We start from the raw sequence: 50,556 nt of genomic DNA on the forward strand, positions 1-50,556 counted from the left end.
TGTCCATATAGTGAATAAACCAATCATAGAGTTTTCAAAAGAGTCTCAAAGGAACAGATTACTTTCGAATATGGGCTCAAAATTTATTAAAGATAAAGGGCGGCAAAATTATTATACATCACCGGAGGAAGAAGCAAAGAATTTTAACTAGAAGGATGTAGGAGGTCATCATGGACGAAAGAGTAGATTTAAAAAAATTTCTACATATTATTAGAAAGCGAATAGTGACCATTATTCTTACGGTTCTATGTGTATCTCTTTTAACTGTTGGTTTATCGATGTTTGTATTAAAACCAACGTATGAAGCAACTGAAAATATTTTAATTGGCAAGCTTACAAAGATTGATGGTGAATACAGTGATTCACAGGAACTTAGTATGCTGCTTGCTTCAACCATTGATTTTATAAAAAGTCCAATCGTGCTAAATTCCGTCCAAAAAGAGCTCAATATAAATGATGAAGAGTTAGAAAAGAAGATTGTCGTACAAAATAATCGGAATTCACAAATTGTCAATGTGGTCGTAAGGGATCACGATATGGAAGGTGCTAAAACACTTGCCCATACGATTGCCAACACAACGGTTAGTAAAATGAATGATCTGTTTGAGGTTAAAAATATCAAGCTATTAAGTGATGCAAATGGAGATCCCTCCGTTAAAATGGTTGGGAGTTTGACATTAAATGTTGCGATTGGTGCGGTGATTGGGGTTTTTCTTGGCATCGGCCTGGCAATGCTTCGCGAATATTGGGACGATTCTATTAAAGACATTTATGAGATTGAAGGCATGATTGGTTTACCTATTTTAGGAGAAATAAATTTAAAAAGTACAAAAAGAAAAAATAAATATAAAAATTATAGGCAACCTAAGCAGGCAACAGCCTTGAAAGAAAAAAGCGGGGGGGGAAATAAGTGCTAAGAAACGGGATGAGACGAAAAAAATAATCCAAAGGCTTCAACTTAATGAAACGTCAATAAGTTCAGAACAAATTCGAATGATTCGAACGAATTTAGAACCGCTTGTTCATCAACAAACGGCATTATTATTGGTAACCTCCCCCAGCGATGACGGCGAAAAATCAATTATTACATCAAAATTAGCCCTTTCTATTGTTGAACAAGGGAAAAAGGTACTTTTAGTGGATGGCAATATTCGAAAGCCTTCACTAAACCATTGGTTTAAGCTGCCAAATGAGGCCGGATTAACGAATGTAATTGATAATGTAAATGAGGCCTTCCTCAATATTCAAGAGACATTTGTTCCCGGCCTATTTGTCTTGCCGACTGGTCCAATGCCAGTAAATCCGGCAGATGTCTGGATGACAGGTAAAATAAATGAGCTGGTCAGATATTGTGAAGCAAATTTTGATGTGATCATTTTTGAGGGGCCTCCATTTTTGACAGTTTCTGATTCTCATATTCTAGCGAATCAATGTGATGGGGTTATTTTAGTAATCAAAGAGAATAAAACGAAGAAAAAGGACGTAATTAAGACAAAAGAATATTTGGAAAGAAAGAATAATCAAATTTTAGGTGTCATTTATCAAACAGGCTAAAAAAGCAGGGGATTGGCTAAAGGTAACCAGGTGTCATCAAAAGGTGGGGAATTCATGGAGAAAGTAACGAAAAATTCAATAGCTAAGAATATCATCCATCTTTTTTACAGTACAGCACTTTCAAGTATTTTAAATGCTGCAGCCTTAATCGTTTTAGCCAGTTACCTGCAATCCTATTATTATGGGATGTTTAGTGTCGTCTTAGCCATCGCGATGATCATGGGGTATTTTACAGATGCAGGACTAAGTGACATTGTGTTAAGAGAGGGTTCAAAGAAGGATGTGAATCCATCCATCCTTATTTCTTCCTATGTAAAAATGAGACTGGGCTTACTGGTTGTTACCTTTATATGTGGATTTTGCTTTATTCATATTTCACATTCGGGAAATCGAGAACTTATTCAAACGGCGTACTTTCTTGTTATCCCGATGGTAACAGGAGTGGCTCTGCAAAGTATTGGAACGACCTATTTTCAGTTAATAGAAAAAATGCAGTACTTTGGACTAATCCGAATTATTTCCTCTGGCTGCTTAGTTCTCACTCTTACAATTGGAATGCTTTTTCGTTTTAATCCAGTTATTATTTGCGCTCTTTATGGCCTCTCCTATTTGGCTGCCGGTGTTATTGGAGTGTACCTTGTCAGTAAAAATATTCGTATCAGCTTGAATAGTCCGTTCCATAGAGGCTTGTTACAAAATCTGGGTTCATTTACTTTAGGGGGATTGCTTTTTGTACTGCTGCCACAATTAGGGCCGCTAGTACTGGAAAAGACAATCACCCTTAAAGAAGTTGGGTTATTTGCAGTAGCCTATCGAATCCCGCAAGCGCTGCAGCAAATTCCCTTTATCGTTGCAGGTGCCTATTACCCAGTGTTGTTTCGATCCTTTAATAATAATCTTTTAGACGATCATTTAAAATATAATATCTCGTTAATCAAAATCATTGCCTTAGTCGGGATGGCGATGACCATTCCTTTATACCATCTGTCCCATTTCGTAATCGATCTGTTATTTGGTGTGAAGTGGCTCGAAGCTGTATTTCCATTGAAAATTTTATCCTTCATGCTTACGTTACAGGCGATTAATATTGCCTTAGCGGATGGTTTAACGACAAGGGCTTTACAAACGTATCGGACTGCTGTTCAATCGTTTGCCGTCATCTGTGGGGTCTTTCTTTATCTGTTTTTTAGTCGATCATATGGTGTAACGGGAGCGGCTATGGCAGGAGTAGTAATTGAAGGAATTTCCCTTTTGGGATTTTGGTTGTGCATACCCAATCGCTGGATCATTGCAAAAAAGGCAATCATTCCTTATCTTTCCTTTTTTATTATGTGTATCAGCACCACCGGATTTTTTCTAGATTCATTGCCGGTAGTAGCCGTTATCCTCAATTTTGCTTTATTATCCTTCATGCTACTTATAGATAAAGAAACCATGGAAAAAGTAAATGGGTACATGAAAATGATCGGAATGAAACAAAGATGGAAGTCGAAGAAATCACAGGGGGTTTAAAATGGACCACAAAATAACTCCAAATTTGCATAGAAGTCAATTCACCATCTTCTTTCTTTTTTTATTAGTGACTCTGGCAAATTACTACATTTATGTGGGATTTGCCATAAAACCATATATGATTTTTTTGATTTTGTTTTTGACGATTCATATCGGTTCCTTTTACTTTCACAAGCTTCAGCTGTTTGAAGTAGCGATGCTGTTATTTTATTTGATGTACAGCTTCACAGGAGTGTTTGCTTTATATCCGGCCTCCAGCATTAGAATCATCTGCGGAATAATCTTATATATTTTTTGTTATTTTGTGATGAAATCAGTTATAGGCACCTCTAGTAATTCGATGATTGAAAGAGCGATTTCAGATGTTGGGATTATTTTTAATATTGCTAGTTTAGCAATGTATTTTATCGGCTTAAAAACCCTTGGTTTTGTATTCGAGGGTGATCGGGTTTATCAATTTGGTGTGATGCTGGATCGAGATTACCCTCGATTAATCGGGCTTTTACAGGATCCCAACTTCTTTGTTTATTATAATACACTCTTTTTCTCTTATTATCTTTGCCATGCAAAATCGCTGAAAAATAAGCTCGGTTTAATCCTATGTATTATTGCCAATATATTATCATTTTCAAGAGGCGGACTTTTAGTCATGGCGTTTATCCTGCTGATTTATATTTTGCTTAATAACCCTCTTAAACAGTTAAAATTACTGGCCGGTCTTGCCGGTTCACTTTTTGTGGCAGTGTATATTGCGATTGTCTATATGAAGTTCGATATTTTCGACATCTTAGGATCTAGAATTGAGGATTTTTCTCAGGATGGCGGCAGTGGAAGGTTAGAATTATGGGGAAGAGCCTGGGACTATTTTACGACGCATATGTTTTTTGGCATTGGGGCTTTTAATTTTGCTGACTATAACTTCTTTCAATATGGCGATAACCTGGAGGTACATAATACCTTTTTAGATATTTTATCGGAGTCTGGTTTGGTGGGAATATCCTGCTTTTGTTTATTTATCCTATTAGTATTTATCCAATTAATAAAAAGCAGTGTACGTAAAAATAACCCATACCTGCTATTAACCTTTCTTGGAATGATTCTGCAAATGGGGTTCCTTTCGATCATCATTAATGACATGTTTTTTATGTATCTAGCCATCTTAACAACGTATTTGAATAACGAAAAATATGCACGCCAGACTGAAACGCAAAAAGCAGGTTCGTTCCATTCCATATTCTCCTATAAACAAAAATTGAAACTAAATGTCAATCGTAAAGGAAGTGATGCTGCTCATGAATATTCTAGTCATAACAGATAAGCTGATATTCGGTGGAGCTGAAATGTATTTTTGCAAATTAGAGAATCAATTGCAACATCCAGACATTTCCTTTCACTATGCCGCCGGACCCGGAGAGTTATACGGGAAAATCAAGCATAAAAACAACTTTAGTGAGATGAGTAGAACAAAGCACCTGCAGAATATTAAAAAGCTTAGAAAGTTAATTATTGATAAGCAAATAGATGTAATCCATGCGAATAGTTTGCGAATGGTCCTATACTGTATTTTTGTACAAAAAATAACGAAAATGAAGTTCAGGATAGTCTACACAAAGCATAATGTGACCGTTCTTGAAGAGAAAAATCCAGCTGTATTTGCCTATTTGCTAAATAAGCATGTGGAAAAAATCATCACGGTCAGTGACTTTGAGAAGGAAAATCTTATCAAAGCAGGAATAACGGCTGGCAAAATAACGACAGTTTATAACGGTGTTGATATGAAGCAGTTTGCCTTTCATCAAAAGGTAAAAGGGGAATGTTTCAAGATCGGGATCTTGGCAAGGTTATCAGAAGAAAAAAATCATGAGCTGTTCATAAAGATTGCTGGAAAGCTGCGTGACATCCCAAACCTATTGTTTTATATTGCAGGGGATGGACCGGAGCAGGAAAAAATCAAGAGGATGATTGATTCACAAAATTTACATCACAAGATTAAGATGGTTGGCGTTGTTCATCATCCGGAGGAATTTATTAAAGAAATGGACGTCATATTACTTACATCCTATCGAGAGGTTTTCCCAATGGTCATCTTAGAGGCTATGGCAGTGGGAACGCCAATTATCTCCATTAATAGAGGGGGGATTGGGGAAGCAATTATTGGGAATAAGACTGGTTTCCTCATCAATGAGCATTCAGTAGAAGACTTTTGTGATAAAATTCTTGATTTAAAAGTAAACGATGAGATTAGGAAACAATTTATTGAGAACGCCAGAAGAAAAGTGGAAGCAGATTTTTCTTTGGAGCAAATGGTAAATAATACGTTAAATGAGTATCTGACTTGCAGTTAATGGTGTCCCATTACATATGAATAAACTGAATGACATCCTATTTGCTAAGTTGAATACCTTGGGAGTGGTAAGGTGATGGAGAAAAAAGGACTACGTTTCGGGATTATTTGTGACAATATAGCCGTTGAAGGATGGCAAGCAAATAGCATAAAAAAAATGCTGGAGTTGGAGAATGTGGAGGCTGGCTTATTGATCCTGCTTGAGCACAAGCACAGTAAGCAGCATACTGTGAAAGTCTTACTAAAATCTTTGATGACTAAAAAATCTGCTAGTTTACCAACGATGATGAATGGCATCCCTATCCTGGAATGTGAAGTCAGTAAAACAGAAACTGGAGAATATCAATTTTCGAAGAATAATATGGAGAAAATTGCTGGTTTCAAATTAGATTTCCTATTTAATATTAGTTCAAGCCATATCGGCGGAGGAATGGCTCATTTGTCCCGATATGGTTTATGGGCGTTTCAACACAGCTCAGAGCTAAATCGATATTTTTGGGAGATCTATAATGAAGAGCCTGTTACGTTTGCCGGATTAGTTCAGCTCACAGGGGTCAATAAGCCTATTTTGTTAAAGGAAGGATACTTTTCTACCATTAAGGATTCTTATAAAAAAAATCGGGAGCATATTACCTCGACCATCTCAAGTTGGCCAGCCTTGGTGTGCCGGGATATTTTGAATAATAATGCCGAGTATTTGAACCATGCTGCCATTGCTTCTGCATATCCAATTCCTGAAAAACCTACCATGAAGCAAATGGGGAAATTTATTGTCCAGCTGTCTAAGAATAAATATAAAAAGCTGGCTGCAAAATTATTTTCCTATGAATATTGGAACATTGGCATTGTCCCGAAACCGATTCATGAATTTTTAACCGATTCAGATACGAATATACAATGGTTAGTACAAGAGAAAGATTTATATTATGCTGATCCATTCGCTTATCGGGATGAGGGCGGATTACAGATCTTAATGGAAGAATTAGATCATCGAGTGGTCAAGGGGTATATAAGTGCTGCAAGCGTCAGGGATGATACCATCACATTTGATCAGGCACTAATGAAATTCCCATGTCATATGTCTTATCCGTTTATTATAGAACATAACAATCAAGTATACTGCCTTCCTGAAACCTCAGAAGCGAAGGAGGCTACCATTTATCGATTAAATAAAGCCAGTAAAGAATGGGAGAAGGTAAAAACATTAATAGAAGATTTTCATGCTGTTGATTCAACCATCATCAAATATGGTGATTATTGGTGGCTGTTCTGCACGAAATCATTTTCAACTATCCAAAGTCATAATAATGAACTGCATATTTACTATGCAGCTGATTTGCTGGGAGATTGGCAACCGCATGTTCTAAATCCAGTGAAAATGGACATACGGTCTTCTCGGCCGGCAGGGACACCATTTATTCAGGAAGGGGTGCTTTACCGCCCGGCACAAGATTGTTCAAAAACGTATGGAGGAAGAATTGTTTTAAATAAAATTAAAACTTTATCTACTTCGCAATTTGAAGAGGAGCCCGTTTCCTTCATTGAACCTAAAAATGACAGTTTGTATCCAGACGGGGTTCATACGATTTCAAATGCAGGGGGGATTACAATCCTGGACGGTAAGCGTTTTGATTATAGTTTGCTCCATTTCTTCAGGAAGCTTTACAAGTTTAGACCAGTTCAATATGAACAGGTCAAATTGGGAAAGATGGGGAAAAACAAGTCAAAAAAGAGGGTTCAACAGGATTTTTTTTAATCAGATTGTACTTTAAAAAGAATGAATTATTCGTTAAAAGGGAATTATTCTGTCTTTAAACTCTCTCCCTGCTCAAACCTTCTACGTGTTTTAGAAAGGAGAATTGAAAATGAATGATAGATATCGAGGGAGTTGTGTGAAGCTTATTCAAGCAGTTGCCGATATCACTTTAGTCTTTGCAGGTTTTATTATTGCCTATTTGGTTTCCTATCAACTTTCCATCCCAATTGCCGGAACCCTGATCTCTTCCAATTGGTTAATTTTACTTTCGGCATCCAGTTATTTTGTTTTCTATCTATATGACCTCTACGGAGATTGGCAGCGAAAAAATATTCAGCATGTAGTTTATTCCGTTGTATTATCGATGGTGTTTTTTTCAATCTTTATTTCGGCCATTTCCCTATTGACACCCTATCTATCCTTCCAGCAAAGTTTTATCTTTATTGCATTTCTCATTCAGACGATACTATTACTCGCAGCACGTGCAAGTGTTTGGTACCTTTACAAGAAATTTTTCGGTAAAAGGAAGGTCATTATTATCGGGGAAGATTCGAATGCAGGAATCCATTTGGCAGACAAAATTATCAATCATCATAAAGGATGGTTTGAAATATCAGGATTTATTACTGCGGCTAATATGGCGATTATTTATGAAAATATCAAAAAGTGTGATCTTCTTCTCCTTAGCCCGAACCTGAGTGGGGAGGATAAAGAAGAAATTCTGAGCTTATGTATGAAACATGGCAAAGAGGCAATGGTGGTACCGCAGCAATTCGAGCTTTCTGTCATAGCAGCCGATATCCAGCAAATTGATGATATGTTAGTCGTTTCGATCAAACCGCCGAATATAAGCATAAGCCAACGGTTTCTTAAGCGCGGGTTTGATGTGTTGATTTCATTCCTCCTATTAGTAATCGCCAGTCCGCTATTATTGGCGTTATTTCTGTTCATTCCGCTGACGTCAAAAGGACCGGCTCTTTATAAACAAGAGCGGATCGGGCAAAAGGGGAATCCATATATGATTTATAAGTTTAGAAGTATGATTCAAGATGCAGAAGAGAGAACAGGTCCCGTACTTGCAACAGATAGAGATCCCCGAATTACGGCAATTGGAAGATTCATTCGAGCTGTTCGTTTAGATGAGCTTCCACAATTATTAAATGTTCTTAAAGGGGATATGAGCATTGTTGGTCCAAGGCCGGAACGAGAATATTTCATTAATCAATTTAAACAAAAGTTGCCTGAATACCATTACCGGTTAACAGTTAAGCCGGGAATAACAGGCTTAGCACAAGTGTTGGCCAACTATACCACACCTGTTGAAGATAAGTTAAGGTTTGACCTCTTATATGTTCATAATTATTCCTTTTGGCTGGATGTAAAAATCTTATTTCAAACTATTCGTGTGGTCCTTCAGCCTGAACAGGCACAGGGGCTGAAGGAAGAAAACAATCTTCCAAACCAGCGATTACTAAAGAGTCTAAAGAAGAAAAAGGTTATGAACCATTAAGAAATGGGGGAGCAAAATGAACTATTCGGCAGAATCGAAGGTTTCAATTATCACTCCAACCTATAACGCTGCACGATTTATTACTGAAACCATCCATTCCGTTAAAGCCCAAACGTATACAAACTGGGAAATGATTATTGTCGATGATTGTTCGACAGATAACACAGTTGATCTGGTAAAGAAAGAAAGGGAGCTTGATTCTCGAATTAAATTAATTGAGCTCGCAGCAAATGGCGGCCCGGCAAAGGCAAGGAATAAAGCCATCACTGCTTCGTCAGGAAACTATCTTGCTTTTTTAGATAGCGATGACCTTTGGAGTCCCCATAAATTAGAAAGACAACTGAATTTCATGAAAAAAAATAATCTTGCCTTTTCGTTTACGAATTACAGGATTATGGATGAAAGTGGAGAAAGGACGAATACGCTCATTCAGGTGCCCGCAAAAATTAAATATAAATGCCTATTAAAAAACACCCTGATTGGCACACTAACCGTCATTTTAGATAAAAGGAAAGTCGGAAACATACAAATGCCTTTATATCGGGACTGTTCGGAGGATTATGGCCTCTGGCTTTCAATCCTTTCAAATGGAATTGATGCATATGGTCTGAATGAGGAGTTAGCCCTCTACAGAAAACGAGAACATTCACTATCAAGTAATAAACTGAAATCTGCTCAGAAAACCTGGAATACGTATAGGAAGGTTGAAAAAATTAATATACCTTCCGCCCTATGGTATTTTGCAAATTATTCACTTCGTGCATTAAAGAAACATGCCAAAACGTAAAATGTTTAACGATGGATTTCTTGAAATGAGGGGATAACATTGGAGACTAAAAGAAGAAAGCTGTCATTTGTACAGATTTCAAGAGCGATAGCGATTATATTTGTTCTCTTAGGCCATGTCAATATTTTGTTTCATACCAAGTTTAACTATGATTGGTTTGATATGGGGCAATGGGAAAGAACAGGAGGGGTCGATTTCTTTTTTATTGTAACAGGTTTTATGATTTTTTATCTCTATCATAAACAAGCCGGAAGACCGGGAAAGGCAAAGGAATTTCTTCTAAAGCGTGTGATTAGAATTTATCCGCTATATTGGATGTTTACATTATTATCGATTGCTGTTTCGTTATTATTACCATCTGCGGGGGGCAGCTACCCGGCCGAACTAATCTTTAAGTCAATCCTGATCCTGCCTCCCGAACCGATTCTGGATTCTGCCTGGTCGCTTAGTCATGTCGTCTTTTTCTATCTTTTGTTTGCAGCTTATATTTTCCGGCCGAAAATCCTTAAACCTCTCATTGCTATATGGATTCTGGCTACGATGTTAATAGGCTTAAAGTTTGTTCCTTTTCCGGAGCATTCCTTTATTTTTAGCTTTAGCAATTTGGAAATCATTTGCGGATGTGTAGTGGCTTATCTGACGCTTAACTTTAATTTTAAATATTCAACCTTGTTCGTAACAGCAGGGCTGCTTGGATATTTAGCGGTTTGGTTAAATAATATATATCAAATTTTTCATATACATGTGCCGTTATTCTTTTGTATATTTTCCATGCTTCTTATGCTGGGGATTGCCGAAAAAGACAAGAAGGAAAGGCAAACACCAAAGGCACTGTCATTCTTGGGGGATGCTTCTTACTCCATTTACATTGCTCATGGGCCATTTTTACATCTTTATATTTTACTAATGGTTAAATTTCATGTAATAGGTGCTTTAGGGTACTTTTTAACAATGTCAGCTGTCATTATATTAACCGTCCTTTCCTGCTGTCTCGTATATCAGCTTATTGAAAAGCCAATGTTGAAATATTTACGAAAAGTAGTCTTCACAAAGGTAAATCGTTCGATAGACATGCCATTAATAATGGGTAAATAGAATGATCAAGGGAGCACCCTTATCCTTGATATATATTTTTTTATTGATTTTGTTCGTTATTAAGGACGAATAGTGTTTCTAAATTGACCGAAATGAGGAGGTAACAATGAAAAGATTTTGTGATATTTTTGTGAGTTTACTCCTCCTATGTCTCTTTAGCCCGATCATACTTGGGGCTGCCGTCGTTGTAAGGGTGAAATTAGGCTCTCCCATTCTCTTTAAACAAAAACGAGTGGGGTATCATGAAAAGATTTTTACTGTCTATAAGTTCAGAACAATGACAAATGAAAAGGATTTAGCAGGTAATGACTTGCCGGATTCTGTGCGGTTAACAAAGACGGGGCTTATCATTAGACGCTTAAGTTTGGATGAATTACCGCAGTTGCTTAACGTCGTAAAAGGTGATATGAGTTTGGTCGGTCCTCGGCCGCTATTAGTCCGATATTTGCCTTACTATTCTGATCAAGAAAGGAAAAGGCATACAGTTCGTCCGGGAATTACCGGATACGCACAAGTAGAGGGCAGGAATCAACTGGATTGGAACACAAGATTGGCATTAGATGTTTTTTATGTCGATCATCAATCATTATTCTTCGACTTGAAAATTATTATTAAAACTATCAGTAAAACGCTAAAACGCGAAGGGATTGCTGATGTTCCTGCTGATCAGATGTTAGATTTTGATGTTGAACGAAGGATGAAGGCTTAGTCCTTAAGGGGTGAAATGGGATAAATGAAAATACAGATTGAACCTTTGCGAAATAGAGATGCACCTCTCATCCCCGAGCTAATCAAATCGGGAATGAATCGTAAGATATTTCCGCTTACGATATTTAGTTCAAAAGGCTATGAAGCATATCTAAACAAGTGGCTTACCATTGCGGAGAAACACCGAAAGGTCAAGTTTTATGGGGCATTTACCGGTGAGAGGCTGGCGGGCTACACAGAATGGCGCGTGTTGGAGGAAGCTCTTTTTTTAAATAATATTTATGTCTTTCCGGAATATCAGGGTCTAAGGATCGGCAGGACCCTGCTGGTTGAGCATGGGAAACAATTACTAGATCAATTTGGAAGGACCAAGATTTCCCTTGATGTATTTGCTGATAACATGGCGGCAATAAATTGGTATAAAAAAATTGGCTTTGTGAAAATAGGGTCTTCCAATTGGTATGTCCGGGAGCAAACAGCTGTAACAGATTGGAAAGGTCCCTCAGGAGGATGTTGGATTGAGAACTATCCTAATGCGGAATCGGAGCAAACGGCATATGGGTTTTCACAGCTTATGTGTTCAACCCGTAATGGTACTTACCAGATTGGGAGAATCACCGATCAATACTACCGGATAACCAATCCTTCTGCCCTCTATGATACTGATTTGCTTCAATATCTTAATGGGCTTGACCCTGGACGCCGGCTGCTTATCGTCACAAATAAGGAAGTGCCACAGCCGCACGTATTATTGTGTGAAAGTAACAGAATGACAGCAAGGTTTAATTGAGATTCACTTTATTAGAGAAATTCTTTGGGGGGACGTTAGTGGTTTATACATTATTTGATTTAAGTGAAAGAGAAATCTGGCATCATTTTCTCGAAAAGACAGCCAGTAAGGATATTTATTTTACACCTGAATACTTAGAAATTTACGAGAGGAATGGGGAAGGGAAAGCGCAGCTGTTTTTGTACCAAGATGGAGAGGATTTTATTTATTATCCATTTCTAGTAAGAAATCTGCAGGACATTCCGATAACGGATGAAGTCCGAAAAAAATATGGAGAATTGTATGATATTACAACTCCTTACGGTTACGGGGGACCAATAACCAATACAACAGATGGTGTGAAGAAAAAACAATTATTTCGCCAATTTGAGGATTCATTTCGTTCTTATTGCGATCAACACAAAATCATCTCGGAGTTTGTCCGATTCCATCCATTCATTCGGAATGATTTAGATTATCAAGATATCGACTCACTACTGAACCGCCATACGATTTACATTGATTTAGCTTTGGATTTAGAAGAAATATGGGCGAATTACGATAATAAAAATCGAAATCGACTACGGAAGGCAGAGGCCAACGAATACTTTACAATGGTTCATCGCCCTGCGAATGAATTTGAAACCTTTATGAATTTATATTACAAGACAATGGATAAGAAACATGCGTATGAATATTACTATTTTCAAAGGGAATTTTTTGAAAATCAAGTGGAACTGTTGAGTGGTCAGTTGGAATTAATTGAAGTCATAATGGACAATAAAGTGATTATGTCCTGCTTCTTTATGCATCATGGGGAGTTTATTCATTATCATTTATTGGGTTCTGATGAAGATTATCTTAAGTATTCCCCAAACAATTCGCTGATCCATTATGCTGTTGGCTGGGCAAAAGCCAAGGGGTTAAAAGTTTTACATCTTGGCGGGGGCTATTCAGGGGATCATGATACCTTGTATCGATTTAAAAAGCGGTTTAATAAATATGGGGATTTACCCTTCTATATTGGAAAAAGAATTCGTAATGGGCTTATTTATCAAGAGCTAATTAAAAGCCTTCCAGTTGCCAATAATTATTTTCCTTTGTACCGGCATCCGGACCTGATCGCAGAAAATCATTTAAGCAAACAGTAGCCACATGTTCATTGTCAAACAGAAAAAATCAGTAAAGAATGGATGTGAGTGAGCTCATGGAAAATAATAAAAAGAGAATTTATCTCTCCCCGCCCCATATGACTGGCAATGAGCAAAAATATATTGAAAGGTCATTTCAATCCAATTGGATTGCTCCACTGGGTCCTAATGTGGATCGGTTCGAAGTGGAGATTGCTCAATATGTGGGAGTTAAGGGAGCGCTTGCTGTAAGTTCAGGTACGGCAGCTATCCATCTGGCCTTACGTCTGCTGGATGTAAAGGCAGGTGACAAGGTTTTTTGTTCCACACTTACATTTGTCGCAAGTGCAAATCCAATTCTTTACCAGCAGGCAGTACCGGTGTTCATAGATTCAGAGTTTGATACATGGAATATGTCGCCAAAGGCCTTGAAAAAAGCTTTTATGGATGCTGAAAAAGAAAGAAAACTGCCCAAAGCTGTTATTGTTGTTCATCTCTATGGTCAGAATGCAAAAATGGATGAAATCATAGAAATCTGTAATTTTTATCAGGTCCCGATTATTGAAGATGCTGCAGAATCATTGGGCTCTACTTACAAGGAGAGAAAAAGTGGTTCGATTGGTAAATTTGGTGTCTATTCCTTTAATGGAAACAAAATTATTACCACTTCGGGCGGGGGAATGCTGGTTTCGAATGATCAGGAGGCATTGGCTAAGGGAAAGTTTTTCGCAACACAAGCACGCGATAATTATCCCTATTATCAGCATAGTGAACTAGGCTACAATTATCGAATGAGCAACATCTTGGCCGGAATTGGAATTGCGCAGCTAGCTGTAATTGAAGAGAGAGTAAAACAAAAGCAGGCAATTTATCAGCAATATGTACGTGAATTAAGTCAAATTAAAGAGTTTGTTTTTATGCCTGAATACCAAGGGACCCGTCATAATCGCTGGTTAACGGCTTTATATATTGACTCAGAACCACCAGTGTATACCCCGCTTGAGTTAATACAGGAACTTGAAAAAGAAAATATTGAAGCGCGACCGGTTTGGAAGCCCATGCATTTACAGCCATTACTTAATAAATACCGGTTCTATCCACATTCCAGTCAGTTATCCGTTGCGGAATGTTTATTTAAACGAGGGATTTGTCTGCCTTCAGGAACCAGCATGACTGAAGCGGAACAATTACGTGTCATCGATACAATCCAATCTTTTATAAATAGTCGGAGTAAACAGCATTTTATTGCTACATAGGTCAGAGCTGAAAAAATTTTTTAAGCGAACGTTCTTTATAATGAAATAATGGTTCTTTACCAGAAAGGGGTGGCCGATCATGAGCTTTCAAAAACGGTTGTTTTCTTTATTAGCAATTGATTCTTTAATTGTGTTCACATCCGCATATATCTGTTCTTTTCTTTTATTCTCTGGCTGTGCTGTCCCCACTGTCCCCCTGACACTTGTATCAACCACCTTGTTAGTAAGCCATCATTTGTTTGCTTATAAATATAAGCTTTATAAAAGGGCTTGGGAGTATGCAAGTGTCGATGAGATGGTAACCGTTCTAAAGGCCGTAACCTTCTCCGTCATCACTGCAGCGATTATTCAATTTGTGATAGGACAGCAAATATATTTTCGAATTTTAACAACCACATGGATGATGCATTTATTTTTAATAGGGGGCACCCGTTTTTCTTGGCGTCTCTATAATGATCAACATTTTTCCAGCGGCAAAAAAGTGAAGAAGAGGACGCTCATCATTGGAGCCGGTTCCGCCGGTATACTAGTGGCCAGGCAATTAAAATATAGTAACGATTGCGATCTTATTCCAGTGGCCTTTATTGATGATGATAAACAAAAGCAGCACCTTGAAATTTTGGGGCTCCCAGTACTTGGCGGCTTAAATAATCTCAAAGATGTGGTCAAAAATCAAATGATTGAAAATATTATCATTGCAATCCCATCGCTTAGTAAAAAAGAATTGCATGCTATTTATCTGGAGTGCACCAAAACAAAGATTAATACACAAATGATGCCTATGTTTGAAGATTTAGTTACCGGCAAGGTCTCCGTTAATGAAATACGAAATGTAGAGCCAGGTGATTTGTTGGGCAGGGAGCCGGTTGAATTAGATACCCACTCAATTTCAAAATACATGACAAACAGCGTGGTATTAGTAACCGGTGCGGGTGGATCAATCGGCTCGGAAATTTGCCGGCAAATTTCCCAATTTTCGCCATCAAAACTTATTTTGCTTGGCCACGGTGAGAATAGTATTTATACGATTGAAATGGAATTGAAATCCACATTACGCACAAATATCGAAATTGTAACTGAAATTGCGGATATTACCGATAGGGATAAAATGTTCTCTGTTATGAATGAATATAAGCCAAGGGTAGTTTTTCATGCGGCAGCCCATAAGCATGTTCCATTAATGGAACGGAACCCTGAAGAAGCCATAAAGAATAATGTGATTGGCACGAGAAATGTAGCGGAGGCGGCGGGAGAAAACAGTGTTGAAACCTTTGTGATGATATCGACAGATAAGGCGGTAAACCCAACAAGTGTGATGGGAGCTACAAAGAGAATTGCAGAGATGATCGTACAGGATCTCAATCAAAAAAGTAATACAAGGTTCGTTGCCGTCCGTTTTGGAAATGTGCTAGGGAGCAGGGGGAGTGTAATCCCATTGTTCAAGGATCAAATCTCTAAGGGTGGTCCTGTTACGGTCACACATCCAAAAATGACAAGATACTTTATGACCATCCCTGAAGCCTCTAGACTCGTCTTACAAGCGGGAGCACGTGCAAAAGGCGGCGAAATTTTTGTACTTGATATGGGTGAGCCAGTAAAGATAGTTGACCTAGCAAAAAATCTAATTCGTTTATCCGGCTATTCAGAGGATGAGATTGAAATTATTTATTCCGGAATAAGGCCAGGGGAGAAACTATTTGAGGAAATTCTTAATAAAAATGAGGTGCAGGATGAACAGGTTCATCCGAAAATCTTCGTAGGGAAATCAGTGAATTTAGATGCTAAAAAGATTGGAGAATTACTTGAGAATTATAGCTTTTTAGACAGGGGGGCACTCAAGGAAATGCTATTATTTTTGGCCAATCAATCTAATGAATCAATAAGAGTAGTGGTTTAACAGTTACGTTATCTTGATGGATGATGGAGTGTGGAGAGGATGTCTTCAAACAAAAGAGAGATACTTTTAGTTGCGCCATTTACGATACTTCCCGGGGAAAAAGGATTTAATAGATTTACTTATATTGCAGAAAAACTAAGCAGTAAAGGACATCGGGTAACGTTACTGACAAGTAATTTTAAGCACAGTGATAAGGATTTCCGTGATGAAACGAAAATTGAAATGATTGGTAAGACCCTAAATTATCAAATCATCATGATCAATGAATTGGGCTACAAACGGAATATAGGGTTTGACCGAATTCAAAGCCATCGGCACTTTTCGAAACAGCTGGCACTATATTTGAAAAATAGTAAACAAAAGCCTGATGTGATTTATTGCGCTTATCCGATGATGGATGCTGCCTTTATTGTTGGCAGGTATGCCAAGAAGTTGCAAATTCCTTTTATTATGGATATTCAGGATGTATGGCCGGAAGCAATCAAAAATGCCATTCCGCTTCCGGAAGCAGTGGCGGATGTTTTCTTATATCCGCTTACGGTCTATGCCAATAAAATATATCGTTTAGCCGACTATGTTGTTGGTGTTTCCAAAAGTTATGTACACCGTGTAAATAAGGTTAATAGTAATGCTAAAAGCTACCTACCTATTTTTATCGGAACAGACCTAGGCGTTTTTGATACCTGTAAGGGAATGACGGTAAGAAAAGACCCTAATGAATTTTGGATAACCTATATTGGTACAATTAGCTATAGTTATGACTTGGAAACGGTCATTCGTGCAGTTTCAATTCTAAAAAATAAAGGCATGAGCAATATTGTGTTTAAAGTATTCGGATCTGGTCCATTACAACCAAAATTTGAACAGTTGGCTAATCAGTTGGATGCCCCTGTTGATTTTATGGGGCATTATAAATATGAGGAAATGATTCCCTATTTAGTGAGTTCGGATATTGCGGCGAATGCCATCAGTAAAGGTGCACAGCAGAGCATTACGAATAAAATTGGCGATTTTTTGGCAGCAGGTTTACCAGTCTTAAATAGCAGTCTTAATAAGGAATTTATCGAAATGGTGACAGCTGAAAATATTGGATATAACTATAACCCGGGAGATTCGCTCAAATTAGCCGCCTTAATTGAACATCTTTATCATAATGAAGGGCTGCGGGCGGCCCATGGGGCTAATGCCAGGAGATTGGCGGAACAAAAATTTGATCGCAGACATTCATACAAGGAAATTTATCGCCTTATTGAACAGGCCTCCCTATAAGGAAAATAAACATGGAGTGTTCAAGAATGATGCCTGCACAAAATAAACGACGAGGGACAAGGGCTGTTATCAAAAATAAACCAACTTTTCGAAAGAAACTCCTTTTTACCGGGGTACTGTTGTTTGTTCTTTTCCTTTTTTTTGGAGGCCGATTTCTTGTGATTAATGAGGAACCGAAGGAAGCCGATGCGATCGTTGTATTAAGCGGGGGCGAAGGACGACTTGAAAAAGGAATGGAACTGTATAAGCTTGGGATTGCACGAAACATCATACTATCAAATGGATTAGCAGATGGTTTATGGGAAAGGGCTGGATCACTTGTGCCGGAAGAATCTCTCGTATTGGAGAGCAAGGCAGATAGCACATATGAAAGTGCAGTCTATGTCAAGGACATCATGAAGAAGAAAAACTATCATTCTGCCATCATAATCTCATCTGATTTCCATATGAGGAGGGTGAAATATAACTTCGATCGGGTCTTTAAAGATGATGATCCTGCACTAACCTATGTTGCTAGTGAAACTTCCTATAATCAAATGGCCTGGTGGATGAGTAAACGCAATATTGGAATCACTGTTAGCGAATATGTAAAAATCATTGGCAACACCTTTGGGGTTCATGGAACCGACGCGAAGAGAACCTTATACCGGTATGTTGAAGTGTTTTTTTATGAATAATGAAACAGAAATTCTATTGAAAGGGTGAGAGATTCTTGCAACAGAAAAAATTAATTAACGAGATTTTCTTAATGAGAAGCATCTCTTGTTTAAGTATTTTACTACTTCATGCAATGGCAAGAGCGTATGCGGATGAAAATCAAACAGTCAATTTACTGAGAGTGCTATTAACTTTCGGTACACCTACCTTTATTTTTATTTCAGAATTTATTTTGGCACGTTCCTATCCGGAAGAACTGCCGGCTAATTTTTGGTCCAAACGGTTAAAGTATATTATGGTTCCTTATGTTTTGTTTGGCGCATTTTTTGCACTTTTAAAAGCCGTCGAACAATCTGTGGGCACTGGAGGTAATCCCGCAGGTGCATTCGGGTCATTTTTATGGCGGCATCTCTTATTGGGGGATTATCATGGATACTTCATACTTGTAATCTTTCAATTTTATTTATTGCATTATTTCTTTCATAAATATTTAAAGGGATGGAAGCCTACTATGGTAATGGGCACTGCACTTGCCATTAATCTGGTTTATTTAGGTTTCTTCAATTTTGTCAAACCATACCCAACAGAAATAGGGGTCTATATTTGGGAGAAATTCTATTGGATTCCGTTTTTTGGCTGGTTATTCTATTTTACACTTGCATACTACTGCGGCAGAAATTTTCCACTGTTTATCCATTTTTTAAATAAATACTTTAAATGGGTCATTGTCAGCCCAATCGTATTTGGTGCCGTTTGTTTATATATATATGATTCCCAACTAATCCCTGTTATTTCATCAAAGAGAGTCGATATGGTGTTTTTTACAACGAGTATGATTTTGTTGATTTATTATATTGCGGCAAAAATCCCCAAAGTACCTAGAGTCTTCGGTTGGATTAGCCAGTATTCGTTCGGAATATATTTAATCCATCCCGTCTATTTAGCGGTGATGTATGCTGCTTACAATCTGTTCTCCTTAGAAATTCATCCATTCGTGCTTTCCGTCTTCTATTTCATGGGCAGTTTGTTATTGTCCATTGCCACTACATTTGTTTTGAACAAAATTCCATATGGCTATTATCTGTCTGGAAAAATAGCAATCGGCATGAATGACAGCAAAGTTAGGAAGGGGCCGCTTCTTAAGCGAAAAACTATTCATGGGTAATTTTAATAGACATATGATTGTTTTTTGGAAATATGTATGATTTCATTATGTCGAATTTTGTTATATTCATATAATAATCTTGTATTTCAATTATTAAAGAAAGGAGTAGTTTAAAATAGCAACTAATCCGATTGTCTATGTTGAGGATTTCACAGGCAGTACACCACAGGCAAAGATTCAGGCAGCGATTGATTTCGCTTCCCAGAATGCACGGAAAACAGTCGTTGCTGGAGATCAGGATTATTATATGACGGGTACGGTCATTATTAAACAGGGTGTTAAGCTGCAAGGGAGCTATGGGACAAGATTTGTCATTGGCGCAAACGTCAGGGGTTTTGAACTGCAAAAGGATGCTTCATTATGGGATGCCAGTATTATGACTGATTTTACGGGGTACAGCAAGGAAGTTATTTATTTGGACGGGAAATATAACTATTACAATACGTGGAATAATACGTCACTCAAAAACCTTGTCCTGGTAAATTGGACTGGGAAAGTATCAGGCACAGGAATTCGGTTGTACTCAGGCGGCAAAGGTCATGAAATTTCATTTGTCAACTTTACAGATATAAAAATTGTGTCCTTTGGGAAAGGCATTCATTTAACGGCCGTTAAACCTGCTAGTGGATTTGCCTATGTAAATGCTAATCGATTTGATAAAATTTCATTAGAAGATTGTATTGAAAATATTGTACTAGAAGGCAGTGAAACGATTCCGAATGAATGCAGCGGTAATTCCTTCACCAATTTGCAAATTCAACCTTCAAACAATACCAATCTTATTATGACCATCCAAGGGCAATATAACAAAATAGATGGTGTTTGTTGGGATTTGCAAGAGATACAGCATACGAATCCTGTATTTATCTTTAAACGAGAGAGTAACTATAATGAATTGGCTATGAAATCAATTCCGGCCAATCGAATATTGAATAGTGGAAAATCAAAAAATAGATTCGATAGTTTTTAATTGTTAAAAGAATGACGTGAAAGAAAAGCAGGAGGAGCATAAAATTGCTCCCCTTGTTTTTTATTTTACATGTAAAAACTTCACGCAAACTGGATATGGAACAGGAATGTCTGACTGAATGAGTGTCAACTTGCCAGATGCATCATCTCGTGAAAATAATACAAGATTACCTGATTCTTGGTTCGAAGCAAGAATAAATTTCTCACTTGGGTCCAAGGCAAAATCCCTCGGCCAATCCCCTTCAGTAGAAACGTGTTCAACAAAGCTAAGTTCCCCCGAAAACGCGTCCACACGAAAAACAGCGATACTATTATGTCCACGGTTCCCTGCATAAACAAAACGTCCATCTGAAGAAATATGAATAGCACTGCCTTGATTATTACCTGTAAAATCATCCGGTAAGGTAGAGATATATTGCTTTTCAGTAAAATGGCCATCTTCCTCATAGTAGGTTAATACGATCACCTCTGAACTAAATTCAGTCATGATATAAGCATACTTGCCATTCGGATGAAAAACCAAATGCCTAGGGCCGCTGCCGCCTTTTAGTGGCAAGAGATTTGCCTTTGTAAGGGTGCCATCACTACCGACGGAATAAGTAATCAGTGCATCAATCCCTAATTCAACAACTGCTAGATACTTTTCATCTGGCGTAAGCCCCGCATAATGGGAATGGGGTTTTTCTTGGCGCGGATCTGGCCCTGAGCCTTCATGCTTCATTTCTGATACCACCTGCTGGACAGAACCATCTGATTGATTAATTAAGCGTGAATCTACCAAGCCCTTATGGTAGTTTGCGCTGAACACATAGCGATTTTCGCTGTCCACACTAACATAACAAGGGGAGGAGCCTGGAAGTACATCCCGATTAATAGCGGTTAGGGCGCCATCTTCACTAATAGAATAAGCAGCCACACCGCCGTTTTCCCCATCCTTTGCCACAGCATAAAGGAAACAGTTGTTCTTACTAATCGCTACATATGTAGGATTACCTAATTCAGCTGCCACTTGAATATTTTCAATCTTTGCTGCCTGGGGATCAAAGGAAAAAGAGTAAATCCCTTTACTGTCTCCCTTTGTATACGTTCCGATATATCCGATATAATGATTTTTATTTACCATTTATTCTGCTCCTTTACATTAGTATCCACTATTATCATATCCTAAAATAGTTGAAAAGCTAAACATATAGAACATAACCCATTTTGAAAGGAGCCTTTTATTTGCATTCTTGAAAGGAATAAGTAATATTTAAATTATCATGGACAAATCTGCGTTCATTTTTTTAATCGTTCTTAAAAGGAGTTTGAATATGGCAAATAACAAGAAGAACAAGAAAACAGAAACGAATTCATCATCCAAGTTTATTTTCTGGGTCATTGGTTTGATTGCTGTTGGCGTTTTGGCACTAATATTCTTTGGCAATCATTCTAAGGATCAGAATGAAGTAAAAGGAACTAAGATTGATTATAGTAATCAACCGTTCTTAGGTGAGAAATCTGCTCCTGTCTCTATTATTGAATTTGGTGATTATAAATGCCCAAACTGCAAAAATTTTACTGAACAGGTTGTACCAGTGATTGAAAAAGAGCTAGTGGATACAGGAAAGGCAAAATTCTATTTTATGAATTATGCTTTTATTAATGTGGACTCCACACGAACAGCTAAATTTGCGGAATCGGTTTATCAAGTACTTGGAAATGATACGTTTTGGAAATTTCATGATTTAATCTATAAAAAACAGCCTGAAGATATGAAATATGAAAAAATCGATATTTTTACCGAAAAGTTCTTAACCGATACATTGAAAGAAGTGGCAAGTGATGAAGAAGCAAACAAGGTGGTTGAACACTTTAATGCTGATAAATCAAAGGAATCCTTTCAGAAGGATATGGACCTTGCTGGTAAACTGGGCGCTACCGGTACACCGGCCATCTATGTAAATGGTCAATATTTTGATGGACAAACGATCGATGACTTAAAAGACATGGTGGATAAAGCGGCAAAGGGTGAATAACATGAATAAATCCATACTCCTTGCCTGGATTGCTGCCATCATCGCCACACTTGGCAGCCTGTATTTTAGTGAAGTAAAGCATTTTATACCATGTACGTTATGTTGGTACCAGCGGATTTTTATGTATCCATTAGCGATTATTTTAGGTATAGCCGCCTACCGGAATGATAGAAAGATATTTCAATATGTGCTGCCTCTGTCGATCATTGGGGTGCTGATTTCCGGATACCATACATTATTACAAAAAATCCCATACCTGCAGCAATTTGAAATGTGCACTTCCGGAGTGCCGTGTTCCGCGGATTATATTAACTGGCTTGGGTTTATCACAATACCAATGCTAGCATTGATTGCATTTATCATTATTACCATTAGTATGGTTATGTTAATGAAAAGCCAAAAAGAAAAAGAGACTATCCGCGGATAGTCTCTTTTTAATCAGGAAGTACTTCGACTTATCTTACAGTCTTTGTTGTTCTTGCTGCTTTACTTTTAATCTCTCTTCTAATACATGTACCATATGCAAGAAATGATTAGCTTCCCGTACGACATGGTCTGCTAACAGCGGGTCGATCACGTTTCTGATTTGACAATTTTTGATAAAATCCAGTCCTGCCTTTTTAAAAGCAAGAATCTCCTGAGCCGCATTTTCGCTGTCTTTATTAAGCTTTCCAATGATTGGGTAGGCAGGACTTTTCCTATATAACATAGATTCCACATCTCTTGCCTGGTTAAGAAGAACTTCAAAATCGTCGCCAAATTTCAAGGCAGTCCTAACTAAATTTCGTTCCGATTGGTCTAGCAGGGAAGCGATGAAACGGGAATGCTCCATCATAATCCTCAGCCAAAAAACATTCTCCTTGATAATCGCATCTTGAATCGGGTCTAAAATCCCCTCATTAAATTTTTTCAGTGTTCTCATGAAATACTCAGCTTCACGGGCAATATGGTCGACAAGTAGTGGGAAGTTAAATCCCATGACCTTACAGTTGATGATGAGGATAAGGAGGTTCCGTTTAAAATTCCGCAATCCTAGGACAAGCTGAATCGAATCTTCATTTAACTTGCGGACGGCTGTTACATTATTAGGGGTTTGATAGGCCCTTTTTTCCTGCTCCTCAAAATAATGATAAAAACGGTCGGTTTGCTGAATAAGATGTTTATCTTTTCGATTAAAGCCTTCCCCCAGAAAATAAGAATGTTCCTTCATAATTCGCAGCCAAAATTTATTCTCTGTTAATGAACGTTCAATAAATATTTGCTCTGTTAATGATTCGGGTGGTGGTGCAAATGATTCTGGAGCAACTAACATTTGATTATTGGCATCCATTCCGTTAAAACCCTGCGGTTGTACCATGTTTCGCCCTCCTTCATACCGTCTATCTCATTATATTTACGATATTTTTGTTTATGTTACGACGGCCTTTCATGATTCAGAAATATTGGTACAGAATAGAGGTAGTAGAATCTAATTATATGGAGGAAGAAATGAAAGCATCCGATATTGTCGTGAGTTGTTTAGAGAACGAAGGGGTGGAATTTGTCTTTGGAATTATCGGCAAAGAAGTCCTTGATTTAGGTGATTCTTTGTCCGCTTCCGAAAAAATCACCTACATACCGGTTCGCCATGAGCAAGGAGCGGCATTCATGGCAGATATCTATGGACGAATCTCGGGAAAACCAGGAGTTTGCTTGGCGACGCTAGGTCCGGGGGCGGCGAATCTATTAACAGGAATGGCAAGTGCAAACCTGGATCATTCACCTGTTATTGCCCTGTGCGGTCAAAAAGGATTGGAAGATCAGCATAAGAATGCCCATCAGTTTATAGATATCCAAAAGGTGTTTCGAACCTGTTTCAAAATGGGCCATCCAAATAAAAGCAGCGAATTCCATTCCGGAAATCATCAGAAAGTCCTTTCGACTGGCAGGTGAAGAGAAGCCTGGAGCCGTAATCATTGAACTGCCTGAAAATCTAGCTATGGAAAATGTGACATCGAAACCATTAGCCATTACTGAATTACCGAAAGGTGTTCCTGGGTCTGAGGCACTTCAGCTGGCCACTGTAGACCTGAATAATAGCCAGCGTCCCTTTATAATTGTTGGTAATGGGGTAATCCGCCAAGATGCAGTTATGGAAGTTCAAGCATTGATTGAACAACTCGGCGCTCCTGTTGCAACAAGCTTTATGGCCAAAGGGGTGCTGCCAAAAGATCACCCGCAAAATTTTTATACATTTGGGTTTATGGAAAAGGATTATGTCCTTCGAGGGTTTGAAGAAGCTGATTTACTGCTTGTGATTGGCTTCGATCAGGTTGAAAAGCTTCCATCGGAGTGGAACAAGAAAAAAGTCCCGGTCATCCATCTTGCTGCAACTGCAGCTGAAGTGGATGAATTTTATCCCGTTAAGAAGGAATTAGTCGGGAACTTGAAAGAAACATTGCCGCTATTCCTAGCAAACAATGTAAAGCCGAAACCTTGGCTGCCTTCCGAACGGTTAAAGAGTCGGATTGAGGAATCTTATTCTATTGTTGAAAAAGCAACAACAGGTTCTGCCTTAACCATCGAGAAAATCCTTCATGTCCTTGAGAAAGTTCAGACTGAGGAAACCATTGTCATTTCAGATGTGGGCTCACACAAAGTAGCGATGGCAAGAACATATCAACCAAGGCATGCCAAGCAACTAATTATGTCAAACGGGTTTGCCTCCATGGGAATCTCGATTCCCGGTGCCATCGGGGGAAAATTAGCTGCCCCGGATAAAACAGTCATCTGTATTACCGGTGACGGGGGAGCATTAATGAATTTTGCCGAACTGGAAACCGCAAAAAGGCTTGGTGTATCCTTTGTGATTATTGTATTAAATGATTCGATGCTGAAGCTTGAAGTAGACACAATGAAGAAAAAGTTTGGCGATAGTTTTGGAGTCACTTTTTCAAACCCTGATTTTGTGAAATTGGCAGAAAGCTTTGGAGTAAAAGGAATGGAAGCAGCCAGCGTGGATGAATTTGAAGCAATGTTAACAGAAGCAATGAATTCGAAAGGTGAGATTGTGCTCATTGATACTATGGTGCAAAATGATTAGTTGAAAGGGTAAAGCATGAAACCCGCGCCCCTCAAATAGGAAGAGAAAAAAGCGGTCAAACCAATGGTTTGCCGCTCCTCTCAACAGGGAGTTACCGTGAGATTATCCTCTAATCATTAGTACATCATAAAAGATGCACCAACAATGATTAAAAGAATAAATAAAACAACAATTAAAGCAAAGTTGTTGCCGTGTCCGCCTCCAGACATAGAAATCACCTCCTCTGTTAAATAATTACAATGTATGCATGAAACCTTAGATTTGAAATGGACAAGTGCATATAATTAAAAAATTAATGTGGAGAAGCAGTTAAACATTAAAAAAGGCTGACCCTGCACAATTTGCAGGTCAGCCTTTTTCTTATTCCATCGCATCATAAACAGCTTTCGTTTGTTTGTTCACACCATACCAGCCCCATGTTGCTGTGTGACCTTCACCTGTACTTGGATTATCCACCACAAATTCGTAAACATGAATAATATAGTCCCCATTTTCGGCATCGTGGTCATACACCACTTTCACATTTTTTTCAGCTGTAATATTTAGATGCTTCTTTACTAAATCAACCGCTTGTTCATGTGTAAATGACTTGTTTGCTTCTTCTTGTTTCTGTTTTTCCTGTTCTGTCTTATTTGTTTCTGCTTGCTTTTTCGCTTCTTCTTCTTGCCGCTGTTTTTCCTGCTCCGCGGCAGTTTTCTTTTTCGTCGTTTCTTCAAGCAGTGTTGCCGCGTCTTTAGCCATTGTTTCAATGGAACTAACGTCAGGTAAATCTGTTGTTTCCGCTACTTCCTTAAAAACTTCAGCTGCTTGATCAAATTGATGATCCTCCAAAAGTGTTTTTCCTTTAATCATTTTTTCCTTCATTGTTTCGGAAACTACTTTTGCCTGCTGAATTTCTCTTAAAAGGGCATTCGCTTGTTTTTTGATTTTCTTGTCAGATTTTACGGATGAATTTTCTTTCAGCAGCTTCTTGATTGAAAAGACAGCTGCATCAAAATCTCCTCCGTGAAAAAGTGTAAGGCTTTCTTGTAAGGTTTCAGCAAAGTGGAGATAATCTTTCGCCTCAGTCGTTTCCTTTTCTTCAAGGGCATTTTCAAATTTAGCGATGGCTTGATTATAGTCTCCTTTTTGTAGTGCAGCCTTTCCTGAATTGAAGCTTTCGGTATAAGCTTTTGGCGTACACGCCGAAAGGATCAGTGCTGTTAGAATTAAAAGAGTCATTCTTTTCAATTTATTTCCTCCTTGTGGTTCCATTTAATAGGACGGATGTTAGTTAGTTAAAATTGTACAGTTTCCGACAGATTCTGACAATAAAAAGGACACCTGGCCCCATGAAAACGGGGCCAGGTGTCCTTGGACTGATGGTGGACTAAATTGTTTTACCCAGGAATGCTGTCAGCATCCACACATGTTTTTCTAGACCGGAATGAATCGCAAGCAGCATATCGCCGGTTGTTTCGTCATCTAGTTCCCCGGCAAGACTCATGCCTTCCTTCAATTCACCAATAATAATGGAGAAGTCATTGATAACGGACTGAACCATTTCATCTGCGGCTTCATTACCGGATGCTTCTTGAATTGATGAAATTTCCAGGCATTCTCTCATAGTTGCAACAGGATTTCCGCCGATTGCGAGTAAGCGTTCTGCTAATTCATCAACATGAAGCCCTGCTTCATTGTAAAATTCCTCAAATTTAACATGGAGGGTGAAAAATTGCCCGCCTTTCACATACCAATGGTAGTTATGTAATTTCATATACATGATAGACCAATTGGCAATTTGCTTGTTCAGTACGCTGACTAACTGATTTTCCATTTATAAACCTCCCTAAAATATCCTTCTATTATATTATTACCAAAAATCTTCAAGGAATCTTGTATCAATTCAATGAATTTGGTGTCGAATTGGTGAAGATTTTTCTGTAAACAAGCTTTTTCTATATTACATGCATACAACAATATGTAATAAAGGAGGTTTAACTATCCATGTAAGGAATATTTAGGTAAAAATGAGTGATTGGTTGATTATTCCAATCGATAGACAAAAGTTATGATGGCAGGGTTCAAATTAGCAGCCGATACATTACCAATTATTGGACGATGAATAAGAATGTTACAACTGGTAGGGTTAGTACTAGAGACACGGACAAACGAAAAGTTGGAGGTCGATACTATGAAAAAACTAAACAAACTTAAAAAACTAGTGATTGCAACGGGAATGATTCTATCATTGTCAGCTTTTACATTAAACGGAACAAGTGAAGCGGCAACAACTAATCATAAAGTACAATCTGGTGAAACGTATTGGAAAATCGCCACTAAATTCGGTGTTCCTGTGAATAGTTTAATGAAAGCAAACAATGCTAAGAACAGTGCGCTTTATGTCGGTCAAAATCTAGTAATCCCTAATTCTACTGTTACAGCTGCTGAAAAGGATTTAATGGCACGTCTCGTTCGTGCTGAAGCAGTTGGCGAACCATATGCTGGAAAAGTAGCAGTAGCTACTGTTATCATGAATAGAGTAGCAAGTCCTGATTTCCCGAATTCGATTAGGGAAGTTATTTATCAAATCTCAAACGGGCACTATGCCTTTACACCTGTCCAAAATGGTCAAATTAATCAACCTGCCGATGCTGCATCAAAGCAAGCGGTGAATGAGGCATTAGCATTCAGAGGACAAGGGAATGGATCATTATTTTTCTATAATCCAAAAACATCTACAAGTCAGTGGATTACTTCACGTGAAGTAACAGTAACGATCGGTAACCACCGTTTTGCAAAATAAGCTTCGCTGACATTATAGCTTTTTCAAAAAATGAAACATTTAAACAAAAAAGCAGTGAATTCCAACAATTGGAATTTCGCTGCTTTTTTTGTTCTTATAGGAAAGAAACAAATTCCGCTGTTTTTGTCGCTTTTTTCAATTCTTTATTCAAATCTGAGTAGCTTATGCATTTTTACATAAGATTTATGCTTTTAAAGATGGGACATAGATGACAGAAAGTAGAGATGAAACGATTTAAGCAGTGAAAGGGAATAAATTTAAATTTGGTATGAAAATTGCAACGATTTTAAATAATTAGAATTCAAATTTATATGAGAGGAGGAACAACAACAAATAAGTATGATTCAAGTGATAAATGAAATGTAAGTGCTTTCGATGGGATGCGGATTACCGAATACGGTGACAAAAAGGAGAGTTGATTAAATTGGAGAATACCACTCTTAAGCGTTCACTTGGACTCTGGGCAATTGTGATGCTTGGATTAGGCTATATGACACCAACGATTGTGTTTGATACATTTGGGATTGTGTCTAAAGAAACAAATGGTGTTGTGCCGCTTGCGTACCTGGCTGCTTTGGTTGTGATGCTGTTTACGGCAATTAGTTATGGAAAAATGGTACAGGTATTTCCAAGCGCAGGATCGGCCTATACGTATACACGAGAGACGATGAGCCCGCATCTCGGATTCATCGTTGGCTGGGCAGCCCTGCTTGATTATATTTTACTGCCGATGGTAAATGCCCTGATTATTCGTATTTATATGGTTTCGGTCTTCCCGGATGTTCCGGCATGGATTTGGGTGGTCGTATATGTTGCCAGCGTCACAGCTATTAATGCCTGGAGCATGGGGAAAACATCGAGTTTAAACTCGCTGCTTGTTATTTTTGAAATTGTCTTAATTGCGGCCTTTATTGTGCTTGCATTTTTACAGCTTTCCAAGGGCATGGGCCAAGGAACCATTTTCACAACGGAACCGCTTTTCCACTCAAACATTCAGCTTGGGGCTATTTTGACAGGGGCAACAGTGGTTTGTTTCTCGTTTATCGGATTTGATGCGGTCACCATGTATGCGGAGGAAGCCGTTGATCAAAAAACGCTGCCAAAGGCGATTATGTTAACTGTCTTTATCGGCGGTGGTATCTTTTTCGTTTGCAGTTATTTCGCACAAGCCTTATTTCCAGATATCTCAGGCTTTATAGTAACAGATGACACCCTGCCGGAAATTGGAATGTTTGTCGGCGGCACGGTTTTCAAACTGATTTTCCTTTCCGGTGCTTTTGCTGCAACAGTCGCTTCCGGACTAGCGTCACATGCGAGCGTATCACGGCTTTTGTATGTAATGGGCCGAAATGGCGTCCTGCCAAAAAAGGCCTTCGGTTATGTTCATCCCAAATTCCGAACCCCAGTTTTCAATGTCATTCTCGTTGGCGTAGTTTCTCTGCTTGCCATCGCGCCAAGCCTTGAGTTAATTTCTTCTTTCATTAACTTCGGCGCCTTGATTGCATTTACATTCGTTAATCTGTCCGTCATTGCCCACTTCGTCTTCCGTTTAAAAAGATACAAAACGGCAAAGGATATTTTCTCCTATCTGATCATGCCGATCCTAGGTGCCGGTTTAACAGGAGTTTTGTGGTATAACTTACAAGCGGATGCCCTCATCGGAGGGATTGTTTGGATTGTCATTGGTGTCATCTATATGGTTTTCCAAACAAAATTCTTTAAAATCAAAATTGCCGATTTAAATATTGATGACGCTGAGAGAACTTCTTCACTCTAATCAGACTAGGCCGTTTCAGGAACAATACTAAATTGGGGGTGAGCTTGATGTGTTTTGGCGTGGTCCTCAGCCCGTGCTATGGGAGGGTGGAAAGCATTTCCGTAAAGTGTGAGTCAAGATTTTATGAGTGGGAATCATTGTTTGCGATAAAGACAAAATCCGGCAATTTGGAAATGATTCAAACTAGAGTGAGCGGGGAAATAGAATCCCTGGAAGTTCAAGAGGGTGATGATGTTATTCCAGGAATGGTACTTGCGTATATAAAAGAAGATCTGTTTGTTACCGGAAGTGATTAATGGCTAGAAAAAGAAGAGAAGATGCGGGTTCCCTCACATCTTCTCTTCTTTTTCTACAATATTATTTTAACAATTCTGAATCAAATGGTAGTATTAGAATAGCAAGGTTGTAGGGGGGAAGGTAACGATGTTTTCCGTGGCAAAAGAAAAGCTGAAGCCCATTATTTCAGTGGCTATTGACGAAAGTGAAGAAGTTTTGCGTTCGACCTTAAGTAACCTTAAAGAACCGTTTTTATTTTTAAAAAAGGATCATCATTTATTTGCCTATGTGATAATCGGGAAGCTGGAAAAAGAGGCTTCAACGGTTGAACTCCTGCTTGAACATGCCAAACCACTCGAAAGTATCTGTCATCTGAGCGATCATATTTCCTTACCTGTTTTATTTCAAATCATCGGCGAACCGTTTGCGATTATTAAGGGTGAGGATGGAAGACCTTCAGGTTACATTCGGAGAGAGGACGTCCTGGCAGAGCTGTTTAAACAGGAAAATAAAAGTGTCGACTTGCTAAAAATTATCCTGACCTCGATTCCCATGGGGATTTTTATTTTAGATAAAGAAAAACGAATCATTAATTGCAATGATGCTGGTTTAAAAATGATTAAATCGACTGCCGAAAAGGTGCTGAATTTTCCTGCAGAAACTATTTTTAGCGCCTCACACATTAATAAAGTATTTTCAACAGGAAAGACGCTTCTCAACCATCTTGAAATCACCAACGAAATGGGCGTACTTGTCGACTATAGCCCGATTCTGAACTATAACAACGAAGTCGATGGAATCATTATCGTTGTCCAAGACTTGCCAATGGTTGAGGAAATGGCGATGGAAATTGAATACATTAAAGATTTAAATAAGGACTTAAATGCGATTCTATCCAGTATTTATGATGAAATTCTTGTTGTGAATGCGAAAGGAGAGTTGATCCGATACAGCGAAAATATCATTCAAGATTTTTGGAATGTCGATTTAAAAGAGCTGATTGGAAAAAACATCCTTGAGCTTGAAGACCGCGGCCTCTTTACTCCATCTGTCACAAGGCTTGTCATCGCAAAAAAGAAAAAGGTGTCCGTTGTCCAGGAAACACTTAATGGCAGAAAAATTTTGGCTGTAGGCAATCCTGTTTTTAATGAAAAAAATGAACTGGACCGGATTATCGTTGCTTCACGTGATATTACGGAAACAACGCGGCTAAAAAGCGAACTGCAGGAAATGCGCAAAATATCGGAACAATATAAGAAGGAATTAGATGATTTTAAGAGCAAGGATCGTTTTTTGAAAAAGTTAATTTATTGCAGTCCAAAAATGGAAAAGATCATGAACCAAGTAAAGAAAATTGCTGATTTTTCCTCAACCGTCCTGCTCCATGGGGAATCCGGGGTCGGAAAAGAAGTCATTGCCCAAGCGATTCACCAATTAGGAAAGCGTTCCCAAAACCCGTTTCTTAAATTAAACTGCGGGGCGATTCCGGAAAACTTGCTTGAAAGTGAGCTGTTCGGCTATGCGAAGGGCGCTTTTACGGGTGCCGACAAAAATGGAAAAGAGGGTTATTTCAAACAGGCTGATGGCGGTATTCTGTTTCTTGATGAAATCGGTGAGATGCCTGTCCACCTGCAGGTAAAATTACTACGTGTGTTGCAGGAGCAGGAGGTCATCCCTGTTGGGAGCACAACCCCGATGAAGGTTAATGTGCAAATTATCACTGCTACCAATAAAAACTTAGCGAAAATGGTGGAGGAAGGAAGATTCCGCGAGGATTTATACTATCGCTTAAATGTCATTCCGATACATATACCCGCACTAAGGGAGCGGACGGAGGACATTTCCCTGCTGGCCTTCCATTTCCTCCAGCAGCTGAATGAAAAATACGATCGGAACTATCATTTAACGCCGGATGCCATTAATGTACTTGAATTTTATTCATGGCCAGGGAACGTACGGGAACTGCAAAACATTATTGAACGATTAGTCGTGACAGCTGATCATCAGGCCATTGACGCAGAGTTCGTCAGTCAATTTTTGTCATTAGGTTATGAACATACAAAAATGAAACCGGTCATTACCCGTGTGATTCCCTTGCAGGATGCGATTGATCATGTCGAGGAACAGCTGATCATTATGGCAATGAACCAATACAAAACAACAACCAAAGCGGCAAAAGCACTAGGAATCAGCCAATCCTCCGTCAGCAGGAAATATCAAAAAATAGTGACCGAGAAAAATAGTAAACTTGAAAACGTAACTACCCTTTAACAGAAAGCTGATTCAGATGATTTTGTCTGGATCAGTTTTTTTATGCACCGAGAAATATGGTTATGCAAAATTGAATAGTTCTTTTTGCAACAGATGCTATATTGCTAGGGTTTATGTGTTGGCACACTTCTTGCAATATTAGTTAGTGAGGGTGAATAAAGGAGGAATTGAAAATGGTCGAGGTCAAAAACCGAGTTGGCAGCCTAAAAATGTTTATTGATGGTAAGTGGAAGGATGCTGAAAATCAAGAAACACGCCCAGTGTTAAATCCCGCAAATGGAGAAGTGATTTCCTATGCCCCCGAAGGTACGGTCTCTGATGCCCGTGCAGCCATTTTTGCGGCACGTAAAGCATTCGAAGCAGGAGTTTGGTCCGGTATTTCCACTCAGGAAAGAGCGTCCTATTTATTTAAAATCGCCGACAAAATTGATGAATATGCTGATGAGTTAACCGAACTTGAAACGATGGATAACGGGAAGCCGTTACGGGAAGCTGGTTTCGATGTCGCAGATGCGGCCGCCTGCTTCCGTTATTATGCAGGACTGATTACGAAACCTGACGGTCAGACATACCATGTCGCCGATCCGATGCAGGCCATGGTCGTCCGCGAGCCTGTTGGTGTTTGCGGCTTAATTGTTCCGTGGAACTATCCGTTGTTAATGAGTGTTTGGAAAATCGCCCCTGCCTTAGCTGCAGGAAACACGATTGTCTTTAAACCATCAGAAGTTACACCTGTTACACCGAAAAAGCTGTTTGAAATTTTTGAAGAGGTTGGTTTGCCAAAAGGGGTCGCCAATATGGTGATGGGTGCTGGTCCTGTGGTTGGAAATGAAATCGCTTCCCATCCTGAGGTGGACATGGTTTCGTTTACCGGTGGAACGAAAACAGGAAAGCATATCATGAAAACGGCTGCCGACACGATGAAAAAAGTATCGCTCGAATTGGGCGGCAAATCACCGAATATTATTTTTGCTGACGCGGACTTTGAAACCGCTGTTGATTATGCCTTGTTTGGCATTTATGCCGGTTCCGGTCAAGTATGTTCAGCCGGGTCGAGGATTTTAGTTGAAGAAAGTATTTATGATCAATTTATTGAACGATTTGTTGAGAGGGCAAAGAAAATTCAGGTTGGGCAGGGAAATGATCCCTCCACTGAAATGGGCCCGCTTGTAAGCGAACAGCATTTGGAAAAAGTACTTCACTATATCGAACATGGAAAACAAGAAGGTGCCACGATTGCTTGCGGTGGAAATCGCATCGTTCGTGATGGTTTGGAAAAGGGTTATTTTGTCGAACCAACTGTTTTCGTTGATGTAAAGCAAGAGATGAAAATCGTCCAAGAAGAAATATTCGGACCGGTTGTCGTTATTCAAAAATTTAAGGATGAAGAAGAAGCTCTTAAGCTGGCAAATGGAACCGTTTACGGATTGGCCGGTGCGGTGTTCACGAAAGACGGTGCCAAGGGATTGCGGGTGATAAAAAAGCTGCGTGCCGGGATAACCTGGTTGAATTCTTATCATCCTACTTATAATGAAGCACCATGGGGCGGCTATAAACAAAGCGGGATTGGCCGCAGTCTCGGAACATTTGGCCTAGAGGAATTCCAAGAAATTAAACAAATTAACATTAATTTGCAGGTTGAGCCGGTCGGCTGGTTTTCAAACTAATACAAGAGGAGGAAGACAAATTATGAGTATCGATATAAAAAATAAGCAAAATCAACATGTGAGTGAATATATTAATAAGGTTCTAGGTTTAATAGAAAAAGAGAATATTAATCAAGCAGAAGCAGAATGGATTACAAAGGAAACGGTGGATGGCTTCCGCGAACACGTAAATCCGGGATTCCTGGAATACCGTAAAACCGTTACAGAAGGCGGTCAATTTGCGGCAGTCGAATGGTCTGATAACGGTTCTTGTTTTAAGGATGTAAATGGCAAAGAGTATATTGACTGTCTTGGCGGCTTCGGTATTTATAATGTCGGTCACCGCAATCCGAAGGTGGTAAAAGCGGTAACTGATCAATTAAAGCGTCAGGCCCTTCATAGCCAGGATTTACTTGACCCGCTCCGTGCGATGCTGGCTAAAATTTTAGCTGATATTACCCCGGGTGACTTAAAATATGCCTTTTTTACAAACAGCGGGACAGAAAGTGTTGAGGCTGCACTTAAACTAGCAAAAATGTACAGCGAGCGGTCAACATTCATTTCAACTACTCGTGCCTTCCATGGAAAAAGCTTAGGTTCCTTGTCCGGTACGGCAAAAGGTATGTTCCGAAAACCATTCCTGCCGTTGATTCCGGGATTCCGTCATGTACCATTCGGCGATATCGACATGATGCGGAAAACGTTTGAGGTATGTGCTTCCGTTGGTGAAGATGTGGCAGCGGTAATTTTAGAACCTATTCAAGGTGAAGGAGGAATTATCCTTCCGCCAGAGGGGTATTTAAAACAAGTTCGCGAGCTTTGTGACCAATACGGATCCTTGTTGATTTTTGACGAAGTGCAAACGGGTATGGGACGGACTGGAAAAATGTTCGCTGCTGAATTGTTTGATGTCGTGCCGGATATTATCTGTCTTGCCAAAGCATTTGGCGGCGGCGTCATGCCTGCTGGGGCAATTGTTGCAAAAAAAGAGGTATTTAAGAGCTGGTTCCCGAATCCATTTATGCACACGACTACCTTCGGCGGGAATCCGCTAGCCTGTGCCGCTGCGATCGCAACGATTGGTGTATTAATTGAAGAAAACTTACCGGAGAGAGCCGGGGAAGTCGGGGCCTATTTCCTTGAGGAATTGAAGAAGGCTTCTAAAGGTCATGAAGATAAAGTGCAGGAAATTAGAGGCCAAGGCTTGATGATTGGCATCGAATTTCATCAAGATGATATCGGGTATGAAGTGTCAAAGGGCATGTTTGACCGCGGTGTGCTAGTCGCAGGTACATTGATAAACTCGAAGACGATTCGCATCGAGCCAGCGCTGACGATTCGCTATGAAGAGGTCGATCAAGTGGTCAGGACATTTAAAGAGGTAATAGAGCAGGTGAAAGCGTAGTTATCATACTGGGGGGAGAGGAATTGGCCGGGAAGGCGGACATTTCGGGATTGAAGAGTTTTTAGAGGTGAAGTATATCTCCATTGGATTGGATTTACTATAATTTTTGAGAAAGTAACTGCCTCGTTCGCTTCATCCTCCATCCCGAGGAGAAATCGCGAATAAAAGCCAGTGAAACAATTCAGTGCCTTGATTTGTCATTGATTGTTTTTGCTGGCTTTTTTCCTATTACATCCCTCTTTACGGAGGATTACTCAATTTTAATAGAAACCTTAGGAGAAAGGAGGAAGTCCAGTGTCAGGCCCGCTCCATGGAATAAAAGTAATCGATTTATCCCGCGTGTTAGCTGGCCCATATTGCACAATGATGTTAGGCGATATGGGGGCAGAGGTGATCAAAATTGAAAGTGTCGATTCAGGGGATGAAACAAGAGGCTGGGGACCGCCATTTGTTGAAGGCGAGAGTGCTTACTACCTATGTGCAAATCGAAATAAACAGGGGATTACCTTAAACTTGAAATCCCCACAAGGTAAGGAAATTTTACAGAAGCTCCTAGTGGATGCAGATGTAGTCGTACAAAATTTTAAACCGGGAACACTTGAAAGACTAGGGTTCGGATATCAAGAATTGAAACAGATCAATGAAGATATTATTTTAGCCTCCATCAGCGGTTTCGGATCTTCCGAGGGTCCTTACGCCCATCTGCCAGGCTATGATTATATTATTCAAGCCATGTCAGGCTTAATGAGTATTACTGGTGAAAAAGAAGGACAGCCCGCGAAGGTTGGTGTCGCTATTGCGGATGTACTCACCGGACTTTTTACTTGTATCGGCATTTTAGGAGCTATCCAGCACCGGAATCGGACAGGGGTTGGGCAGGAAGTGGACATCTCCTTATTTGATTCCCAATTGGCAGCGCTGGTGAATGTCGCCAGCAATTACCTTTGTTCTGGTCAAATACCTGAACGGCTCGGCAATGCCCACCCCAATATTGTGCCATATCAGGTGTTTACCGCTAATGATGGTGATTTTATCATTGCCGTCGGAAATGATCATCAATATCAAAAACTAACCATTTTACTTGAAGAGCCATCCCTTTTAAACTATGAAAAAAACTCAGATCGGCTGCACGATAAGGAAGAACTAGTACGTATCATTGCCGCTAAAATAAAAACGAAATCAAGAGCAGAGTGGAAGCAATTGCTTGATGTTGCCGGAATTCCTAACGGACCAATCAATAATGTGAAAGAGGCATTGGATTCCGAGCAGGCACGTGTTAGAGAAATGGTAATCAGTGTTAAGCATCCCGTCATTTCGGATTTAAAGTTAGTCGGTTCACCATTAAAATTTTCACATTCACCCATCCACATCGATAAACATCCGCCGCTGCATGGGGAACACACGGAGGAAGTCCTGTTAAAGCTTGGGTTTTCACAACAGGAAATCGCTCGATTGAAACAACAAAACATTATTTAAGGAGGAAAAGATAATGGATTTTTCATTTACAGAAGAGCAAAAGAGTGTAAGAAAGGTAGTCAGAGCCTTCGTTGACCGTGAAATTATTCCATATATTAAGGAGTGGGATGAGAAAGGACATTTTGCCACAAATATTTTGCAACGCTTAGCTGATCTCCAGCTCATGGGAGTATGCATACCGGAGGAGTACGGCGGCGTCGGCATGGATTACAACACACTTGCGATTGTTTGTGAGGAGCTTGAACGCGGGGATACTGCCTTCCGCACGGCTGTTTCAGTTCATACAGGATTAAACAGCATGACGCTATTGCAGTGGGGAACAGAGGAGCAGAAACAAAAATATCTCGTTCCACAGGCTGCAGGTAAAAAGGTCGGTGCCTTTGGACTGACAGAACCGAATGCCGGTTCGGATGTGGCCGCAATGGAGACAAAGGCTGTAAAGGACGGAGACAGCTATATTTTAAATGGATCAAAAACCTGGATTTCCCTATGTGATGTGGCCGACCATTTTTTGATTTTTGCCAAAACAGATCCGAAGGCTGGTCACCGGGGTATTTCCTGCTTCATCGTCGAACGGACACTTGCAGGCTTCACCTCCAAGGCGATAAAAGGAAAACTTGGCATCCGCGCAGGCAATACGGGAGAAGCATTTTTGGATAATGTTAGAGTGCCTGCAGCGAATTTGCTGGGGTATGAAGGAGAGGGCTTTAAAATTGCGATGTCCGCTCTCGATAATGGCCGTTTCACTGTAGCAGCAGGAGCTTGTGGTACAATCATGGCCTCGCTCGAAGCAAGTGTTAACTACTGTGAAGAACGAAAAAACATTTGGCAAGGAAATCGGCAGACATCAGCTCGTTCAGCAAATGATCGCAAAAATGTCAGCCAATCTTGAAATTTCGCGGTTACTCGTTTTTAAAGCCGGCTGGTTAAAAAATAATGGCAAACGCAATACAAAGGAAACTTCCTTAGCAAAATGGATCTCCTGCGATGCTGCCCTTGAGGCAGCCAATGATGCCGTCCAAATTCATGGCGCTTATGGATTCTCGAATGAATTCCCAGTTGAGCGTTATTTACGAAATGCCAAAGCGCCAGTTATTTATGAGGGGACAAGAGAAATTCATACGATTATGCAGGGGGAATATGCCCTTGGCATTCGCGAGGACAAACCGCTTCGAAAAATGCTGCCTGCCTGGCCATTTGAAGAAAGCTTAATAAAAGGGCAGGTGCAGTCATGACCAACTTAAATACCTATTTCCTCGCGGGTCACTCCCGCCTGCCGCAGGGGATGGCGGCCCAAAGTGTGTTCGATTCCTTGACCATAACGGTTGAGGTGGATAAAAAATACGGCGTCATTATTGAATCCTCCTGTACGCTGGCTACCGCCCACGGAAAAGCCTACGTCCAGCAAATTTTAAGAGGCCACAGCCTTCAGGACGGAATAGATGATATTTTAGAGGCCATAAGAGAAGGTTATCGTGGAAAAGCGGTTAATGCCCTAATCGCTGCTGTTAAAGATTTATATGGGCAATACGAAAATCCTAGGGGATAAAAGGATAACGCTAAGGAAAAGTAGAAGATACTTCAAAACCATACCTTCGCTGTGTTACGATAGCGTAATAAAGCAGATTCAGGAAAGTGGGTATGAATGTGATTAAAACTATTTTATTTGATGTAGATGGAGTCCTATTAAGCGAAGAACATTATTTTGATGCGTCTGCCTTAACGGTTTGGGAGATGCTGATCAGCGATAATTATTTAGCGCTGAATCCAGTTAATTTTAAAACGGACTACAGTGAAAAGGAAATAAAGGAAATAAGAGAGCATGTATTCCGGAACGATCAGGTCCTCAAATTTATGAAATCCCGGGGTTTAAATGCCAACTGGGACATGATCTACTTATCATTTAGCCATCAACTTATACACCTATTATCACAAATTAAGGATCAGGAGTTTGAAAAAATCACCAAATGGTGTCAGGCACCCATTAATCGTGAATCTCTGCTAGAGATGGGAACGGTTTTAAGTAATTACAAGGTGGAAATGGATTTTGCTTTATTCCTTGAGGATTTTTCGAAGTCAGAAGCAATGAAGCAGGAATTGCTCAGCCACTTAAATGTGCTGGCAGGGGAGAAGTTAGGGGTAGAAACGTCTATTTTCTTGAAGGGTGAGCTGTGGTCGATCTGTGAGCATGTTTCACAGGAATGGTATGTGGGTGATGAACATGTCCTTAAGTCCACCGGAAGACCTTCTGTACAAACCGGCAAAAATGGCTTCCTTGCAAATGAAACCACATTAGCGCCAAGAGAAGAGATTGCAGACATGTTTCAATTCCTTTCTAGCTCAGGATACACAATTGGGATCGGAACTGGCCGGCCGGCACTTGAAACAATCCAGCCTTTTCAGCATTTGGATTGGCTGAAGAATTTTGATGAGAATCGAATTGTAACAGCAGATGAGGTGTTAGCAGCTGAGAAGGAGCTGCCAGAATGGAAATCTTTATCGAAGCCGCATCCGTATACATACGTTATGGGGCTTAAAGGGAAGGGAGCATCGGTACAGGAATGTCTGAATACCAAGGTTCCCATTGAAAACGGTGAGGAAGTTCTAGTGGTCGGAGACTCTTTAGCAGACCTATTAGCGGCAAGACAACTAGGCTGTCAGTTTGCCGCTGTATTAACAGGTCTCTCTGGAAAAGATGCTAGAAGCGAATTTGAACAGCATGAGGCAGATTATATCCTTGATTCCGTTTTGGAACTTAAGGGCATTCTATAAAATAATGGAAAAAGGGCTATGCAATAAATAACATGCAAGCCCTCTTTCTTTATAAAAAACTATAAACTATCCACTTTCTCTTGCTGCATCCGCCCAGGTTCAATCAAATCAACATTGGATAACTCCAGTAATTGTGCCTCATCTAATCCATCAATTAAAACCAGCTCACGAATTACCTCGGTACCCAAGGCTTTATCAAGTGTTAACACCATGATCGCTTCCCCGCCGACTTCTGTTCGGCCAACCTGCATCGTCCCGATATTGATTCCATAGTCTCCCAATAATGAGCCCACCCTGCCAATCATCCCGGGCACGTCACGGTGCTTAATATATAATAGGAACTTCTCCGGTTTTACATCAATTCGGTATTGGTTTATTTTTAAAATCCTTGCACCATACCCGTTTAGGACGGTTGCGCCAATCTTTGCTGTTTCCAATCCATTTGAGACAGAAAGCTCCATATAATTCGCAAAGCCTTTATTTGAGGCGTTTTTCACGACATTATAGGAAACGCCCTGTTCCTTCAACAGATGGAGTGCGTTTATTAGATTGACAGAATCGCTTAAATGATAGGAAAGGATGCCTTTTAAGAGAGTGCGAGTCAGCAATTCCGTATCTTCATCAATTAAATCGCCGTAGTAATTGATTTCGATTTTAGCAGGTGCCTGCTTGTTTAATAATTGAATCACGAGCTGTCCCATTTGATCCCCGAGCAGTAAGTAGGGTTGAAGCTTTGCCTGAGTTTCTCCGGACATTTGCGGCATATTAACTGCGTTTTGGATCGATTGCGATTCAAAAATCTCAATAATTTCTGCACTTACTTCTTGTGCTACCTTTTCCTGGGCTTCGACAGTGGAGGCACCAAGATGCGGTGTGACGATGATGTTTGGATTTTGCAGTAATTCTAAATCGGCAACCGGTTCTTTTTCAAACACATCCAGTGCCGCACCTGCTACATGACCGGCTTGAATTGCCCGTACTAAAGCTTTCTCGTCGATGACCCCGCCGCGAGCGCAGTTTACAAAGCGGACCCCTTTTTTGGTTTTGCTTAAGTAGTCGTCATTAATCAATCCTCTTGTATCATTTGTTAAAGGAGTATGAATGGTTATAAAATCGGATTCCCTGGCAATTAAATCAAGGCTTGCCTTTGTCATTCCCAGTTTCTTCGCCCGATCTTCCGTTAGATACGGATCAAACCCTAAAATATTCATGCCAAAGCTCTTCGCCCGCTTTGCCACTTCTGTACCAATTTTCCCCATGCCAATGACACCAAGCGTTTTTTTATACAATTCCACTCCTTTAAACGAATTGCGGTCCCATTCACCGGCAGCCGTTTTTTGATGGGCCTGAGGAATTTTTCGAGCTAATGACAGCATCATTGCTAATGTATGTTCTGTAGCGGCAATCGTATTTGCCCCTGGAGCATTAATGACGATGATTCCTTTTCGTGTTGCGGCATTGACATCAATGTTATCAACTCCGACACCTGCCCGGGCAATAACCCGCAGCCGGTCTGCAGCGAGGAGCAGGTCTTCGGTTACTTTTGTTTGGCTTCTCACAATCAACGCATCATAATCGCCAATAATCTTTTTTAACTCCTCAGTTGGCAATGTAGGCTGTCTTTCTACAACAAAATGGGGATGCTCAATAAGACTTACCAATCCTGTGCTGCTAATTCCATCGGTTACAAGTACTTTATACATGCTTCATCCAGCCTCCTCAGCTTTTTTCCTAAATACCCATGATTCCTAACTACGTTTATGCGATCACAACCTGAGCAAAACCTGTGTGTCTCGTTTTGGGGAATTTCTCCTTTCTCCTAAAAATAGAAAACGCCCCTCATAACAGACTAAGTGTCATGTTATAAGGGACGTGAATGAACGTGGTGCCACCCTCTTTTGCTGCTGAAAAAATAAAAGCAGCCTCAACAATGTAACGGTTTTTACCGGGCATACCTACTTAAAAGTTCAGCAGCCAGTTCAGAAGGGCTGGGCTTTCTAAGAAATTGCACCGGTTCGCAGCGTCCACCGGCTCTCTGAGGCGTTTTCTTAATGCCGTCTTCATCATCACTTTTAGAAAATATGAATGTATAAATTTCGACCTTGATTAATGTCCAACTACAGCGCGCTTGCGCATTTCGATAAATCTGATTTGAAAGAAATTTCAAATAGTTGTAGAATATAGGGACTATTCTACAACTATTTCTTTAGGATTGTAAAGGTATAAAGTGAAAAAACTTTTCTTTTTTATTCTGAAAAATTTTAGTTCAAATGAACAATCCAATGATAGTGCGGTAGTAAGCGATTTCACGGAAATATCCAGAAATAAATCTATTGTAAAAAAATAAAGAGAGTCATATAATGTCTACAACAGAAAAACATTTGTGTGCTGTGAGCGGACACTTTGCAGGGGGGATATTCATGAAAGCAATCTCGATTGGATTATTAGGTTTAGGCACTGTTGGATCAGGTGTAGTTAAAATTATTGAAAATCATCAAGATCAATTAATCCACCAAGTAGGCTGCCCAGTTGTTGTCAAGAAGATTCTCGTTCAGGACGTACATAAAAGCAGACCGGTTGAAGTGGACACAAAGAGTTTAACATCCAATCCTGATGAGATCCTGTATGATAAGGAAATTGATGTAGTCATTGAGGTAATGGGCGGGGTACATGATACAAAGGATTATTTAATTACGGCTTTACGTCAAGGAAAGCATGTTGTAACGGCCAATAAGGATTTGATGGCCCTGCACGGTTCCGAGTTGTTAACGGTTGCCTCTGAACATGGCTGTGATCTGTTCTATGAAGCTAGTGTGGCCGGAGGGATTCCTATTTTACGGGGTCTTGTCGATGGATTGGCATCTGATCGGATTACACAAATGATGGGAATTGTTAATGGTACAACCAATTATATTTTAACGAAGATGAGTGATGAAGGACGTTCTTATAATGAAGTCTTGAAAGAAGCCCAGGAGCTTGGCTTTGCAGAATCCGACCCAACTGCCGATGTAGAAGGCCTTGATGCAGCTCGAAAAATGACGATTCTCGCTACATTAGGTTTTTCGATGCATATTGATTTGGAGGATGTCAAGGTAAGCGGTATTTCAAGTATCACGGAAGAAGATTTACGCTATGGGAAACAATTAGGCTATACGATGAAATTAATCGGCTATGCCCATCGTGAGGGAGAAAAGGTCGAGGTAAGTGTAGCTCCTACATTCCTATCCAATAATCATCCGCTTGCTTCTGTCCAGAATGAATACAATGCGGTATACGTATATGGCGAAGCGGTTGGCGAAACGATGTTTTATGGGCCTGGTGCAGGAAGTCTGCCGACAGCCACTGCTGTTGTGTCAGACCTTGTTGGTGTCATTAAAAATTACCGCCTTGGTGTAAACGGAAGAAGTGCTGTCACACCGCAATATCCAAAGCAGTTGAAAGATAACGAGGAAAAGTTCTCTAAGTATTTCCTGCGGATTCATGTCCAGGATGAGGTTGGCGTATTTGCAGACATTACCGCTATTTTTGCCAAATACGGGGTAAGTTTTGAAAAAATCCTGCAATTGCCAATTAAGAAAAACGAGACATCAGAAATTGTGTTAGTCACACATAAAGCTTCAGAAACCAATTATGATAAAATTTTACTAGAATTATATGATTTGAGCGCAGTAAAAGAAGTAAAAAGTGCATATAGAGTGGTGAGGAAATCATGATGAGATGGCCAGGATTATTAGAAGCATATAAAGAATTTTTACCGATTAATCAAGAAACACCTAAACTTACATTAAACGAAGGAAATACACCTTTAATCAAGTTAGAAAGACTCTCTCAGGAATGGGGCGTTGAGCTGTATGTAAAAGTGGAGGGGGCCAACCCAACTGGATCTTTCAAGGACAGAGGCATGGTCATGGCTGTTGCCAAAGCAGTAGAGGAAGGCAGCAAAACCGTCATCTGCGCTTCAACAGGAAATACATCGGCTGCAGCAGCGGCGTATGCGGCACGTGCAGGTATTAATTGTATCGTCGTCATTCCAGAAGGAAAAATTGCGATGGGAAAACTGGCGCAAGCAATGATGTATGGCGCAGAAATTATCTCGATTGAAGGGAACTTTGACGAAGCATTAAAAATGGTTCGAAATATTAGCAAGGTCGAACCAATTGCACTCGTTAATTCAGTCAATCCCTATCGACTTGAAGGCCAAAAAACAGCGGCATTTGAAGTGTGTGACCAGCTTGGGGCTGCCCCTGAAATCTTAGCGATTCCAGTGGGGAATGCCGGAAATATCAGCGCCTATTGGAAAGGATTTAAAGAATATAACGATCATAAAGAAACAGGACTCCCAAGAATGTTTGGCTTCGAAGCAGCTGGTGCTGCCGCTCTTGTTCATAATCGTGTTTTTGAACATCCGGAAACAATCGCAACAGCGATTCGGATTGGAAACCCGGCAAGCTGGGATTTAGCTGTGAATGCCGTTGAGGAATCACGCGGCCAATTTGATGAAGTAAGTGATGAAGAAATCGTTGCCGCTTATAAAAAATTAGCTGCAACAGAAGGCGTTTTTGCAGAGCCTGCTTCTTGCGCATCGATTGCCGGCGTATATAAGAGTATCCAAAATGGAAAAATACGGGAAGGTACGAAGATTGTCGCTGTCCTAACAGGGAATGGATTAAAGGATCCTGATACTGCCATTAACAGCAGTCTTGTTACGCCAGTCCAATTACCAAACGATGAAAAGGCTGTCGCAGATCATATTCGAGGGGTTGTCCGCGGATGACGCAACATGACCGCTTTATGATTAAAGTACCTGCGAGTACAGCGAATCTTGGGCCGGGATTTGATTCGATGGGTCTTGCCCTTAATCTGTATTTGACGTTAGAAATTGAGAAACATACTCAGTGGGAATGCTCTTCACCATGTGAGGAATTGAAGGATTTTCCAACCGATGAAAGTCATTTTATTTGTCAAGTTGCCATTAAGACAGCGGCCAATTATGGAGTGGACTTGCCCCCTTGTAAAATTAAAGTTACAAGTGATATCCCGCTAGCCCGGGGGCTTGGCTCAAGTGCAGCAGCCATTGTGGCAGGAATTGAACTTGCCGATGCTGTCGGCGGCTTGCACCTGACTAAGGAGGAAAAGCTTCTTCATGCGACAACGTGGGAGGGTCATCCGGACAATGTCGGTGCCTCCCTTTACGGAGGGCTTGTGATTGGGTGTTACGAGCAAAATGAGGTCGATATGCTGTCATTTACGAGTCTTCCTCTTGAACTGGTGGTTGTCGTACCGCATGAAATTTTGTTGACTAAGGAATCGCGTGATGTTTTGCCATCCAGTTATTCCCGGCAAGAGGCCGTCCAAGCTTCCTCCACAGCTAATCTTCTGATTGCGGCGCTTTTAAGTCATAATTGGACATTGGCTGGAAAAATGATGGAACAGGACCACTTCCACCAGCCATATCGAAAACCGCTCATAGCTTCTTACCAAGAGATTGAAAAAAAGGCTAAGATGAATGGAGCATTTGGTGTGGCATTGAGCGGTGCGGGGCCAACGGTTATTTGCTTTGCGGAGAAAGGCAAAGGGCAGAAGCTGGCACAGGCCCTTGATAATGAATTTACAGATATGACTGTAAAAAGCCTATCGATCGATTATGATGGCAGCTGTGTAAATGAAATAGAGAATTTTGTAAAATAAACAGGGCAGCGGCAGCTGCCCTTTATTTTTTTAATAGATATTGCTCAAATTCTTCTTTACTTAATGGTTTACTAAATAAATATCCTTGCATTTGAACACAGTTTCTCGATAGTAAAAACTCCTTCTGAAACTCCTCTTCAACGCCTTCGGCAATGACGTTGAGATGGAGACTGCGGGCGAGATTAATAATCGCTTCCGGAATCTCTGAATTTCCATAATCCTTATCAATATTCTGGATGAAGGATTTATCAATTTTTAAAGTATTAATCGGCAAATCCTTTAAATAGCTTAAGGAAGAGTACCCGGTTCCAAAATCATCGATAGAAACGGAAATGCCTATTTGTTGTAAGGTTTCGAGCGAGCTTACAATTTCAGCTGAATTATTTAAAAGAATACTTTCAGTAATTTCGATTTCCAAATACTCCGGCAGCAGCTTGCTTTTTGAAAGAATCTCCTTGACGTGTTGGACCATACTAGATGGTTCCTGAAATTGACGGGCCGAGAAATTGACTGAAATAGATAATGGATGGGAACGTTTCGAATTCCATTTGCTAACCTGCTGGCAGGCGAGCTTCATCACATGCTCCCATAATGGCTGAATGAGCCCCGTATCTTCCGCAATCGGGATGAATACCTCGGGTGAAACAAATCCAAATTCTTCATCCGTCCATCTTACCAGTGCTTCAGCACCTAAAATAGCACCGGATTTCACATTTATTTTCGGTTGATAGAATACTTCGATTTTTTCATTTTCAATGGCATTCCTTAAGCGGGCTTCTATTCTTGGTCTGTTAATATTGGACTGATTTAATTTATCAGAATAAACGGTCACCTTATTACCGCCGGCTTTTTTAGCAGCATACATGGCCAAGTCAGAATAAATGATAAGTGTATCGATATTTTGGGTATGATCGGGATAAAGACTAATACCGCAGCTTGCACTAAGATAAATTTCTTTGTCATTTAAGGAATAGGGCTTTTTAAGATGATTGACTAAACCTTCAGCGGCTTCTATCGTTTCTGTGAAGGTAGAGTTTTTCAATAATATGATAAATTCGTCACCTCCCTGCCTTGTAATGATTGTGTTGACATCGTCAGGGAAACAATCCTTGATTCGCTGGGAAACCACTTTAAGAATCTCATCGCCTTTATTATGTCCTAAAGAATCATTCACCTGTTTAAATCGGTCCATATCAATGAACAATACAGATACCTTTTCACCTGCTTTATCTGCCTGCTCAACGAATAAAAGTAATTTTTCCTGAAAATATCGCCGGTTTAACAAGCCTGTCAATGGATCGTGATATGCCTGATATTCAATTAGTTCTCTGCTCTGATTTAAGTCTTCAACATAACTGCGTAATCGATTCGACATCGCATTGACGTTTTTGGTCAGAAGACCCAATTCGTCTTTACGCCTTAGTTCCAAGTTTTTGCCGAAGTTTCCTTGTGCAATTTCATTCACTTGCTCAACGATATAGCCAATCGGCCGGGTAATCGAGCGGGAGAAAAGAAAACTAATGATTAAGACGATTATCATAATCATAATCGAAAGGAGAATATGTACTTTTAACTCGTGAACAAGTTCGGCATGAATAAGCCCATAATTATAAACAAGTCCAATAACGAATGGCTGGTCATTTTTTGAATAAACAGGTACGAATGTTTTCATAATCATTTTGTCATTAATTGTGTCCCTGTACGATTCCATTTGTTTCGTTTGGATGGCCTTTTTGATTAACCGCGCATCAGTTGTATAGTTTCGAAAAGCATATGTTCCATACCAAATCGGCTGTGCGGAGATTCGGATATATTTATTTCCGTTTAAATGGACAACTTCATCCTTTTTTCCAAAGTTTTTTGGATTGAAGACGGTTAATTCCAAAATCCCTTCTTCCTTCGTAAAGTCTTGGATGATTTTAGACGGGCCAAAACGCTTTTCATATTCTGTTATTTTATCTCGAAAATAGGGATTGATGATATAATTTGTCGACCCATCAAAATAATAGCCCCATTTATCAATATGATCTGGATTAGAAGAAGCGACCTCAATCGGGCCAGACCAATAATAGGGGAGGGTAATCCCTTTTCCGACAGAAACGGGTTCTAAGGAAAACAGCTGCTGATAGGCATCGTACCAATAGCCCCAGCCTTTCGTGCCCATGCCAATTTCATGTGGGTCAGAGGATTTAACCCCGACAATATCATCACTTGTTTTAGCTAATAGGGTAATATGAGAGACACCGGTTTCTTTTGCCAAGGCAACCAGCTGTTCGTTCGTAATATCTTGATAGCGAGCCGGAAGTGCCTGTTTTATGGCCAATGAGGCTGTTCGTAAATCCCTTCCAAGAATGTCTTCTACATACAAACTGCTATTTTTCGTATTTTTTACTTGGAAAGATACTTCCTTGACAATCATCGTGACTACTTTTTCGTTATAATCAAGAAGCTGATTTTTTGAACGAAAATAGTGAAAAGCATTATTGGTTAATAGAATAAGAAAAACCAATAGGCAAAAAATCAACGGAATCTTCTTTTTGATTGACAATGGCGCAACACCCCAATTTGTTTCTTCCCTATCTATTTTTTTCAAGAATATCGATTTTATTACAGAGAAAAAATTCTCCGAATGATTAGTAATATGGTAAAATAGTGTAAATATTAAGAAAATTGGGGAGGGAGGATGAATTGAAGCTGCCAATTATTCAAACCAAGCTGCGGATTCCAGTAGTAAAGGATGATTTTATCAGGAGGGCAAAGCTCTCACGGAAAATGAAGAAGATACCTGACTATCCGTTGACAATTATGCACTCGGGAGCAGGTTTTGGAAAAAGTACGGCACTTGCCTTATTTATGACAGATGAAAAAATCCTAGGCTGTTGGTATTCCCTTACCTCGATGGATGATGATATCCTTCCTTTTCTCACCTATATCGTCCATTCCATTCGCCGCGTCAATCCTACGTTTGGAACGGAATTAACTGCTTATATGGAGACAATGGACCGCTATATTCGTGAAGAAGAACTTAGCGTCCTTTGTTCCCTTTTTATTAATGAAATCCTCACAATCGATTCGGACATTACGCTTATTTTGGATGATTTTCATCAAATTGAACATTCCTATACTATCAATAGCTGGATGGAAAAATTGCTTGAACACATCCCGCCCAATCTCCATTTGATCATTTCAAGCCGGAGCCGCCCTGCCTGGAAGTATTTGACGAAAATGAAAGCCTGCGGGCAACTGTTAGAGTTATCGCGAGAAGACTTGGTCCTTACATTGGAGGAAATGGAACTGCTGCTAACCGATCTTTATGGTTTAGAAATGGAGCCTGTTCATTTACAGACGATTTTTGAGATGACAGAAGGATGGGTCATCGCGATCTGTATGATTGCCCAGCAGATTCCATTAAAAAAGGATCTTTCCGATCTTTTTGAGCATTCCTCCCACTCTCTGCAGGATTTTTTTCAGTATCTCGTAATGGAGGTTTTTTCAAAACAGCCGCCCATCATTCAACAGTTCCTTGAGCAAACTTCCATATTTGATGTAATAGAGGAAGAAATGTGTGCCGACGTTATAGGGCTCCAGGGTGCCTCAGCAATGCTTGAGCAAATGAAGGACCGCAATTTATTTATCCAAAGGATTGGGGTAAGCCACTACCGTTATCACGCCTTATTTAAAGATTTCCTTGAAAGCATGTTTCAAAAAAATGACCCTGGACATTATGCAGCACTCCACGAAAGATGTGCCCGTTTTTATGAAAAAAGGCAATTATGGGAGGAAGCGCTTTATCATTATAAAAAAATTCATCACCATCAAGCGATTGCTTCGATCTTACAGGAGAATGGCTTAAGGATGCTGGAAAGCGGCAAGCTGGAAAGTCTCTATGATCAATTAACGATAATTCCTGAAGTGGAGCTGGAGTCGTACTACCACCTTTGGTATGTAAAAGCAGAAATTCACCGCTACCGTTCCCAATACCAAGAGGCCGAGGAGTGCTATGAAAAGTCCTTTATGGGCGCGAAGAAAAAGAAAGATGACCTTGGGATGAGTATGGCACTAGAAGGGAAAGCAAAGATTTATTTAGATACCATTCAGCCGCATCTTGCTGAACGGCTTTTATACGAGGCGATTGCCTATAGGGAAAGGTGTAAGAGCACGGATGAAGAAAAGGGTCTACTCTATTCCTTGCTATCTGAAAATCTATTAAACTCAGGAAAGGCATCGGAAGCTGAAAAATGGATTCAAAAAACGAAGGCTGTAAATTCAGATGGGAATTTAGAAGCAAGATTGTATATGCGAACCGGCCGATTTGAGGAAGCGAAAAAAATTCTTTATAAAGAAAAGGGAAAGGATTCCATAGTCAGCACTCTGCCCCAAGCCCACCGTGAAACGGACTTATTACTTTCACTAATCGAAGCTTTTACGGGTGAAGGTGTAAAGGCGAAGGAGCTTGCACAGCAGGGGATTCAACAAGGAATAAGCATTAAAGCACCGTTCGTAGAGGCCTGCGGCTGGATCCGTATGGGTCACGCCGTGCAAATATTAAATAAATATGAATCCCACTTAGCTGAAAACTGCTATCATACGGCATTGGAACTGATGGAGCAGCTTGGTGTCAACAGAGGGAAGGCTGAGCCGTTAATGGGTCTTTGTATTTTATACGGAATAAGGGGGGAACTGGAACGGGCTTTGGCTGTCGGCAAAAAGGCGCTGGAGGAGACAGAAAAGGTACACGACGTCTGGCTGTCAGCTTTAATCACCCTTTGCATGGGGATTACCTGTATATATAATGAGCGGCTCCCAAAAGCACGGGTATATTTGGAGAAAGCAGACTCCCTCTTCCTGGGGTGCGAGGATAGCTTTGGGCAAATGCTCAGCAAATTTTGGCTGTCTGATCTCTATCATCTTGAAAAAAAGCAGGATCTTTTTAAGGAAACAATCGATAAGTGCTTAACGCTTGTGCAAATACATGACTATGA

General features: G+C 40.0%; 42 protein-coding genes, 1 pseudogene and 1 other annotated feature. Of the genes and pseudogenes, 36 read left to right on the forward strand and 7 right to left on the reverse strand.

What is annotated here, in order from left to right; all coding sequences use genetic code 11:
* Nucleotides 1-170: 170 nt before the first annotated feature.
* The 18 genes from ACO1D1_RS01310 to ACO1D1_RS01395 all read left to right on the forward strand — a co-directional run bounded on the left by ACO1D1_RS01310 (nt 171) and on the right by ACO1D1_RS01395 (nt 20,379).
* Nucleotides 171-917 (forward strand): YveK family protein, encoded by a 747-nt coding sequence (locus ACO1D1_RS01310; RefSeq protein WP_423334670.1) that lies wholly within the window; start codon nt 171-173, stop codon nt 915-917.
* A 76-nt stretch (nt 918-993) separates the two neighbouring features.
* The gene (locus ACO1D1_RS01315; protein ID WP_423334671.1) at nt 994-1,554 is read left to right on the forward strand and encodes a CpsD/CapB family tyrosine-protein kinase; all 561 of its coding nucleotides are present in this window, start codon (nt 994-996) and stop codon (nt 1,552-1,554) included.
* 54 nt (nt 1,555-1,608) lie between these two features.
* On the forward strand, nt 1,609-3,066 hold the full coding sequence (locus tag ACO1D1_RS01320) for an oligosaccharide flippase family protein (RefSeq protein WP_149871411.1): 1,458 nt from the start codon (nt 1,609-1,611) through the stop codon (nt 3,064-3,066).
* A gap of 1 nt (nt 3,067) precedes the next feature.
* Nucleotides 3,068-4,384 carry an O-antigen ligase family protein gene (locus tag ACO1D1_RS01325; RefSeq protein ID WP_149871410.1) on the forward strand — a complete coding sequence of 439 codons (1,317 nt, stop codon included), beginning with the start codon at nt 3,068-3,070 and terminating at the stop codon, nt 4,382-4,384.
* On the forward strand, nt 4,359-5,411 hold the full coding sequence (locus tag ACO1D1_RS01330) for a glycosyltransferase family 4 protein (RefSeq protein WP_149872783.1): 1,053 nt from the start codon (nt 4,359-4,361) through the stop codon (nt 5,409-5,411). The genes ACO1D1_RS01325 and ACO1D1_RS01330 overlap by 26 nt, the downstream gene beginning before the upstream one ends.
* Nucleotides 5,412-5,486: 75 nt before the next feature.
* The gene (locus tag ACO1D1_RS01335; RefSeq protein ID WP_149871409.1) at nt 5,487-7,166 is read left to right on the forward strand and encodes a glucosamine inositolphosphorylceramide transferase family protein; all 1,680 of its coding nucleotides are present in this window, start codon (nt 5,487-5,489) and stop codon (nt 7,164-7,166) included.
* Nucleotides 7,167-7,275: 109 nt separating this feature from the next.
* Complete coding sequence (locus ACO1D1_RS01340) at nt 7,276-8,676, forward strand: sugar transferase (protein ID WP_149871408.1); 1,401 nt, start codon at nt 7,276-7,278, stop codon at nt 8,674-8,676.
* Nucleotides 8,677-8,692: 16 nt separating this feature from the next.
* On the forward strand, nt 8,693-9,463 hold the full coding sequence (locus ACO1D1_RS01345; RefSeq protein WP_149871407.1) for a glycosyltransferase family 2 protein: 771 nt from the start codon (nt 8,693-8,695) through the stop codon (nt 9,461-9,463).
* A 39-nt stretch (nt 9,464-9,502) separates the two neighbouring features.
* A complete protein-coding gene (locus ACO1D1_RS01350; RefSeq protein ID WP_190284693.1) occupies nt 9,503-10,558 on the forward strand; it encodes an acyltransferase family protein in 1,056 nt (351 codons plus the stop codon).
* 106 nt (nt 10,559-10,664) lie between these two features.
* Nucleotides 10,665-11,267: a sugar transferase gene (locus ACO1D1_RS01355; RefSeq protein ID WP_149871405.1), complete on the forward strand. Its 603-nt coding sequence runs from the start codon at nt 10,665-10,667 to the stop codon at nt 11,265-11,267.
* Between the two features lie 24 nt (nt 11,268-11,291).
* Complete coding sequence (locus ACO1D1_RS01360) at nt 11,292-12,056, forward strand: GNAT family N-acetyltransferase (RefSeq protein WP_149871404.1); 765 nt, start codon at nt 11,292-11,294, stop codon at nt 12,054-12,056.
* Between the two features lie 38 nt (nt 12,057-12,094).
* A complete protein-coding gene (locus ACO1D1_RS01365; RefSeq protein WP_190284692.1) occupies nt 12,095-13,186 on the forward strand; it encodes a GNAT family N-acetyltransferase in 1,092 nt (363 codons plus the stop codon).
* Nucleotides 13,187-13,284: 98 nt separating this feature from the next.
* Nucleotides 13,285-14,421: an aminotransferase class I/II-fold pyridoxal phosphate-dependent enzyme gene (locus ACO1D1_RS01370; RefSeq protein WP_423334672.1), complete on the forward strand. Its 1,137-nt coding sequence runs from the start codon at nt 13,285-13,287 to the stop codon at nt 14,419-14,421.
* A 79-nt stretch (nt 14,422-14,500) separates the two neighbouring features.
* Complete coding sequence (locus ACO1D1_RS01375; RefSeq protein WP_149871401.1) at nt 14,501-16,318, forward strand: polysaccharide biosynthesis protein; 1,818 nt, start codon at nt 14,501-14,503, stop codon at nt 16,316-16,318.
* Nucleotides 16,319-16,357: 39 nt separating this feature from the next.
* Nucleotides 16,358-17,587, forward strand: coding sequence for a glycosyltransferase family 4 protein (locus ACO1D1_RS01380; protein ID WP_149871400.1), 1,230 nt, complete (start codon nt 16,358-16,360; stop codon nt 17,585-17,587).
* Between the two features lie 26 nt (nt 17,588-17,613).
* Nucleotides 17,614-18,264, forward strand: a complete 651-nt coding sequence (locus ACO1D1_RS01385) for a YdcF family protein (protein ID WP_190284691.1) — start codon at nt 17,614-17,616, stop codon at nt 18,262-18,264.
* A gap of 35 nt (nt 18,265-18,299) precedes the next feature.
* Nucleotides 18,300-19,409 (forward strand): acyltransferase family protein, encoded by a 1,110-nt coding sequence (locus ACO1D1_RS01390; protein ID WP_149871398.1) that lies wholly within the window; start codon nt 18,300-18,302, stop codon nt 19,407-19,409.
* A gap of 247 nt (nt 19,410-19,656) precedes the next feature.
* Nucleotides 19,657-20,379 carry a hypothetical protein gene (locus ACO1D1_RS01395; RefSeq protein WP_223820804.1) on the forward strand — a complete coding sequence of 241 codons (723 nt, stop codon included), beginning with the start codon at nt 19,657-19,659 and terminating at the stop codon, nt 20,377-20,379.
* Nucleotides 20,380-20,439: 60 nt separating this feature from the next.
* Here the strand turns inward: ACO1D1_RS01395 and ACO1D1_RS01400 are convergent, their stop codons facing one another.
* Nucleotides 20,440-21,501, reverse strand: a complete 1,062-nt coding sequence (locus tag ACO1D1_RS01400) for a lactonase family protein (RefSeq protein ID WP_149871396.1) — start codon at nt 21,499-21,501, stop codon at nt 20,440-20,442.
* 190 nt (nt 21,502-21,691) lie between these two features.
* On the opposite strand from ACO1D1_RS01400, the gene ACO1D1_RS01405 reads away from it, so the two are divergent.
* Both ACO1D1_RS01405 and ACO1D1_RS01410 read left to right on the forward strand, forming a co-directional pair.
* Nucleotides 21,692-22,396 (forward strand): DsbA family protein, encoded by a 705-nt coding sequence (locus tag ACO1D1_RS01405; protein ID WP_149871395.1) that lies wholly within the window; start codon nt 21,692-21,694, stop codon nt 22,394-22,396.
* A gap of 1 nt (nt 22,397) precedes the next feature.
* Nucleotides 22,398-22,823 (forward strand): disulfide oxidoreductase, encoded by a 426-nt coding sequence (locus ACO1D1_RS01410; protein WP_149871394.1) that lies wholly within the window; start codon nt 22,398-22,400, stop codon nt 22,821-22,823.
* A 33-nt stretch (nt 22,824-22,856) separates the two neighbouring features.
* Here ACO1D1_RS01410 and ACO1D1_RS01415 read toward each other — a convergent pair whose 3' ends face one another.
* A complete protein-coding gene (locus ACO1D1_RS01415) occupies nt 22,857-23,753 on the reverse strand; it encodes a DUF2935 domain-containing protein (protein ID WP_149871393.1) in 897 nt (298 codons plus the stop codon).
* 71 nt (nt 23,754-23,824) lie between these two features.
* On the opposite strand from ACO1D1_RS01415, the gene ACO1D1_RS01420 reads away from it, so the two are divergent.
* Nucleotides 23,825-24,328 carry a thiamine pyrophosphate-binding protein gene (locus ACO1D1_RS01420; RefSeq protein ID WP_423334673.1) on the forward strand — a complete coding sequence of 168 codons (504 nt, stop codon included), beginning with the start codon at nt 23,825-23,827 and terminating at the stop codon, nt 24,326-24,328.
* Between the two features lie 46 nt (nt 24,329-24,374).
* Nucleotides 24,375-25,478 carry a thiamine pyrophosphate-dependent enzyme gene (locus tag ACO1D1_RS01425; RefSeq protein ID WP_423334674.1) on the forward strand — a complete coding sequence of 368 codons (1,104 nt, stop codon included), beginning with the start codon at nt 24,375-24,377 and terminating at the stop codon, nt 25,476-25,478.
* Between the two features lie 116 nt (nt 25,479-25,594).
* Here the strand turns inward: ACO1D1_RS01425 and ACO1D1_RS01430 are convergent, their stop codons facing one another.
* The 3 genes from ACO1D1_RS01430 to ACO1D1_RS01440 all read right to left on the reverse strand — a co-directional run bounded on the left by ACO1D1_RS01430 (nt 25,595) and on the right by ACO1D1_RS01440 (nt 27,294).
* Nucleotides 25,595-25,687 carry a YjcZ family sporulation protein gene (locus tag ACO1D1_RS01430; protein WP_149871392.1) on the reverse strand — a complete coding sequence of 31 codons (93 nt, stop codon included), beginning with the start codon at nt 25,685-25,687 and terminating at the stop codon, nt 25,595-25,597.
* 151 nt (nt 25,688-25,838) lie between these two features.
* Nucleotides 25,839-26,708, reverse strand: coding sequence for a tetratricopeptide repeat protein (locus tag ACO1D1_RS01435; RefSeq protein WP_149871391.1), 870 nt, complete (start codon nt 26,706-26,708; stop codon nt 25,839-25,841).
* A 139-nt stretch (nt 26,709-26,847) separates the two neighbouring features.
* Complete coding sequence (locus ACO1D1_RS01440) at nt 26,848-27,294, reverse strand: Dps family protein (RefSeq protein WP_149871390.1); 447 nt, start codon at nt 27,292-27,294, stop codon at nt 26,848-26,850.
* A 357-nt stretch (nt 27,295-27,651) separates the two neighbouring features.
* Between ACO1D1_RS01440 and ACO1D1_RS01445 the strand changes: the two genes are divergently transcribed.
* The 10 genes and pseudogenes from ACO1D1_RS01445 to ACO1D1_RS01490 all read left to right on the forward strand — a co-directional run bounded on the left by ACO1D1_RS01445 (nt 27,652) and on the right by ACO1D1_RS01490 (nt 39,886).
* Nucleotides 27,652-28,263, forward strand: coding sequence for a cell wall hydrolase (locus tag ACO1D1_RS01445; protein ID WP_149871389.1), 612 nt, complete (start codon nt 27,652-27,654; stop codon nt 28,261-28,263).
* A 424-nt stretch (nt 28,264-28,687) separates the two neighbouring features.
* Complete coding sequence (locus tag ACO1D1_RS01450; RefSeq protein WP_423334675.1) at nt 28,688-30,040, forward strand: APC family permease; 1,353 nt, start codon at nt 28,688-28,690, stop codon at nt 30,038-30,040.
* 47 nt (nt 30,041-30,087) lie between these two features.
* A complete protein-coding gene (locus tag ACO1D1_RS01455) occupies nt 30,088-30,336 on the forward strand; it encodes a hypothetical protein (RefSeq protein WP_149871387.1) in 249 nt (82 codons plus the stop codon).
* Nucleotides 30,337-30,463: 127 nt separating this feature from the next.
* On the forward strand, nt 30,464-32,587 hold the full coding sequence (locus tag ACO1D1_RS01460; protein ID WP_149871386.1) for a sigma 54-interacting transcriptional regulator: 2,124 nt from the start codon (nt 30,464-30,466) through the stop codon (nt 32,585-32,587).
* Nucleotides 32,588-32,760: 173 nt separating this feature from the next.
* Nucleotides 32,761-34,254, forward strand: a complete 1,494-nt coding sequence (locus tag ACO1D1_RS01465; RefSeq protein ID WP_149871385.1) for an aldehyde dehydrogenase family protein — start codon at nt 32,761-32,763, stop codon at nt 34,252-34,254.
* A 22-nt stretch (nt 34,255-34,276) separates the two neighbouring features.
* The gene (locus tag ACO1D1_RS01470; protein WP_149871384.1) at nt 34,277-35,638 is read left to right on the forward strand and encodes a putrescine aminotransferase; all 1,362 of its coding nucleotides are present in this window, start codon (nt 34,277-34,279) and stop codon (nt 35,636-35,638) included.
* A gap of 294 nt (nt 35,639-35,932) precedes the next feature.
* Nucleotides 35,933-37,114: a CaiB/BaiF CoA transferase family protein gene (locus tag ACO1D1_RS01475; protein WP_149871383.1), complete on the forward strand. Its 1,182-nt coding sequence runs from the start codon at nt 35,933-35,935 to the stop codon at nt 37,112-37,114.
* 13 nt (nt 37,115-37,127) lie between these two features.
* Nucleotides 37,128-38,349: pseudogene (locus tag ACO1D1_RS01480) on the forward strand (acyl-CoA dehydrogenase family protein).
* Nucleotides 38,346-38,663, forward strand: a complete 318-nt coding sequence (locus ACO1D1_RS01485; RefSeq protein ID WP_149871381.1) for a DUF3870 domain-containing protein — start codon at nt 38,346-38,348, stop codon at nt 38,661-38,663. Before ACO1D1_RS01480 ends, ACO1D1_RS01485 begins: the two are co-directional and overlap by 4 nt.
* A gap of 98 nt (nt 38,664-38,761) precedes the next feature.
* Nucleotides 38,762-39,886, forward strand: a complete 1,125-nt coding sequence (locus tag ACO1D1_RS01490) for an HAD family hydrolase (RefSeq protein ID WP_149872781.1) — start codon at nt 38,762-38,764, stop codon at nt 39,884-39,886.
* A 59-nt stretch (nt 39,887-39,945) separates the two neighbouring features.
* On the opposite strand, the gene serA is transcribed toward ACO1D1_RS01490, so the two are convergent.
* Nucleotides 39,946-41,589, reverse strand: a complete 1,644-nt coding sequence (serA, locus tag ACO1D1_RS01495; protein ID WP_423334676.1) for a phosphoglycerate dehydrogenase — start codon at nt 41,587-41,589, stop codon at nt 39,946-39,948.
* A 160-nt stretch (nt 41,590-41,749) separates the two neighbouring features.
* Nucleotides 41,750-41,962, reverse strand: a binding site (T-box leader).
* A gap of 344 nt (nt 41,963-42,306) precedes the next feature.
* Between serA and ACO1D1_RS01500 the strand changes: the two genes are divergently transcribed.
* The 3 genes from ACO1D1_RS01500 to thrB are packed head-to-tail and all read left to right on the forward strand — an operon-like array spanning nt 42,307 to nt 45,574.
* Nucleotides 42,307-43,599, forward strand: a complete 1,293-nt coding sequence (locus ACO1D1_RS01500; protein ID WP_149871379.1) for a homoserine dehydrogenase — start codon at nt 42,307-42,309, stop codon at nt 43,597-43,599.
* Entirely contained in the window at nt 43,599-44,660 is a 1,062-nt protein-coding gene (gene thrC, locus ACO1D1_RS01505) for a threonine synthase (RefSeq protein ID WP_149872780.1), read from the forward strand. Before ACO1D1_RS01500 ends, thrC begins: the two co-directional genes overlap by 1 nt.
* Nucleotides 44,657-45,574 carry a homoserine kinase gene (thrB, locus tag ACO1D1_RS01510; protein ID WP_149871378.1) on the forward strand — a complete coding sequence of 306 codons (918 nt, stop codon included), beginning with the start codon at nt 44,657-44,659 and terminating at the stop codon, nt 45,572-45,574. The genes thrC and thrB overlap by 4 nt, the downstream gene beginning before the upstream one ends.
* Before the next feature lie 22 nt (nt 45,575-45,596).
* On the opposite strand, the gene ACO1D1_RS01515 is transcribed toward thrB, so the two are convergent.
* Complete coding sequence (locus tag ACO1D1_RS01515; RefSeq protein ID WP_423334677.1) at nt 45,597-48,167, reverse strand: bifunctional diguanylate cyclase/phosphodiesterase; 2,571 nt, start codon at nt 48,165-48,167, stop codon at nt 45,597-45,599.
* Between the two features lie 95 nt (nt 48,168-48,262).
* On the opposite strand from ACO1D1_RS01515, the gene ACO1D1_RS01520 reads away from it, so the two are divergent.
* A partial coding sequence (locus ACO1D1_RS01520) for a transcriptional regulator (RefSeq protein ID WP_423334678.1) occupies nt 48,263-50,556 on the forward strand: 2,294 nt, incomplete at its 3' end.

Source organism: Neobacillus sp. 19, from assembly GCF_049463095.1.
Lineage (GTDB): Bacteria > Bacillota > Bacilli > Bacillales > Cytobacillaceae > Neobacillus.

Bases quoted from the DNA above. Each gene is read 5' to 3' on its own strand.
- ACO1D1_RS01335 (WP_149871409.1), top strand. From the start codon at position 5,487: ATGGAGAAAAAAGGACTACGTTTCGGGATTATTTGTGACAATATAGCC.
- ACO1D1_RS01460 (WP_149871386.1), top strand. From the start codon at position 30,464: ATGTTTTCCGTGGCAAAAGAAAAGCTGAAGCCCATTATTTCAGTGGCT.
- ACO1D1_RS01355 (WP_149871405.1), top strand. From the start codon at position 10,665: ATGAAAAGATTTTGTGATATTTTTGTGAGTTTACTCCTCCTATGTCTC.
- ACO1D1_RS01345 (WP_149871407.1), top strand. From the start codon at position 8,693: ATGAACTATTCGGCAGAATCGAAGGTTTCAATTATCACTCCAACCTAT.
- ACO1D1_RS01415 (WP_149871393.1), bottom strand. From the start codon at position 23,753: ATGGTACAACCGCAGGGTTTTAACGGAATGGATGCCAATAATCAAATG.
- ACO1D1_RS01470 (WP_149871384.1), top strand. From the start codon at position 34,277: ATGAGTATCGATATAAAAAATAAGCAAAATCAACATGTGAGTGAATAT.
- serA (WP_423334676.1), bottom strand. From the start codon at position 41,589: ATGTATAAAGTACTTGTAACCGATGGAATTAGCAGCACAGGATTGGTA.
- ACO1D1_RS01500 (WP_149871379.1), top strand. From the start codon at position 42,307: ATGAAAGCAATCTCGATTGGATTATTAGGTTTAGGCACTGTTGGATCA.
- ACO1D1_RS01395 (WP_223820804.1), top strand. From the start codon at position 19,657: ATGACGGGTACGGTCATTATTAAACAGGGTGTTAAGCTGCAAGGGAGC.
- ACO1D1_RS01380 (WP_149871400.1), top strand. From the start codon at position 16,358: ATGTCTTCAAACAAAAGAGAGATACTTTTAGTTGCGCCATTTACGATA.
- ACO1D1_RS01420 (WP_423334673.1), top strand. From the start codon at position 23,825: ATGATTCAGAAATATTGGTACAGAATAGAGGTAGTAGAATCTAATTAT.
- ACO1D1_RS01430 (WP_149871392.1), bottom strand. From the start codon at position 25,687: ATGTCTGGAGGCGGACACGGCAACAACTTTGCTTTAATTGTTGTTTTA.
- ACO1D1_RS01315 (WP_423334671.1), top strand. From the start codon at position 994: ATGATTCGAACGAATTTAGAACCGCTTGTTCATCAACAAACGGCATTA.
- ACO1D1_RS01320 (WP_149871411.1), top strand. From the start codon at position 1,609: ATGGAGAAAGTAACGAAAAATTCAATAGCTAAGAATATCATCCATCTT.
- ACO1D1_RS01400 (WP_149871396.1), bottom strand. From the start codon at position 21,501: ATGGTAAATAAAAATCATTATATCGGATATATCGGAACGTATACAAAG.
- ACO1D1_RS01425 (WP_423334674.1), top strand. From the start codon at position 24,375: ATGGAAAATGTGACATCGAAACCATTAGCCATTACTGAATTACCGAAA.
- ACO1D1_RS01360 (WP_149871404.1), top strand. From the start codon at position 11,292: ATGAAAATACAGATTGAACCTTTGCGAAATAGAGATGCACCTCTCATC.
- ACO1D1_RS01325 (WP_149871410.1), top strand. From the start codon at position 3,068: ATGGACCACAAAATAACTCCAAATTTGCATAGAAGTCAATTCACCATC.
- ACO1D1_RS01465 (WP_149871385.1), top strand. From the start codon at position 32,761: ATGGTCGAGGTCAAAAACCGAGTTGGCAGCCTAAAAATGTTTATTGAT.
- ACO1D1_RS01310 (WP_423334670.1), top strand. From the start codon at position 171: ATGGACGAAAGAGTAGATTTAAAAAAATTTCTACATATTATTAGAAAG.
- ACO1D1_RS01440 (WP_149871390.1), bottom strand. From the start codon at position 27,294: ATGGAAAATCAGTTAGTCAGCGTACTGAACAAGCAAATTGCCAATTGG.
- ACO1D1_RS01340 (WP_149871408.1), top strand. From the start codon at position 7,276: ATGAATGATAGATATCGAGGGAGTTGTGTGAAGCTTATTCAAGCAGTT.
- ACO1D1_RS01375 (WP_149871401.1), top strand. From the start codon at position 14,501: ATGAGCTTTCAAAAACGGTTGTTTTCTTTATTAGCAATTGATTCTTTA.
- ACO1D1_RS01455 (WP_149871387.1), top strand. From the start codon at position 30,088: ATGTGTTTTGGCGTGGTCCTCAGCCCGTGCTATGGGAGGGTGGAAAGC.
- thrB (WP_149871378.1), top strand. From the start codon at position 44,657: ATGACGCAACATGACCGCTTTATGATTAAAGTACCTGCGAGTACAGCG.
- ACO1D1_RS01370 (WP_423334672.1), top strand. From the start codon at position 13,285: ATGACTGGCAATGAGCAAAAATATATTGAAAGGTCATTTCAATCCAAT.
- ACO1D1_RS01330 (WP_149872783.1), top strand. From the start codon at position 4,359: ATGAATATTCTAGTCATAACAGATAAGCTGATATTCGGTGGAGCTGAA.
- ACO1D1_RS01410 (WP_149871394.1), top strand. From the start codon at position 22,398: ATGAATAAATCCATACTCCTTGCCTGGATTGCTGCCATCATCGCCACA.
- ACO1D1_RS01445 (WP_149871389.1), top strand. From the start codon at position 27,652: ATGAAAAAACTAAACAAACTTAAAAAACTAGTGATTGCAACGGGAATG.
- ACO1D1_RS01485 (WP_149871381.1), top strand. From the start codon at position 38,346: ATGACCAACTTAAATACCTATTTCCTCGCGGGTCACTCCCGCCTGCCG.
- thrC (WP_149872780.1), top strand. From the start codon at position 43,599: ATGAGATGGCCAGGATTATTAGAAGCATATAAAGAATTTTTACCGATT.
- ACO1D1_RS01385 (WP_190284691.1), top strand. From the start codon at position 17,614: ATGATGCCTGCACAAAATAAACGACGAGGGACAAGGGCTGTTATCAAA.
- ACO1D1_RS01405 (WP_149871395.1), top strand. From the start codon at position 21,692: ATGGCAAATAACAAGAAGAACAAGAAAACAGAAACGAATTCATCATCC.